General features: G+C 68.4%; 32 protein-coding genes and 1 tRNA gene (1 of these 33 running past the window's edge). 19 read left to right on the top strand and 14 right to left on the bottom strand.

The window, feature by feature from the left end; genetic code table 11:
* From pknB to CYJ26_RS08945, 7 genes are all read right to left on the bottom strand, one after another.
* Positions 1-497, bottom strand: partial view of a Stk1 family PASTA domain-containing Ser/Thr kinase gene (gene pknB, locus CYJ26_RS08915; protein ID WP_101638295.1) — the start only. The gene continues 1,465 nt to the left of window position 1, outside the view; the window shows 497 of its 1,962 coding nt (coding positions 1-497); the start codon lies at positions 495-497; its stop codon lies off the left edge, out of view.
* Positions 494-1,732 carry a serine/threonine-protein kinase gene (locus tag CYJ26_RS08920; protein ID WP_034234872.1) on the bottom strand — a complete coding sequence of 413 codons (1,239 nt, stop codon included), beginning with the start codon at positions 1,730-1,732 and terminating at the stop codon, positions 494-496. The genes pknB and CYJ26_RS08920 overlap by 4 nt, the downstream gene beginning before the upstream one ends.
* A complete protein-coding gene (locus CYJ26_RS08925; RefSeq protein WP_006547823.1) occupies positions 1,729-3,222 on the bottom strand; it encodes a peptidoglycan D,D-transpeptidase FtsI family protein in 1,494 nt (497 codons plus the stop codon). The genes CYJ26_RS08920 and CYJ26_RS08925 overlap by 4 nt, the downstream gene beginning before the upstream one ends.
* Positions 3,219-4,745, bottom strand: coding sequence for an FtsW/RodA/SpoVE family cell cycle protein (locus CYJ26_RS08930; RefSeq protein WP_048684943.1), 1,527 nt, complete (start codon positions 4,743-4,745; stop codon positions 3,219-3,221). The genes CYJ26_RS08925 and CYJ26_RS08930 overlap by 4 nt, the downstream gene beginning before the upstream one ends.
* A gap of 72 nt (positions 4,746-4,817) precedes the next feature.
* Positions 4,818-6,185: a PP2C family protein-serine/threonine phosphatase gene (locus CYJ26_RS08935; protein WP_101638296.1), complete on the bottom strand. Its 1,368-nt coding sequence runs from the start codon at positions 6,183-6,185 to the stop codon at positions 4,818-4,820.
* Positions 6,182-6,652 (bottom strand): FHA domain-containing protein FhaB/FipA, encoded by a 471-nt coding sequence (locus tag CYJ26_RS08940; RefSeq protein ID WP_006547820.1) that lies wholly within the window; start codon positions 6,650-6,652, stop codon positions 6,182-6,184. Before CYJ26_RS08940 ends, CYJ26_RS08935 begins: the two co-directional genes overlap by 4 nt.
* Positions 6,649-7,356, bottom strand: a complete 708-nt coding sequence (locus CYJ26_RS08945) for an FhaA domain-containing protein (RefSeq protein ID WP_024036719.1) — start codon at positions 7,354-7,356, stop codon at positions 6,649-6,651. Before CYJ26_RS08945 ends, CYJ26_RS08940 begins: the two co-directional genes overlap by 4 nt.
* A gap of 210 nt (positions 7,357-7,566) precedes the next feature.
* On the opposite strand from CYJ26_RS08945, the gene CYJ26_RS08950 reads away from it, so the two are divergent.
* The 3 genes from CYJ26_RS08950 to CYJ26_RS08960 all read left to right on the top strand — a co-directional run bounded on the left by CYJ26_RS08950 (position 7,567) and on the right by CYJ26_RS08960 (position 16,011).
* Positions 7,567-7,650 (top strand) — tRNA-Leu (locus CYJ26_RS08950).
* A gap of 569 nt (positions 7,651-8,219) precedes the next feature.
* On the top strand, positions 8,220-14,333 hold the full coding sequence (locus CYJ26_RS08955; RefSeq protein ID WP_101638297.1) for a Cna B-type domain-containing protein: 6,114 nt from the start codon (positions 8,220-8,222) through the stop codon (positions 14,331-14,333).
* 337 nt (positions 14,334-14,670) lie between these two features.
* Positions 14,671-16,011: a TIGR04053 family radical SAM/SPASM domain-containing protein gene (locus tag CYJ26_RS08960; RefSeq protein WP_101638298.1), complete on the top strand. Its 1,341-nt coding sequence runs from the start codon at positions 14,671-14,673 to the stop codon at positions 16,009-16,011.
* A 180-nt stretch (positions 16,012-16,191) separates the two neighbouring features.
* On the opposite strand, the gene CYJ26_RS08965 is transcribed toward CYJ26_RS08960, so the two are convergent.
* Entirely contained in the window at positions 16,192-16,767 is a 576-nt protein-coding gene (locus tag CYJ26_RS08965; RefSeq protein WP_024035152.1) for a phosphoribosyltransferase, read from the bottom strand.
* A gap of 119 nt (positions 16,768-16,886) precedes the next feature.
* Between CYJ26_RS08965 and CYJ26_RS08970 the strand changes: the two genes are divergently transcribed.
* From CYJ26_RS08970 to ahpD, 4 genes are all read left to right on the top strand, one after another.
* Entirely contained in the window at positions 16,887-18,473 is a 1,587-nt protein-coding gene (locus CYJ26_RS08970; RefSeq protein ID WP_101638299.1) for an aspartate:alanine exchanger family transporter, read from the top strand.
* A gap of 165 nt (positions 18,474-18,638) precedes the next feature.
* Positions 18,639-19,802 carry a YeiH family protein gene (locus tag CYJ26_RS08975; RefSeq protein WP_101638300.1) on the top strand — a complete coding sequence of 388 codons (1,164 nt, stop codon included), beginning with the start codon at positions 18,639-18,641 and terminating at the stop codon, positions 19,800-19,802.
* 147 nt (positions 19,803-19,949) lie between these two features.
* Positions 19,950-20,531: a peroxiredoxin gene (locus tag CYJ26_RS08980; protein WP_034236163.1), complete on the top strand. Its 582-nt coding sequence runs from the start codon at positions 19,950-19,952 to the stop codon at positions 20,529-20,531.
* A 2-nt stretch (positions 20,532-20,533) separates the two neighbouring features.
* Positions 20,534-21,064: an alkylhydroperoxidase, AhpD family gene (gene ahpD, locus CYJ26_RS08985; RefSeq protein ID WP_101638301.1), complete on the top strand. Its 531-nt coding sequence runs from the start codon at positions 20,534-20,536 to the stop codon at positions 21,062-21,064.
* Between the two features lie 454 nt (positions 21,065-21,518).
* On the opposite strand, the gene CYJ26_RS08990 is transcribed toward ahpD, so the two are convergent.
* On the bottom strand, positions 21,519-23,159 hold the full coding sequence (locus tag CYJ26_RS08990; RefSeq protein ID WP_101638302.1) for an MDR family MFS transporter: 1,641 nt from the start codon (positions 23,157-23,159) through the stop codon (positions 21,519-21,521).
* Positions 23,152-23,874, bottom strand: a complete 723-nt coding sequence (locus CYJ26_RS08995; protein ID WP_024034761.1) for a TetR/AcrR family transcriptional regulator — start codon at positions 23,872-23,874, stop codon at positions 23,152-23,154. The genes CYJ26_RS08990 and CYJ26_RS08995 overlap by 8 nt, the downstream gene beginning before the upstream one ends.
* Before the next feature lie 114 nt (positions 23,875-23,988).
* Between CYJ26_RS08995 and CYJ26_RS09000 the strand changes: the two genes are divergently transcribed.
* Positions 23,989-24,297, top strand: a complete 309-nt coding sequence (locus CYJ26_RS09000; protein WP_006547808.1) for a thiamine-binding protein — start codon at positions 23,989-23,991, stop codon at positions 24,295-24,297.
* 22 nt (positions 24,298-24,319) lie between these two features.
* On the opposite strand, the gene mtnN is transcribed toward CYJ26_RS09000, so the two are convergent.
* Complete coding sequence (mtnN, locus tag CYJ26_RS09005) at positions 24,320-25,075, bottom strand: 5'-methylthioadenosine/S-adenosylhomocysteine nucleosidase (protein WP_006547807.1); 756 nt, start codon at positions 25,073-25,075, stop codon at positions 24,320-24,322.
* Between the two features lie 29 nt (positions 25,076-25,104).
* Entirely contained in the window at positions 25,105-25,803 is a 699-nt protein-coding gene (locus CYJ26_RS09010) for a TetR/AcrR family transcriptional regulator (protein ID WP_006547806.1), read from the bottom strand.
* A gap of 168 nt (positions 25,804-25,971) precedes the next feature.
* On the opposite strand from CYJ26_RS09010, the gene CYJ26_RS09015 reads away from it, so the two are divergent.
* Together CYJ26_RS09015 and CYJ26_RS09020 are read left to right on the top strand one after the other, a co-directional pair.
* Complete coding sequence (locus CYJ26_RS09015) at positions 25,972-28,845, top strand: MMPL family transporter (RefSeq protein ID WP_244902058.1); 2,874 nt, start codon at positions 25,972-25,974, stop codon at positions 28,843-28,845.
* Complete coding sequence (locus CYJ26_RS09020; RefSeq protein ID WP_101638304.1) at positions 28,842-31,364, top strand: ABC transporter permease; 2,523 nt, start codon at positions 28,842-28,844, stop codon at positions 31,362-31,364. Before CYJ26_RS09015 ends, CYJ26_RS09020 begins: the two co-directional genes overlap by 4 nt.
* 17 nt (positions 31,365-31,381) lie before the next feature.
* On the opposite strand, the gene CYJ26_RS11065 is transcribed toward CYJ26_RS09020, so the two are convergent.
* On the bottom strand, positions 31,382-31,594 hold the full coding sequence (locus tag CYJ26_RS11065) for a hypothetical protein (RefSeq protein ID WP_081449127.1): 213 nt from the start codon (positions 31,592-31,594) through the stop codon (positions 31,382-31,384).
* A gap of 113 nt (positions 31,595-31,707) precedes the next feature.
* On the opposite strand from CYJ26_RS11065, the gene CYJ26_RS09030 reads away from it, so the two are divergent.
* From CYJ26_RS09030 to CYJ26_RS09040, 3 genes are read left to right on the top strand one after another with little or no spacing between them, the layout of a single operon-like run.
* On the top strand, positions 31,708-32,874 hold the full coding sequence (locus tag CYJ26_RS09030; RefSeq protein WP_034236169.1) for a serine hydrolase domain-containing protein: 1,167 nt from the start codon (positions 31,708-31,710) through the stop codon (positions 32,872-32,874).
* Positions 32,875-32,903: 29 nt separating this feature from the next.
* On the top strand, positions 32,904-34,427 hold the full coding sequence (locus CYJ26_RS09035) for a UbiD family decarboxylase (protein WP_101638305.1): 1,524 nt from the start codon (positions 32,904-32,906) through the stop codon (positions 34,425-34,427).
* Positions 34,428-34,433: 6 nt separating this feature from the next.
* Complete coding sequence (locus CYJ26_RS09040) at positions 34,434-35,048, top strand: UbiX family flavin prenyltransferase (protein WP_034236158.1); 615 nt, start codon at positions 34,434-34,436, stop codon at positions 35,046-35,048.
* 90 nt (positions 35,049-35,138) lie between these two features.
* On the opposite strand, the gene CYJ26_RS09045 is transcribed toward CYJ26_RS09040, so the two are convergent.
* A complete protein-coding gene (locus tag CYJ26_RS09045; protein WP_006547799.1) occupies positions 35,139-35,654 on the bottom strand; it encodes an S-ribosylhomocysteine lyase in 516 nt (171 codons plus the stop codon).
* 120 nt (positions 35,655-35,774) lie between these two features.
* Between CYJ26_RS09045 and CYJ26_RS09050 the strand changes: the two genes are divergently transcribed.
* From CYJ26_RS09050 to CYJ26_RS09075, 6 genes are all read left to right on the top strand, one after another.
* Positions 35,775-36,620 carry an alpha/beta fold hydrolase gene (locus tag CYJ26_RS09050; RefSeq protein WP_006547798.1) on the top strand — a complete coding sequence of 282 codons (846 nt, stop codon included), beginning with the start codon at positions 35,775-35,777 and terminating at the stop codon, positions 36,618-36,620.
* Between the two features lie 286 nt (positions 36,621-36,906).
* Positions 36,907-38,367 carry an SLC13 family permease gene (locus tag CYJ26_RS09055; RefSeq protein ID WP_101638306.1) on the top strand — a complete coding sequence of 487 codons (1,461 nt, stop codon included), beginning with the start codon at positions 36,907-36,909 and terminating at the stop codon, positions 38,365-38,367.
* A gap of 7 nt (positions 38,368-38,374) precedes the next feature.
* Positions 38,375-40,405, top strand: coding sequence for an ATP-binding protein (locus tag CYJ26_RS09060; RefSeq protein WP_006547795.1), 2,031 nt, complete (start codon positions 38,375-38,377; stop codon positions 40,403-40,405).
* Positions 40,402-40,893 (top strand): response regulator, encoded by a 492-nt coding sequence (locus CYJ26_RS09065; protein ID WP_006547794.1) that lies wholly within the window; start codon positions 40,402-40,404, stop codon positions 40,891-40,893. The genes CYJ26_RS09060 and CYJ26_RS09065 overlap by 4 nt, the downstream gene beginning before the upstream one ends.
* A 61-nt stretch (positions 40,894-40,954) precedes the next feature.
* Positions 40,955-41,740, top strand: coding sequence for an ABC transporter permease (locus tag CYJ26_RS09070; protein WP_006547793.1), 786 nt, complete (start codon positions 40,955-40,957; stop codon positions 41,738-41,740).
* An 87-nt stretch (positions 41,741-41,827) separates the two neighbouring features.
* A complete protein-coding gene (locus CYJ26_RS09075) occupies positions 41,828-43,012 on the top strand; it encodes an AI-2E family transporter (protein WP_101638307.1) in 1,185 nt (394 codons plus the stop codon).
* Positions 43,013-43,165 lie beyond the last annotated feature (153 nt).

The raw sequence follows: 43,165 nt of genomic DNA on the forward strand, positions 1-43,165 counted from the left end.
ATGCCGAAGTCCATCACCTTCACCGCGCCGGTGGAGGTGAGCATGATGTTGCCGGGCTTGATGTCACGGTGGACGATTCCGGCGCGGTGGGAGTACTCCAGGGCGTCGAGCACGCCCGTGACGATCTCCACCGCCTCGGAGATCGGCACGGCCTCACCCTCGCCGAGCAGCTCGCGCACGGTGTGCCCCTCGACGTACTCCATGACGATGTAGGGCACGGAGTGGACCGAGCCGTCCGGCGCGGTCAGCTCCTCCTCACCCGAGTCATAGACCGCCACGATCGCCGGGTGGTTGAGGGCGGCAGCCGACTGCGCCTCACGGCGGAAGCGGGCCTGGAAGGTGGAGTCGCCGGCGATGTCAGAACGCAGCAGCTTGATCGCGATGATGCGGGACAGGCGCTTGTCGTACCCGAGGTGGACCTCGGCCATGCCGCCGCGGCCGATCAGCTCACGGATCTCGTAACGGCCCGCGAGGACCTGAGGAAATTGGCCGGTCACAGTGCCTCCTTCGGTGACGTGACAGATGAGGTAGCGCCGGACCCTGGAGCGCTGTGTGCTGTGGCCAGGGTACCGATCGTGATGATGAGGACAAGGGCGGCGACGAGACCGAGGACGATGAGCGCCGAGATCCGGGTGGGCAGGCCGAGCAGCCCGTTGCCGCTGGAATGGCGCGGAGCCGGCTCATCGAGGGCCGCCTCGGTGCGCGTGCGTGCGGCGACGGCGCTGCGGGTGCGCCAGGCCGCGGGGATCTGCCGGGTGGGCACGCGGGTGCCGGCGGTGGCCTCCCGACGTCGGCGCGCGCCGGGGCGCGAGGGCGGGGCGGTGGTGGCGGCGCCGTCGTTCCTGGGCGGGGAGGAAGGGCGGCCGGTGGCCACCCACGACAGCTGCCCACGCGGGTCCCAGGACTCCTTGGGCAGGTGGATGACGATGCGGTCCAGGCGGCGGGCGACCTCGCGCGCCGAGCGAGGACGGGCGCCGGGGTCCTTGGCCAGCAGCTCCATGACGATCTCGCGGACCTCAGGGTTGGTGGCGTCGGGCAGCGGCGGGACCGGCTGGTTGACGTGGGCGAAGGCGATATCCACCTGCGTGGCGCCGGTGAAGGGCCGGTGGCCCACCAGGGCCTCGTAGGCGATGACCCCCAGGGCGTACAGGTCACCGGCGGGGGTGGCCATATGGCCCATGGCCTGCTCGGGGGACAGGTACTGGGCGGTGCCCATGACCATGCCGGTGGCGGTGAGCGGACGCTGGTGGACGCCGGTGGAGATGCCGAAGTCGGTCAGCTTGGCCAGGCCCTCGCGGTTGATGAGGATGTTGGAGGGCTTGACGTCGCGGTGGACGACGCCGGCGTCGTGGACCACCTGGAGCGCGCGAGCCACCTGGGCCAGGATCGGCAGGATCTCGGCGGCCTGCATGGTGCCCTGCTCGGACAGGATGTCAGACAGCGCGCGGCCCTGGACCAGCTCCATGATGATCCAGCCCGAGCCGTCGCGCTCACCGGAGTCCAGGACGACGGCGAGGTTGGGGTGGCGCAGGCCGCGGGAGTTGGCGGCCTCCGCGCGCAGGCGGGACAGGAAGATCTCGTCACCGGTCAGCTCAGGGCGCAGGATCTTGGCGGCCACGGCGCGCCCCGAGCGCAGGTCGGTGGCGCGCCAGACCTCACCCATGCCACCCAGGGCGATGCGTTCGACGAGCTCGTAGCGCCCCTGGAGCTCCATCCCGACGTGTGGTCTCACTGGTCCACCGCCGCGTCGATGACTGAGGCCGCGATCGGGCCGGCCACGGAGCCGCCGGTACCCGAGCTCGCGGTCTGCTCCCCGCCGTCGAGCACGACGGCCAGGGCGATGGAGGGCTTGGTGATGTCCGTGCCCGCGAAGCCGATGAACCAGGTCACCGGGCCGCCGGTCTCGGAGCCGGTCTCCGCGGTGCCGGTCTTTCCGGCCACGCTCACCCCGGCCACCTGGGCCGAGGTCCCGGTGCCCTCGGAGACCACCTGCTGCATGAGAGCGGAGAGCTGGGAGGCGGTGTCCTGGCTGATAGGGGTGCGCAGGGAGGTCGGGGTGGTGGTGGACACGACGTTGAGGTCGGAGTCCAGGGTCTGGGAGACGAGGTACGGCTTCATCTGCACCCCGTTGTTGGCGATCGTGGAGGCGACCATCGCCATCATGAGCGGGGTTGCGCGCACCGAGGCCTGGCCGATTCCCGCCATGGCCGTCTGCGCGGCCGAGGAGTTGGCCGGGTAGGTCGAGGGCGTGACGGAAAGCGGGATGGACAGGGAGGAGTCGAAGCCCCAGGCGCGGGCCTCCTGGCCCAGGGCGTCGTCGCCCACGTCCATCGCCAGCTGGGCGAAGGGCGTGTTGCACGAGTGGGCGAAGGCGTAGGCCAGCGTCACCGTGCCGTTGCCGCAGGACTCCCCTGCGTAGTTGGACAGGGCGTGGTTGGTCTGGGGCAGGGTGAGAGTGTCCGGGGCGGCGACCTCGGTGTCCGCAGTCGCCTTGCCGGCGCGCAGTGCCGCGGCGACGGTGAGCACCTTGAAGGTTGATCCCGGCGCGTACAGGTCCCCGGCGATGGCCCGGTTGGTCAGCGGCTTGGACTTGTCCGCGGTCAGGGCGTCCCAGGCCTCCTGGGCGGTGGCGCCGTCATGGGAGGCCAGCAGGTTGGGGTCGTAGGAGGGGGAGGAGACCAGGGCCTTGATCGCGCCGGTGGCGGGGTCCAGGGCGACGACGGCGCCGCGCCGGCCGCCCAGGGCGTCCCAGGCCGCCTGCTGGACCTGGGGGTCGATGGTCAGCTCCAAGGCGCCGCCCTGCTGGGTGCCGCCGGTGATGAGGGACTTGATACGCGAGGACAGCAGCGAGGGGTCCTGCCCGTTGAGCACGGAGTTCTCAGCCCGTTCCAGCCCGGTCATCGAGGCGAAGTAGGTGGAGAAGTAGCCGGTCAGGGGGGCGTAGAGAGGGCCGTTGGCGTAGGTGCGCTGGTAGGCGTAGGCGTCATCAGAGGGCTCGGAGTCAGCGATCGTCTCCTCGCCGACGATGATCGGCCCGCGGTCGGTGCCGAACTCGGCGTAGACGGTGCGTGAATTGCGCGAGTCCGTGGTCAGTGTGCCCTGCGAGGAGGAGGACTCCCACAGGGCCGGGCGGGCCAGGCCCTGGACCGAGGTCAGCGAGGCAGACAGCGCCAGGAACATGATGAGGACCAGGACGGTGACTTGGTGGATCTGACGGTTCACGGCCTGGCTCCCTTCACGATGGTGGTGGGCTGGTCATCCTGCGAGGCCTGCGGGCCGCTGGCCGAGGAGGTACCGGTAGCCGGCTCGGCCTTAGTCTCCTTGGCTGACGCGGTCTCCTTGGCTGACGTGGCGGTCTCGGCGGTCTCAGCGTCCAGGACGGCCCGGCGGATGGAGCTGGGCAGCTCGGCGGTGTCGATGATGCGCGGGGCGGAGGTCACCGGGCGCCGCGCGGCGTCAGACAGGCGCACCAGCAGGGCCAGGATGATCCAGTTGGCGATGAGGGAGGAGCCGCCGTAGGCCAGGAAGGGCGTAGTCAGGCCGGTCAGCGGGATGAGGCGCGTGACGCCGCCGACCACCACGAAGACCTGCAGGGCAATGGTGAAGGACAGTCCCACCGCCAGCAGCTTGCCGAAGCCGTCACGCAGGTGCATCGCGGTACGCAGGCCGCGCTGGACCAGGATGAGGTAGAGCATGAGCAGGGCGAGCGTGCCCGTCAGCCCCAGCTCCTCGCCCAGTGAGGCCACGATGAAGTCCGAGTTGGCGAAGGTGACGAGGTTGGGGTAGCCCTGGCCCCAGCCGGTGCCCAGCAGACCCCCCGAGGCCATGCCGAACAGGCCCGTGACCAGCTGCCAGGAGCCGCCGGGAGCGTTGTAGACCTCCGGGTCCATGGCGTCCAGCCACGCGGAGAAGCGCTGCTGGACGTGGGTGAGGTGCGTGGCGGCGAACCAGGCGGCGGGGGCGAACAGCGCGGCGCCAATAATCAGCCAGCTGGGGCGGTCCGTGGCCACGAAGAGGGTGACCACGAACAACCCGAACAGCAGCAGCGAGGAGCCGAGGTCGCGCTGGAGGACGAGCACGGCGATGGAGACGCCCCACACGACGAGCAGGGGAACCAGGTGACGCGCTCGCGGGAGGTTGAGGCCCAGGATCCGGCGCCCAGCCAGCGCCAGGTTGTCCCGGTTGGCCACCAGGAAGGAGGCGAAGAAGATCGCCAGCAGCACCTTGGTCAGCTCAGCGGGCTGGAAGGACATGGGGCCCACGTGGATCCAGATGCGGGCGCCGTAGATCTCCGTGCCCAGGCCCGGCACGAAGGGCAGCACGAGGAAGACCAGTCCGCCGGCCATGGCCCACCTGTCCCAGCGGCGCAGGAGCCGGTAGTCACGCATGAGCAGCACCAGGCAGAACAGGAGGACTCCTAGCCCGGTCCACATGGCTTGCCTGACGGAAAAGCCGTGGGCCTCGCCCAGGCGCTCGTAGGACAGGTCCAGGCGCTGGATCATGGCCAGGCCGATGCCGTTGAGGGCCACCGCGATGGGCAGCAGGGTCGGGTCGGCCCAGGGGGCGGTGCGGCGTACCCACAGGTGCACCAGGGCAGTGATGACCACAACCACGCCAGCGATCGGCAGCAGCTGGGCGGGGGAGGAGCCGGAACGGTTGAGCGCCGTCAGGGCGTAGCCGCCCAGGCCCAGGGCCAGGGACAGCACCAGCAGGCCAGCCTCGGCCCAGCGGCCGGAGCGGGTCATGGGTGAGAAGGAGGCCGCGGGGGTCGTTGCAGGGGAGCCGGCAGCGAGCTCAGAGGAGGACATTGCTGCGCCCTACTGTCCTGTGGCGGCGTCAGTGGGAGGCGGAGTGACCTCAACGGGGTCTGAGGTGGCCATCTGGTCCGCAGGGCTGGGGGTGGCGGTGGCTTCCTCGGTCACGCGCGCCGAGACAGTCTCGCGGACGTACTTGCGGGCCTCGACCAGCGAGGGCTGGGCGACGGTCTCCTCCAGGCGCTCTAGCATGCGCTCATCGAGATCGGCCAGGGCCGGCTCGTTGTAGGTCTGCACGAGGTGGCTGAGGGAGAAGGGCCCCAGGGTCTGGGGAATGCCCTGGAAGATGGCAACCTTCCCGTCGGCCGTCGTGACGTAATACTGCGTCTGGGTCCACATGTAACCGCTGACTCCGGCCACGACCAGCGCGACCAGGACGGCCAGTGAGGCCAGGGCGGTGCGTAGGCGGTGACGACGCCGGGCGCTGCGGTGGCGCTCGGCCTCGGCGGCCAGAGCCTCCTCCTGGGCAGAGTCAGGGGAAGTGGCTGAGGCCTCGCTGTCCGCCTCCAAGCCGGCTACCAGTGCGGCAGCCTTGGCTGCGGGGGTGGCAGGGGCCGGGGCTGCGCTGACGCCGTCGGCGGCCAGGCGCTCGCGGTGGACGGAGGCGGAGCCCACCACCTGCGGCTCCATCTGCGGGGTGGGATCGTCCTCGACGACGTCGAAGACGACGGCGGTGATGTTGTCCGGCCCGCCGGCTCGCTCAGCGAGGTCGATGAGCTGGTCCGCGGCCAGGGCCGGGTCCTCCACGCCGGCGAGGACCTCGCCGATCGTGGCGGCGGTGACGGGGCCGGACAGGCCGTCCGAGCACAGCAGCCAGCGGTCACCGGGCACGGCCTCGCGGATGGACTCGTCGAGCTGGACCTCGCCGTCGGCGTCGCCCAGGACGCGCAGGAGGACGGAGCGCTGGGGGTGCTGGCGCGCCTGCTCGCGGGTCAGGCGCCCGGTCTCCACCAGGTACTCCACGAAGGTGTGGTCCGTGGTGACCTGGGTGAGCTCGCCCTCGCGCAGGAGGTAGGCGCGCGAGTCCCCCACGTGGACCATGGCCAGCTTGTTGCCGCTACGCATGACGGCTACGCACGTGGTGCCCAGGCCGGCCAGGTCCGGCTCGGCGGTGGAGCGGGCCACGAGGTCCGCGTGGGCCTCCTGGATGGCACCGCGCAGCAGGCCGAGCAGCTCGCCGGCCTGGTGGGAATCGGCGTCTAAGGGGATGAGGTGGCTGATGGCCACGGCTGAGGCGATGTCCCCGCCGGCAGGGCCTCCCATGCCGTCGCACATGGCCATCAGGTGCGGCCCGGCGTAGGCGGAGTCCTGGTTGGAGGCACGCACGAGCCCGACTGAGCTGCGTGCGGCGTAGCGCAGGGAGATGGTCATGGACGCAGCTCCAGGGTTGTCTGGCCGATCCTGACGGGCACACCCACTGAGAGCTCAGCGGTTCCGGTCACGCTCTGGCCGGCCAGGGTGGTGCCGTTGGTGGAGCCGAGGTCCTCCAGCCACCACGTGCCGTCCTTGGGGAAGATGCGCGCGTGGCGGGAGGAGGCGTAGGAGTCCTCCAGCACCAGGGTGCAGGAGGGGGAGCGTCCGATGGTGATGGAGGTGGGGGACAGGGGCACGGTCGAGCCAGCCAGTGGGCCCTCGGTGATGACCAGGCGCGAGGCCTGGCGACGTCGTGAGCGCGCGGCGGGCTTCGACGTCGTCTTCTCGCCGGAGCGGCGCAGGCTGAGCGAGCGTGGGGAGCCTGGTGCGACGTCACGGCGCAGGGTGCGCAGGACGAGGAGCACAAGGACCCACAGCAGCGCCAGGAAGCCGAACCTGGCGAGGGTGAAGGCGAGCTCGCTCACCGGTTGACCCCGGAGGAGTGTGTGCCGTCCCAGAACATGATGCGGGTGCGGCCGACGGTGAGCGTGTTGCCGTCCAGCAGGGTGGCGGCGTCGATCCGGTGACCCTCGACGTAGGTGCCGTTGGTCGAGCCCAGGTCCGTGGCGATGGCGTGGCCCTGGGTGAGACGGATCTCCAGGTGGCGGCGCGAGACGCCGGAGTCGTCGACGACGATATCCGCCTCTGAGCCGCGGCCGATGACGGTGACGGGGCCGGTGAGCAGGTAGCGCTGGCCGTCGATGTCCAGGATCGGGTTGGTTGGCGAGGCGGTGGCGGCTGCGGCCGGAGCGGCAGCCCCGCGGCGGGTCGAGGACTCGACCTCGATGGCCGGGGAGGACAGGGCGTCGTCAGCCACGAAGGTGACCTGGACGGGGCCGACGAAGGAGTAACCCTGCTCGCTGGCGTGGGAGGTGGCGACCTCCTCCATCTGGCGGACCATCTCGTCACGGCCCCAGGCGTCGACTCGGTCGACGTCCGAGGGGGAGAGGCGGATGCGGAAGACGTTGGGGACCACGGAGCGGTCGCGCGCGAAGGAGGCGGCGCGCTTGTCCATGGTCTCGCGCAGCTTCGAGGCGATCTCGATGGGCTCGACGTCGCCCGAGAAGCGGGACATGGCACGCTCAGCGACGTTCTCCACGCCTTTCTCGAACCTGTCTAGGAACCCCACGTTCCTCACCTCCTGTCAGTGACCGGATGACGGCGACCGATCTGCGCCAATGTCTGGTCACAGTAATACCGTGGCTATCGTAACCGGTGTATCTACGAGCCGGCGGGAGGGTGGCCTGCACGGCAGGCAGGTGACGGGTCTCACCGAGCCAAGGGGGTCGCTGGATTGGACTCGGGGGCCTTGGGGCCGCTATCGTCATCCTCGCTCCAAGCGCGAGTGGCGGAATTGGTAGACGCGCACGGTTCAGGTCCGTGTGAACTTACGTTCATGGGGGTTCGAGTCCCCCCCCGCGCACGATACGGACGAAGGCCCGGATCCTACGAGGATCCGGGCCTTCGTCGTACCTGGGCGAGGTGGGCGAGGGCCTCTGTGGTGGGTTTCGGGGTGGCGTCGGTTAAGGCCCTCAACAGTCGGTTCGGGTGTGGCGGGGATGGGGATCGACTGTCCAGGGCCTGAAGCGACGAAGATGCGGCGGCGTGCGGGGGCTTTGGTGCGTGGGTTGGGTGATTGGTGCGTGCTTTGGCGAATACGACGGCCTCTAGGGGTGGCGGAAGGGCACGTACTCATGGCGTGGGCACGCACCCATCGGGGAAGGCGCGTTCGAACCGGGCATCTGGAAGCGGTGGTGCTGCGCTGGCCTGCCTGCTGCGACCGACACCCTCGTCCGCGACCTGTACCGGGCTGCCAACCAGCGGGCGGCCGAGCCGAAGCAGACCGCCGTGTCCGCGGGCGAGGAGAGAGTGTGTGGGACCGCGCTGGCCAGAGGTTGTGGCCATCCGTAGGATGCTGTGTGTCTCCCTTGTCTGCGCCCTGAGTCTCCCCGGTTCGGTGTGGGCAGTCGTGATCGATGAGGATGGTTCCCCATGAGGCTTCCCAAGTCTGTTCTTGGTGTCCTTGCTGCGGGTGCGTTGCTGCTTGGTGGCGCGGTGCCTGCTGTGGCTGAGGACGCGGTTCCTGGTGACGGGCCGACGACGTCGGTGTCCGCCCCTGCTGATGAAGCGGGGGGTGCTGAGTCTGGCGCTGTAGGCGCTGACCGCAGCGGGTCAGGGGAAGGAGGCGAGGCAGCCTCCACCGACTCGGCTGCCAGCGATACGGCCCAGGCCCCGGCGCTGCGGCGTGCTGCGCGGGCGGCCAGCCTGGATGGGGACTACAAGTTCGGGGCACGGTGGGCTAACCCGGTCAACGCGTCGACCACCGGGTACTCGTACGAGGACGAGGCTCACACGATCCTGAGCTTCGACAAGATGTTTAACAAGCTCCACACCGCGATGGTGGATGTGGATTTCAACCTCACTGACACGGGCAATATCAAGTCTTTGCCGGTTGGCGCGGTGAAGGTGACTCTGCCGTCCGCGCTCTTCAAGACCTGGGCGGGAGACGCAAGCACGCACTGGGCAGGGCCTGACACGAATTTTGTTGAGCAGGACCAGATGGTCACCCAAGTGCCCAAGGCTCCAAATACCGCGGACTCCACCTCTTTCAACTGGTCTGGTGACACGAAGGATGTCAACGGTACGGTCACAGTGACCAATGCCAAGCCCATCAATGGCTCGAAGTCGAACTCGATGGGTTTCAGCTACAGCTTCATCCCCACTCTCCTGGGTGTTGACGGTCAGGGCAACTATGCCAAGACCTTTAATATCACCATGGAGGTCGACTCCAATGGCGACGGTGTGGCTGATTTCTCTAAGACACAGAATCTGACGGTCAAGGCTCATACCAGCACCAAGGCGTCGACTGTTGTCATGAATAAGCTCGGTGGTGAGAATAAGCCCGAAGAAGGTATCTATTTCAGTTGGCAGGACGCCTGGGGTGCTAAGCCGGCCGACGCCAACGAGTATTTCTACGTCATCTATGTCTCTGAGATTACGCGTTTTGGCACACGTTCTGAATCCAGCACCATGCCATTTACCTACACCTTTGAGGACAAGGGCTCGCGCCTGGAGGAGAAGGGTGAGCTGATCGGTGCCTGGGAGGATCGAGGGTGCACCCGTGATAAGAAGCCGTTCACTGCACAGCAGTTCGGATACTTCAGATCCCCGTACGCCGGCTTTACCAAAGATGGATGGGAGAATGTCTTCTGGAGCGATGGAGCCGATAAAACTACTTTGCGCACCTGGCAGGGCATTGATGAAAACTTTGCTGATGGTCTAGAAGAGGTGTATTTAGACTTTGGTGGTCATTATCGCAATCAGATTTCTGATCGTGATACCACAGGTATGAAGCGCAACTACATGCTGATGCGCTATCCCGTAAGCCTGATTGATGAAGCCAAGGCTCGCGGAGTGGATATGTCCAACGAGGGCATCACGGTGCACAACTCGGTGCGGCTGGTGCAGACGCCGTGGAACAAGAACGAGGCAGAGCGTTACGTCGTCGACGTCGAGGCTGCCGCGAACATTGTGACGACCGAGGCCGGAAAGTACGACTACGACAAGGACTACCGCGCTGATCACTGGGAGCGTAAGCCGGACCGGGGCGGTAACGCCTACGGTGCACAGACAGCAATCCTTGCGGGCAAAGAGGCTCCCATGCAGTCCGGTGGCAACTCTTGGGGATGGGAGGGGAGTCCATCCTTCGATCACTGGGCCACGTCCCGTGCATCCAACCCCGTGTGGAACAAGGAAACGGGTACTTACAGCGCTGGCATACGTACGATGATTATTGACGAGGACGGGGCGTATCTCTCCACACCCAACGGAGTGAATAATATTCCAGATGCCGTTCCAAGTAGCAAGGATGTGCTCAACAACCCTCTGGAGCTGAGTGTGGATGATGTTCATATCCCTCGAATCTCGGTTGCTATCGAGGAATACGATGCTACGTACTCAAGTGCTGGTGTCTGGGAGAAGAACGGCTCATACTCACAGGACTTTGAAAGATACAAGCCCGTGCACATCTATGCCAAGATGAAGGGCGAGCCGGGGTACAAGCTTATTCTTTCTGCAACACGAGTGCGCAGTAACGTGTACCGTTACGAATATGCCGACGGAACTCAGGTCACTAAGGATGCCAATCTGACGAGCAAGGTTGACTTGCCGGAAGGTATTGAGAGCCTGCGCTACACTCACGAAAGTGACTTCTTTGCCTCCTCAATCCGCATTCAGCCGCAGGAGATTCTGCAGCCTACTGACGCGGTCAAGGCTTATGTGCAAAAGAATGTGGATGACAAGCAGAAGACGCTCTACAGTCACCCGGCGACCTATTACCTGCAGCCTGAGGGTGGCACCAAGATTGATGTAACACGGGATCGGATTTCTGCTGACCCGAAGGATGGCACGTCAGAGAAGGCCATGAGCTTTGTGACGCAGAGTCTATCGCAGATTAATCGCGTCTCAGGTGCCGAGGTTTGGACTAGCAAGGCAACAGACGACCCGGTGAAGACTGAGCAAAAGGCAACCATTACCTTGATGGCTGTTAACCGCGTGGGTGCAGTCGGTGATGGCATGGATCTTCATGCTAAATATGCAAGCGACCCTGACATTATGGGGAAGTATGCGTTCCAAAGCGGTGAGTTCTACACCTTAATTCCGGCAGGCGTGAAAGTTGACCTTGATTCGCTTCACGCGGGACGCTTGTACTTCTCGAGCTCCAAAGAATCCAACATGAGCCCGGGCGCGGGTCTGCAGAACCGATATCAGGCCATTGACAAGAAGTTCTATGACGTCGAGACGACGCCGAACTATGAAGGCAGTGGCATGACCCTGCTCAAGATCAGCATTAAGGGTCTGCCTGAGGAAGATCAACCGTATCCCAATAAAGCATACGGCGCTTATGACAGGCCCATGTATAGGCTGTACGCCCAGTTTGATGTCATCAACAGCTACGGCAACATCCGTGACCGTGGGGCAGACCTTGTGCAGACGGCTGCGTTTGTGGATACGGATGCCGATAGTGAGTGGAATCCGGGGACACCGAATTTCGATGCCGCCAACAATCCGGTGGCGTATCAGTATTACAAGCCGCTTGCAGATGACCTGCGCGACAGCTCTGGGGAAACCGACCACTTTGGTATGGCGCAGCGCAAGCTCACCTTCAAGTCGATCTCTATTGCTGAGGCAGGTACTGAGGAGCAGGTGCGCAATGTTGACAGTGGCGAGGACTGGGGTGCTTCTGCTGAGGGTCTCGTGAACCATCTCTACACGAGCACGAACTACCAGTACCGCCTGGCGTATTACCAGGAGAAGGCTGCAAAGGGTACGGGTGTCGTCTTCTATGACGTCCTGGACCAGGCTATGAAGCCGGATACTTCTGCGTCTGAGTGGCAGGGTACTTTCCAGGGCGTGGACCTGTCGGCGATCGCGGGCAGGGTGTCTGCGGGTAAGACGGCGGCAAAGGACTACGCCAACCCGGTCCTGTACTACGCGACGAAGGCTCCGACTGAGTTTAATGTGGACGACGCGTCGGTATGGACTGCGTACCCTGAGGATGATTCCACGCTCGATAAGTCCACTATTAAGGCAATCGCTATTGATGTGCGCAAGACCAAGGGTGGCGACAGCTTTGTGGTGCCGGAGGCATCCTCACTGGTCGCGTATGTGAATATGAAGACCCCGTCGGATGACACGTTGGATGGCAAGACCGCTACCAACGAGCATCTCGTGAAGGTCGTGAATTTCACGGGCAATGCTCCGCAGTCGGATGCGATGGTGAGTGATCTGTATGCGGCGGCTCATATTGAGTTGCATAAGGTTGATGTGGGGCTGACGAAGAGCTCGAACCCGGCCACGGGGACGAAGGCCGCTCCAAAGGAGGTCGAGAACGCCAAGGACACCCCCATCACCTACACCCTCAAGGTTGAGAACAAGGACGACAAGCTCGCACTGACGGATCTGGTTCTTCAAGACTCCATTCCGGCTGGTTTGACCATTGACACGGAGAAGATCACTGTCAGTAGCTCGTTGGGGGAGGCTGCCCCGGTTGATGGACGTGTCGAGTTCAAGGCTGAGGGGCAGAAGCTGTCGTGGTCGATCAGCGAACTGCCTGTGGGTGAGGTGCTGACGTTCACGATCCCGACGACGCTGAGTCAGGCGTTCGATAAGCTGCAGCGTTTTGAGAACACTGCTTACCTGAAGCAGGTCAACGGGATCGGTGCGGACATTGCGTCGGAGACGATGTACCACCAGGCCCAGCCGCTCACCGAGGTGTCTGGTACCAAGACCTGGGACGACAACGAGGACCAGGACGGTAAGCGGCCGGAGTCGATCACGGTGACGCTCCTTGCGGACGGCAAGGTGACGGGCAAGACCGCGACCGTCACGGCTGGTGCGAAGGGTGAGTGGAAGTACTCCTTCACCGACGTCAAGACGTATAGGAATGACGGCACGAAGATCGTGTACTCGGTGTCTGAGAAGCCGGTCGACGGTTACACGACGACCTACAACGGTATGGACGTGACCAACACGCACACGCCGGAGTTGATCAACATCCCGGTGACCAAGGTGTGGGTTGACGACTCCGACGCGGCTGGCAAGCGTCCGGACTCTGTGACGGTCAGGCTCCTCGCCGACGGTGAGGTCGTGGACAATCAGACGTTGACGCTGAATGCCGAGAGCGAATGGAAGGGCTCCTTCTCTGGCCTGCCCAAGTTCAAGGCCGGCAAGGAGATCGCCTACACGGTCTCTGAGGACGAGGTGTCTGGCTACTCCACGGCCTACTCGGGTACTGCTGCTGGTGGTTTCACGGTGACGAACACGATCACTGGGAAGGTGTCTGTCGCGGTGACGAAGGCCTGGGCCGGTATTGACGCTGACGCGGCTCCGGCCGTGTTGGTGCAGTTGTACGCCGACGGTGTGGCCTCTGGTGACCCGGTCACCTTGGACGGTAACGCTGAGGATGGCTCCTGGAGCCACATCTTTGAGGGCCTGGACCAGTACACGGCTGAGGGTAAGGCGATCGCCTACACGGTGGCCGAGCAGGGCGTCGAGAACGGCAAGTTGTCGGCTGGTGGCCACGACTACACGGTCAAGGTCGCGCAGGACGGTGACTCGTGGACGGTCACGAACACTATGGAGAACCCGAAGACCTCTGTCTCCGGAAAGAAGGTGTGGGACGACGCCGATAACCAGGACGGGATCCGGCCCGACTCCGTGACGGTCGAGCTCCTCGCAAACGGTGCCGCCACGGGTAAGACGGTGGAGGTGCCCGCAGATGGTGACGGGTCCTTCACCTTCACCGGCCTGCCGACCTTCGACGCCAAGGGCATCGAGATCGCCTACAGCGTGGACGAGGTGGGTGTGCCTGAGGGGTATGAGAAGAGCATCGAGGGCACCACGATCACCAACATCCACACCCCGGCGGTGCGCACGGTGAGCGTGACCAAGGCGTGGGACGACCTGGATGATGCTCATGGCCTGCGCCCCGAGAGTGTGAGGGTGCGTCTGCTGGCTGACGGTGAGGACACTGGTAAGAGTGTCGAGCTGTCTGCCGCCAATGAGTGGGCGGGCGTGTTCGATGGCCTGCCGGTGAACAAGGCTGGTAAGGAGGTCGTGTACTCGGTGGTTGAGGATGCGGTTGCTGGTTACGAGGCCGCTATCACCGGTAGCGCGGATGAGGGGCTGACGGTGACGAACGCGCTGGTGCGTGGTGTGGTGTCGTTGGTGAAGACCGACGCTGCTGGTGCGCCTCTGGTGGGTGCGGTCTTTGAGCTGCGCACCACTACCGGGCAGGTGTTGGACACCGTGACCAGTGGCGCGGACGGCCGGGTGGTGTTCGAGGGTGTTCCTGCTGGTTCCTACCGTGTGGTGGAGACCCAGGCGCCGGCGGGCTACGTCCTGTCTGGTTGGGCCAAGGCTGCTGTGATCGACCGGATGGGCGTGAGTGTGGATCTGGGTCGTGTGGTCAACACACCCGTCCCAGCCAAGCCTGTGGGGTTGGGCAAGCGTCTGCCGGTCACGGGTGTGGACGTGGCGGTCGGGGTGGTTGCTGTGGGCCTGGTGGGCCTGGGTGGCCTGCTGATCCGTCGCCGCCGCGCCTGAACCAACCAGCCCCGGGGGTCGGGCCGGTCAGAAACGGTCTGACCGGCCCGACCCAGACCGGGCCTGGTCTGGTTGTTGAGTCTGGTGGGTGTGCTGGCGCTGGTGAGCGTGCCAGCACGCCTGCTGGCCGGGTAGACGGTCCTTGTGACGGGGTTGGTGATGTGCCGCGCCCCTGACAAACCGCCTACCTGTGCTGGGGAGGGGGTTGCTCCTGGGAGAGGGACAACCCCCTCCCCTTTTTCTGCATGCCTCATCAGGTACCCGCTGAACCTGCGTCAAAGGAACAGTGGTATCGCCAATGACGCCACTCAAACGAGGAGTTTCCTAGGCTGGGCCCATGACCGAGGCCCCACTCGCCCCCGCACACGGTGTCACCAACCTGGATGCACGCACGCCCGGCTCTCCGGACGCCACCCCTTCCCACGGGTCCCAGGCGGCTAACCCGTCTGCCACGCGCCCGCAGCGCAGCGCCCGACCCGTGCGCGTCCAGCGTCACGACCCCACGATGCGCCCCATGCTCGTGACCTGGGAGGCCACCCGCGCCTGCCAGCTCGCCTGCCGTCACTGCCGCGCCGAGTCCCGCCCACTGCGTGACCCCCGTGAGCTCACCACCGACGAGGCCAAGGCCCTCATGGACGAGGCAGCCTCCTTCGGCCAGCCAGCCGTTATCTTCATCATCACCGGCGGCGACTGCTTCGAGCGCCCCGACCTCGCCGAGCTCGCCGCCTACGGCACGGCCGCCGGGCTGCACGTGGCCGTGGCCCCCTCGGGCACGGACAAGCTCAACAAGGACTCCCTGGCGCGCCTGCAGGACAACGGCGTCAACGTCATCTCCCTCTCGCTCGACGGCGCCACCGCCGCCACCCACGACGCCTTCCGCGGCGTCGAGCGCACCTTCGACCGCACCATCGCAGGCTGGGAGGCTGCCCGCGAGCTGGGGATGAAGGTCCAGATCAACTCCGTCGTCGCCCGTCACAACGTCCACGAGCTGCCGGACCTGGCGGCGCTCGTGCGTGAGCACGGTGCCATGACCTGGTCAGGCTTCCTCCTGGTGCCCACCGGCCGCGGCGTGGACCTGGGCTCCCTGAACGCGCAGGAGATCGAGGACGTCCTCAACTGCTTCTACGACATGGGCGAGGCCGTGCCCGCCAAGACCACGGAGGGACACCACTTCCGCCGCGTCTCCCTCCAGCGCTACGTCCTGGCCCAGCGAGGACTCAGCCACGACGAGGTCGTCGAGCCCATGCACCTCGGCCCCCTGTACCACCAGCTGCGTGAGCGGATCGTCGAGCTCGGCCTGGACCACGGTGAGCGACGTCGTCGCCCCCCGATCACCGTCTCCAGCGGCAACGGGTTCATGTTCGTCTCCCACGTCGGGGAGGTGACGCCGTCGGGCTTCCTGGAGAAGAGCGCCGGCAACGTGCGCGAGTCTTCGCTCACCGAGATCTACCGCAGCTCGGAGGTCTTCACCGGTGTGCGGGACACGAGCCTGCTGGAGGGCAAGTGCGGGCGATGCGAGTACAACCGCGTGTGCGGAGGCTCGCGGGCCAGGGCCTACAACACCACTGGCAACCTCCACGCCGAGGAACCACTGTGCGCCTACCAGCCCGGCACCTTCCCCTACGCCGAGGACGTCACGGCGCTTATGCGGTCCATGGCGGGGCGCACCGGACGCTGAGGGCGCTTCCCGGCGGGCGTTCGCCGTCCCCTGGGGCGTGCTGACTTCGCGCCGTCGGGATGTAATAACGAGCCGGCGACGTGATTTCGCGCCCCGGAAGCCCGATATCACGCGGATGGCGCGAAGCCGGGACCAGGGGCACGAAGTCAGGACTGGGAGACGCTGGCAGCCTCTTGGACCTCAGCCCTGGAGGGACTGCGGGGTGATGACCGGCAGGACGGACCAGGGGAAGTTGATCCACTTGTCAGTCTCGCGCCAGCAGTAGTCCGGCTCGAAGACCGAACGAGGCTTGCGGTAGATCACGGCCGAGCGCGCGTCGACCTGGACGTTCTCCCCGCCCAGGTCCAGGCCCTGGTGGCGCAGCAGCTCCATGACCATCTTGAGGGTCTTGCCGGAGTCCGCGACGTCGTCGACCACGAGCACCCGCTTGCCGGGCAGCTCAGAGGCGTCCATGAGCGGAGGCAGAATGACCGGCTCCTCCAGGGTCTCGCCGATGCCCGTGTAGAACTCCACGTTCATCGACCCCATGGCCTTGACGCCGATCGCGTAGCCGATGGCGCCTGCCGGGATGAGGCCGCCGCGGGCGATGGCGATGATGAGGTCCGGCATCCATCCGGAGGCCACGATCTGAGCGGACAGCTCGCGCTCGGCCTGACCGAACAGCTCCCAGGTGAGCTCCTCGCGGTCGGGGGCAGCCTCGGAGGTGGCGCCGTCGTCAAAAGGGGTACGGGAGGCAGTGGCGTTCGCATCGGTCACCCGGCCAAGCCTACCTGCGTCGAAGGTGTGCGGCTGCGACCGAGTGAGGGGGGCGGAGCTCTCCACTCGGTCGCAACCGCTCACGCTCGACCGGTGCAGGAGCCGATACCCTGGGGGGCGTGCCCGACTTCCTGCTCCCCGTGGTCGACGTCCTGGCTGCCGCTCCCGTCCTGACCGTCTTCCTCGTCATCGGACTGGGAACGGCTGTGGGCCAGATCCCCTTTGGCCCCATCCGCTTCGGCGCGGCCGGTGCGCTCTTCGTGGGCCTTGCAATCGGTGCGCTCGACCCCCGGCTCGGCGCGGACCTGAGCTTCCTGCGCAGCCTGGGCCTGGGCCTGTTCTGCTACACCGTGGGCATCGGGGCGGGCAACACCTTCTTCCGCGACCTGCGCCGCCAGCTGCCGCTCATGGCTCTGTGCGTGCTCGCCCTGGTCACCGCGGGCGTGGCTGGTGCCGGCTACTCGCACCTGACCGGCATCACACCAGCCATGGATTCTGGCGCCTACGCCGGGGCGCTGACCTCTCCGGTGCTCGACGCGGCGATCGAGGCCGCCGGCAACCAGGAGCCCGCCGTCGGATACGCCCTGGCCTACCCGGTGGGTGTGGCGGTGGCGATCATCGTCGTCGCCCTCGTCGTCGGGCGGCAGTGGCCCGGCCAGCGCGACCCGCGACCCGCCTCAGCCGACGGGCTCAAGGCCACCAGCGTTGAGCTGCTGAGGCCGGTCAGGCTGACCGAGATGGAGGCCTTCCGCTCCGGACGCATCCGCATCTCCTACCTGGAGCGCGAGGGGGCGACCCGCGTGGTCACCCCGGGTGAGGAGCTGCTGGCTGGCGACCGCGTGGTCGTCGTCGGCTCTCCGGCGGCGCTCGCGGAGGCGGTGGACGAGCTGGGCTCGGGCATGGACCGCTGCCTGGCCAAGGACCGCACCGCCGTCGACTACCGCCGCCTGACTGTCTCCTCCACCCGCGTGGCCGGGCGCACCATCGCCGAGCTCGACCTGCCCGGACGCTTCCAGGGCGTCATCACGCGCGTGCGCCGCGGCGACCTGGACCTGCTGGCCCGCGAGGACCTGGTCCTGGCGCTGGGTGACCGCGTGCTCGCCGTGGTCCCCTCCGAGCAGCTGGAGGCCGCCGCCGACTACTTCGGCGACTCCGAGCGCTCGATCTCCCAGATCGACGCCTTCAGCGTGGGGATCGGCATGGCGCTGGGCGTCCTGCTGGGCCTGGTTGCCATCCCGCTGCCCGGCGGCATCACCCTGCGGCTCGGCGTGGCCGCGGGGCCGCTCGTGGTGGGCATGGTGCTCGGGCGGGTCGGCCGCACTGGCCCCTTCGTGTGGGGGCTGCCTCACGCTGCTAACGCCACCATTCGCCAGCTCGGCCTGCTCTTCTTCCTGGCCGCGATCGGGCTCGCCTCCGGGCCCGACTTTGCCGCTTCTGCCTTCTCGTTGACGGGCCTGGCGGTTGGGGGTCTGGCGGCGCTCATCATCCTGGTCAACGCGGCGATCCTGCTGGGCGGGGCCCGCTGGGTGGGGGTCAGCGCCCCGCGTGCGGCCGGTGGGCTCGCCGGGCTTGTGGGGCAGCCGGCGATTCTGGCCTTCGCCCTGTCTCGGCGCGACGATGAGCGCATCGAGGCCGGTTACGCCACGCTTTTCGCGCTGGCGATCGTGGTCAAGATCGTCATGGTACAGGTGCTCGTGGCGCTGTAGCGAGGTGCGTGTCACAATCCCGGGCGATTCTTACGCGCTGGTCTCGGGAAGGGAGAGATGTCCGCGGTATTCCAGCGTTTGCGGCGGGTGAGGATCGGCCGCTGCGTGGTGCCGGGGGTAGATCGCCCGGGATCGTGACAGCGTCTAGTTCTCGCAACTGGCAAGATGATCGCCGTGACTTCTTCCTCCAATGTTCCCCAGTGGCGTTCGTGGCTGTGGCGGGTGTGGCCCGGCGTGGTCCTGTGTGGCCTGGTTGCGCTTACGGCCACCACGATCAACGACCACGTCCCCCTGGTCTCAGCCATGCTCGTGGCGATCGTCGCGGGCGTGGCGGCACGCAACTTTCGCGTGGTACCGGCTGCTGCCGAGCCGGGGCTCGCTCTGACCGGCAAGACCTTGCTGCGCCTGGGTGTGGTCCTGCTGGGGCTGCGCCTGTCGCTGCGAGCGGTGGCGGCACTGGGCTGGGGCGCGCTTGGCGTCATTGCGCTGACGGTCGTGGCGGTCTTCGCGGTGACCGTGTGGGTCGGTCCCCGACTCGGCGTCCCGCACGCCACGACTGTCCTGACTGCAACCGGCACCGCGATCTGTGGCGCCGCGGCGGTGGCTGGCATGAGCGCCGTGGTGCGGGCTGACGGCCCGGCCGGACCGGGTGGTGCTGGCCAGCCAGGTGCGCGCTCTGCCGGCGAGGCAGGTGACGCGGCAGGCGGTGAGAGCGTGGACGAGGCGGCCACGACTGCGATCGCCTCGGTGACGCTCTTTGGCACCGCGGCGCTGCTGGTGCTGCCGCTGCTCGTGCGCTGGCTCGGCCTGGAGGCCACGCCCGCCGGGGTGTGGGTGGGAGCCAGTGTGCACGAGGTTGGTCAGGTCGTGGCGGCCGGCGGCCTCATCTCGCCCGAGGCCCTGGACGTGGCCGTGGTGGCCAAGCTTGGGCGCGTGGTTCTGCTGGCCCCGCTCATCGCGGTTGTCGGTGCGCTGGAGGCGCGCCGCGCCGCCCGCCTGAGCGGGCAGGCGGGGGACGGCGGTACGTCCAGGCGGTCCGGATTTGCCCGCAATCGCGGCAGCGCGCCGCTCGTGCCCTGGTTCGTCATTGGCTTTGTGGTCAGCGTGCTCCTGCGGACCCTCGGCGAGGGGAGCGTGCCGGTGGCCTGGTTTGAGTGGGGAAGCGCAGTGGCCTCCTTCCTGCTCACCATGGCGATGTTCGCCATGGGGGCGGCGGTGGACCTGCGCCGGCTCGCGCGAGGCGGCGGCCGGGCGCTCGGGCTTGGGGCGGTGGCTGGCGTGGTCTCCGCCCTGGTCTCGTTGCTGGGGGTGTTGGTGCTCGTCCGTTAGGGAATGGTGGCCGGTGAGATAACCAAAGTTCATTGAAAATTAGGAACTACTCACTTGAACTTATCGAAGAAGGCTTCTACCGTGGTGCAGGACACGGGTGTGGGGCCTGCCGGCCCGCACTCCACAACGCACTACAGGAGGCGCACCATGGCCGTTCTCACTATCGGCGACCAGTTCCCCAGCTACGAGCTCACCGCCGTGATCCCCGGCAACCTCAAGGACGTGGACGCCCACCAGCCTGAGGACTACTTCACCACCGTCTCCAGCAACGTCCCCGAGGGCACCTGGCGCGTGGTCTTCTTCTGGCCCAAGGACTTCACCTTCGTGTGCCCCACCGAGATCGCCGCCTTCGGTGACCTCTACGAGGAGTTCAAGGACCGCGACTGCGAGGTCGTGGGCGTGTCCGTGGACAACGAGTACACCCACTACGCCTGGCGTCGCAGCCACGACAAGCTCCAGAACCTGCCTTTCCCCATGGCCAGCGACCTCAACCGCGAGCTGGTTGAGGCCCTGGGCATCAAGCGCGCCACCGGTGAGGCTGACCGCGCCACCTTCATCGTCGACCCGCACAACGTCATCCAGTCCGTCTCCGTGACGGCTGACTCCGTGGGCCGTAACACCGAGGAGATCCTGCGTCAGCTCGACGCCCTCCAGTCCGACGAGCTGTGTGCCTGCAACTGGAAGGCCGGCGCTGCCACCATCGACGCCCTGCACGAGATGGAGGCCTGAGGATGACGATCGCGAACCTGCGCTCGGCCCTGCCCGAGTGGGCCAAGGACCTGTCCCTCAACCTCTCCAGCCTTGTGCGCTCCACGACGCTGACCGAGCAGCAGCAGTGGGGGACCTTCCTCGCTGCTGCAGCCGCCACCCGCAACGAGTCCGTGCTCGTCCAGGTGGCTGAGGAGGCCAAGGAGCACCTGAGTGAGGAGGCTGTGTCCGCTGCGCTCGGTGCCGTCTCGATCATGGCGATGAACAACGTGGCCTACCGTGCTCGCCACTTCCTGGGCGGCGACTACGCCAACGAGCGCATGGGCCTGCGCATGAACATCATCGGGTCCTCCGGCGGGGTCGACAAGGTCGACTTCGAGCTGTGGAGCCTGGCGGTGTCCACGATCAACGGCTGCGAGAAGTGCGTGACCGCGCACGACGCCACCGTGCGTGGTGAGGGCCTGAGCACCGAGCAGGTCTGGGAGGCCGTGCGTATCGCGGCGACCGTCCAGGGTGCTGCTCAGGCGATCGAGGTCGTCGAGACTCTCGGCTGAACCTGGCCGGTGCGCGCCGCGCACGAGCATGACGACGGCGGCCGGTGATCTTCTGTGTGAAGGTCATCGGCCGCCGTCGTGCGTTTGCTGCTGCCCCTGGGAGTCTGCCGCTACCCCTCGCCGTCTGCCGCTACCCCTCGCCGTCTGCCGCTACCCCTCGCCGTCTGCCGCTACCCCTCGCCGTCCGCCGCTACCCCAGGGGGTCCCTCGCTACCCTTTGCCGTTCTTCGCTACCCCCTACTGTTCGTCGCTACCCCGTGGCGCGCGCTACGGGGTAGCGGAGGAGGTGAAGGGGTGGCGACGAACGTGGAGGGGTAGCGGTGGGCGCGGTGAGGTGGTGGGGTTGTGTGCCGTGGCGCGCGCTACGGGGTAGCGGAGGAGGTGAAGGGGTAGCGACGGAAGCGGTGGGGTAGCGGAGGTGGCGGTGGGGTGGCGGAGCCGGGAGCCCACGAGCTCAGGCCTGCTGAAGCTCCCGCTCGGCCTCCTGGCGCTCCTGCTCCTCGACCTGCTCCAGGGCGCTCTTCTGGGACAGCGGCACCTCCTTGTAGAACAGGCCGATGACAGCAGTGACGAGGAAGATCGGCACCATCATGAGGAAGATGGGGCTCAGCGCGTCCGCGTAGGCGGTGGTGACCGCCGTGTGGAGAGCGTCAGGCAGCTGGTTGACCAGTGCGGGCGTCAGGGAGGAGGCCGTGTTGGTCCCCTCGAACTGAGCCAGGGCCTGGAGGACCTGCGGGTCCTTGCTTGAGGCCAGCGCGGTCATGTTGGTGGTCAGCTGGCCCGTGAGGTTGTCCGCGAAGGCCACGCCGATCAGTGACGCGCCCAGGGAGACCGCCACCTCGCGGAAGAAGTTGTTCCCGCTGGTGGCCGTGCCAAGGTTGCGCGGCTCGACGTCGTTTTGCACCAGGGTCACCAGGAGCTGGAAGAACAGGCCGATGCCGGCGCCCATGACGAACACGGCCGTCGAGATGTGCCACACCGGGGTGGTGGCGGTGAAGATGCTCATCCACCACAGGGCGCCCGCGGCGATGAGCGGGCCCACCACCGGGTAGAGGCGGTAACGGCCGGTGCGGGTGACCAGGATCCCAGAGCCGATACCTGCCACGAGCATGCCTACGGTCATGGGGACCAGGAGGAGTCCGGACACGGTCGCGGAGTAGCCGTAGCTCATCTGGAGGTAGGTCGGCAGGTAGAGGTTGGCGCCGATCATCCCGCCCATGGCCAGCATTCCCTGGACAGTGGTGAGGATGAAGGTGCGGTTCATGAGCACGCTCATCGGCAGGATCGGCTCCGCAGCGCGCTTCTCAACCAGCGGCAGGCTGAGCCAGGCGAGCGCGGCCACCACGACCATGGCGATGAGGGCGGGGCTGGTCCACTCCAGCTCGTTGCCGCCGAAGGTGGCCACGAGGACGATGAGGACGGCGCCGAGGTTCATCAGCACCAGGCCCAGCCAGTCGATCTTGGCAGTGAGCTTGTGGGCGGGCAGCTTGAGGACCGCCCACACGGCGATCCAGGCGACGACGCCCAGCGGGAGGTTGACCCAGAAGACCCAGTGCCAGGAGACGGAGTCGGTCAGCCATCCGCCCACGATCGGGCCGAGGATCGAGGCGATGCCGAACATGGCGCCCATGGGGGCCATGTAGGTGCCGCGCACGCGGGGCGGAATGAGGTCACCGGTGATGGCCTGGGAGGAGATCATGAGGCCGCCGCCGCCCAGGCCCTGCAGGGCGCGCCAGGCGATGAGCTGGCCCATGCTGGACGCCGTTCCGCACAGCGCGGAGCCGATGAGGAACAGGGCGATGGCGATGAGGAAGAGGTTCTTGCGCCCCACGAGGTCGCCGAGCTTGCCGTAGACCGGCATGGCGACGGTGACGGCCAGGGTGTAGGCGGTGATGATCCAGGCCATGTGGCTGGCCCCGCCCAGGTCTCCGACGATGGTGGGCAGCGCGGTACCCACGATCGTCTGGTCCAGGGCGGACAGGAACATGACGACGAGCAGCGAGGCGTAGACCGCCCAGAACCGCCGGTCGGGGTGGAAGTCCGGTTCAGCGGCAGGCGTGGCGGCCGCGCTCGCGGAGGTGGCGGTGTCAGTCACGCGAGGTCCTTTCTGTCTGTGAGGTCGAGGTAGCAGCCTGCTGATGGGGAGCCAGGAGCTCCTTGAGGCTGGTGGTGATGAGGGCGACGGCGTCGCTGACCGACTCCAGGTGCCTTGCTGTGTGGCGACGCCGCCCGGAGGCTGGTGCGTCCTCGCCGGCGGGGCAGTCGCTACCCGCCTGGTCCGCCCACAGGTTGATCGCACTCTTGTGCAGGGCCGAGGACAGGGCGGAGGCGGCCAGGACGCGCGGATCGGACAGGTCGGCGTCCAGGCGCCGCGCGATGGCGGCACGGATGACCGAGCTGTACAGGCGCACGTGCTTCTGGAGCTCCAGGGTGAGCTCGGGGTTGTCGCGCAGGACGAGCCGCAGGTTGCGGAAGTCCTCGGGGTCCACGAGCTCGCTGGGGTCGGTGTTGGCGGTCAGCGCCGCCAGGTCGTCCAGCAGGTCTCCGTCCGAGGCGACAAAGCGCTCGATGTCCTCGTGCTCGGGGGAGCTGGGCATGCGGATGAAGAGGTCGGCCTTGGTGGGGAAGTAGTTGAACACGGTGCGCCGTGAGACTCCCGCCGCGGTGGCGACGTCCTCCATTGTGGTGGCCTCGTATCCGCGCTCGGCGGCCAGGCGCAGGGCCGCGGCCTGCAGTGCCTGGCGTGTGCGCCGCGCGCGCTTGGCCCGCAGGCTCGGCTCGCGGGAGGCGGTATCTGATGTCGGAGGCATATGAAGATTCTGCACCCGGTGCAGACTTTGCACCAAGTGCAACAATGTGTGCCGATCGGCACAGGAACCGTGGGAATACCCGGTCGGGTGGGCTGTGGGGGTGAGGATGGAGGCATGCTTGTTGCCTTCTCTGTCTCCCCGTCCACCTCCAGCGCCCCGGACGGCTCTGTGTCCGAGGCGGTGGCCGCCGCTGTGCGCGTGGTGCGCGAGTCCGGCCTGCCCAATGAGACGACGTCGATGTTCACCACGATCGAGGGCGAGTGGGATGAGTGCATGGACGTGGTCAAGCGTGCCTGCCAGGCGGTTGCGGCGGTGAGCCCACGAGTCTCCCTGGTCCTCAAGGCAGACATCCGCCCCGGCTGGGACGGTCAGCTCACGGCCAAGGTTGAGCGGGTCGAGGCTCACCTGCGCGAGCAGGCCTGAGGGCCGAGCCCTCGGGGGTTCCTTAGGCGTTCAGTGCGGCCAGGACGACGGCGGCCGAGCGGGTTGCGGCCTCGTCGGCACCGATGTGGAAGTCCTGCCCGGCCTCGGGCCCGCACAGGTCCGAGACCCCACGCACTGAGGCGAAGGGGATGGAGGCAGCGTGGCACACCTGTGCCAGCGCCGTGGACTCCATATCCGTGCTCACGGCCTGCGGGAAGCGCTCACGCATGTCCTTGACGTTGGCGGCGGTGACGAAGGAGCCGCCGGCCAGCATCTGCGCCACGTGGATCCTGGCCTCAGCAGAGGTGGGCGTGGCCTGGTGCAGGGCCTCCAGGGCGGCACCGGCACGTGCCACGAGCTCGGCGTCCGCGGTAAAGGTTGCGGGCTGGCCGGGAGTCTGGCCGACGGCGTAGCCGAAGGCGGTGGCATCCACGTCCCCGTAGGCCAGCGTCTGGGAGACGCACACGTCCCCGACCTCGATCTCGCGCCCGAGGCCTCCGGTGGTGCCGGCGGAGATGACGAGGTCAGGGGTGACCTGGCTCAGGGTGGTGGACAGTGCGCTCGCGGCCGCGACCAGGCCGATGCCGCTGTGCACCAGGACGAGCTCGCGCGGCTCGGCGCCGTCCTCACGGGCGGGAAGCTCAAGGGACCAGGCCTGGGCGGCGCCCAGGAGGCTGACTGGCTCAGCCTTGTCCACCAGGGGTAGCGCCTCCAGGAAGGGCTGGGCCTCCTCAGGCATGGCGGTGACGACGAGGGCGGCGACGCGGCGGGTGCTCATGGGGCGACCCTACTGGAGGGGTGTGACACTTACTCTTCGCCCTGCGGGCAGGTGGGTCCGAGCTGGCTGACCACCTGGGTGAGGGAGTGGACCGGGCTCGCTTCGCCGTCGTCGACCGGGTGGGACAGAGCTGTGATGACGGCCTCGATGACGTAACGCAGGTACTGGCGCGGGTTGTGGGGCGAGGTGGGTGAGCTGCCGGCCTGAGCCTCCTTGGCGATGGAGTCGAGGAAGAACAGGGCGATGACGTCGGCGATGTTGTGGGCGGGCAGGGAGGGGGTACGTCCCATGCGGGCCAGGACGTCGACGACGACCCCGGACAGCAGGCCGGTGAATTCCTCGCGGGTGGCCAGCGGGATCTCGGGGGAGTCGGGGTGGCGCATGCGGCGCAGGGTGTACTCGGTGGAGATGAGGTAGATCGTGCGCGCCTCGGGGCGGATGAGCTCCAGGACCTCCATGAGGGTCTCGATCGTCATCTCGCCCTCAATCTCCTCCACGGCCTGGGTCACGCGTGTGAGCAGGCGGCGGCCGCGGGCGATCAGGGCCTCGGTGAGAACCTCGTCGAGCGAGGAGTAGTTGGAGTAGAAGGCGCCGCGGGTGAATCCGGCCTGGCTGACGACGTCGTCGATCCGCGCGCCCTCGAAGCCCTTGGCGGCGATGACGGTGGCGGCGGCGTCCACGAGTCGGGCGCGGGTGTTCTCGCGCTTACGAAGCTGAGGCGAGGCCATGGTCCTCCAGGTGCTGGGTGGCTGGTGCCGGAATTGATGTCGGTGGGTAGGGGCAGGGTAGGTCGTGGCACTCATCCGGTGCTCGATGTTTCCGTACGATCATATATCGAGTACAGTTTTGTACGGAAACTTCGTCTGCCCGCTCCTGGGCCTGTCGAGAGGACGCACGTGTCCGCACTGCTGCACAAGGTGGGACGTTGGTGTGCTGAGCACGCCGCGCGAGTGGTTGCTGCCTGGCTCGTCCTGATCGCGGCCCTGGCCGGGGTGGTGGCCCTGACCGGGGCCAACCTCTCCTCCACCTTCACCATTAACAACGCCGAGTCGATGAAGGGCTTGGAGGTCCTGGAGAACCGGTTGCCGCAGGCCGCCGGGACCTCCGAGCAGGTGCTGTTCACCGCCAAGGACGGTGATATCGAGGCACACCGGCAGGCCATCGAGGGCTTTGTCAGTGCCGTGTCCGCCATGGACGGCGTGGCCATGGTCTCCCAGCCCTTCGGCTCTGCGGCGGACGCCGCTAGCGGGACCCCGGCCAGCCCGTCCACGGTCTCCCAGGACGGCGCGCACGCCCTGGCCCAGATCCAGGCGGACACCTCCCTGGGCTCGATCACCTCCGGTACCACCTCCGCGGCCCAGCGCCTCGACGCCCAGATCGAGGAGGCCAAGGCTGCCGCCCAGAAGGCGGACCCGCAGTTGAGGATCCAGGACTCTGGCTCGATCGGGGCCTCGGTGAGCCTGGGGCTGAGCGTGGTCGAGCTCATCGGCGTGGTCATCGCCGCGATCGTCCTGTTCATCACCTTCGGCTCGGTCCTGGCTGCCGGCGCGCCGCTGATCGCTGCCTTCATCGGTGTGGCGGCGGGAATGCTCGGCATCTTCGTGGTGGCCAACGTTGTTGACGTCAACTCCACCACGCCCGTGCTCGCCGTCATGATCGGCCTGGCGGTCGGCATCGACTACGCCCTGTTCATCATCTCCCGGGCCCGTGAGTACCTGGCCCAGGGACTCAGCCCGGCCGAGGCAGCCGGGTGCGCCACGGCGACGGCGGGCAGCGCCGTCGTCTTTGCCGGGACCACCGTGGTCATCGCCCTGTGCGGCCTGGCCGTGGCCCGCATCCCCTTCCTCACGGTCATGGGTGTGGCCTCGGCCTTCGTGGTGGCCTGCGCGGTGCTCGTCGCGCTGACGGTTGTCCCGGCCCTCATCGGGGCACTGGGGAGGAGGCTCCAGCCTGACGCGCGGCGCGCCCGGTGCCAGCGGGAGCGTCAGGCCTCGGGCAGGCCCACCTTTGCCCAGCGGTGGGTGCGTGGGGTCACCCGACACCCGTGGCTGACGGTCAGCGCCGTCCTCGCGGTCCTGGCCGTGGCGGCAGTGCCGATCACCGGTCTCAAGCTCGCCCTGACGGACAACGGCTTCCAGCCTGAGGGCACCGAGCAGCGCGAGACCTATGACGCGATCGCCGCCGCCTACGGGGACGGCTATAACTCCCCCATCGTCGTCATCGCAGACATCACCAACACCACTGACCCGCTGGGCGTCGTGGACACGCTGGCCAAGGACATCTCCCAGATCGACGGCGTGGCAGACATCGCCATGGCCACGCCCAACGAGGACGCCACGCTCGCCCTGGTCCAGATCCGCCCCACCTACGCCCAGACCGACTCGCGCACCGAGGCCGTGGTCCACACGATCCGGGACAACGCCTCCACCTATGAGAAAGACCTGGGGATCACCGAGGTCATGGTCACGGGTCAGACGGCCGTTGCCATTGACGTCTCGCAGTCCCTCAACTCCGCGCTGCTGCCCTTCGGCATCGTGGTGGTGGGCCTGTCCCTGGTCCTGCTCATGCTCGTCTTCCGCTCGATCGCGGTACCGCTGACCGCCACCCTGGGGTACCTGCTGTCCCTGGCGGCGGGAATGGGCGTGGCTGGCGCCGTCTTCGGCTGGGGCTGGCTGGCGGGCCTGCTGGACGTGTCCAAGGTTGGCGCCGTCATCTCCTTCATGCCCGTCATCGTCATGGGCGTCCTGTTCGGCCTGGCGATGGACTACGAGGTCTTCCTCGTCTCGCGGATGCGCGAGGAGTGGATCCACCGCGGTGGACCAGTGGCCCGCGGTGAGCGTGCACGCCAGATCGCTTGCGAGTGCGTGGAGAAGGGCTTCGTCGGCTCAGCCACGGTGGTCACCGCAGCGGCCGTCATCATGACCGCGGTCTTCGCCGGTTTCATCCCGGCTGAGCTTGTTGAGATCAAGCCGATCGCGGTGGCGCTGACCGTCGGCATCGCCGTGGACGCCTTTATCGTGCGCATGACCCTCATCCCGGCGATCATGAGCGCGCTCGGGCCCGCCGCCTGGAGGCTGCCGCGTTGGCTGGAGCGTCAGCTGCCCGTCATCGACGTCGAGGGCGAGGGCCTGGAACGCACCCTGGAGCACGAGGCCTGGGTCGCCGAGCACGGCGAGGTGGTGCTGCGGGCGCAAGGGGTCACCGTCTCTGACAGCGAGGGCGCCGCCCTGTCCGGCCTGGACCTGACGGTGGCCGCTGGGGAGGTCGCGCTGGTGCGTACCGAGCACTCGGTGGCACGGCGCGCGCTGGCGGCGCTCGTGGGAGGACGCCTGCGGCCCAGCGAGGGCCTGCTCGTGGTCGATGACCACGTCCTGCCTGACGGTGCCGCCGCCATCCAGACCGTCACCACCTCGATCCACGCCTATGACGATCCGGTTGCTGAGCACGTCAAGATCGTCGTCGTCGATGACCCGGGTGACCGGCGGTGGAAGCGGGTCGGCGAGCTCGCCGGGCGTGGGGTCGCGGTCATCGTCACCGCCGGCCCGGGCGCACCGCAGGAGGTTCCAGCCGCCAGCGGGGTCACGCTGGCCAGCGTGGTGGAGGTCGACGGCGACGGCGTGGCACGCCTGCGCCGTGCGCCGCAGCGGGTGGCAGCCCCACCACGCACCGCTTCCCCGCAGGCCGGGCGGTCAGCGACCCCGCCGCCCACCCGGCCTGCCTCTGACACCGACCATTCTGACCACACCGCAGGAAACGAGGCTCACGCATGAAGCGCCGCTCGATCATCCTCGCCGTTCTCGTCGTCCTGGTGCCCGCGCTCGCGGGCCTCATGGTGCTGTCTGCGGCCACCACCCCGGCCTCGCAGGCTGCGGCGATCCCGGCCGCCATCGTCAACCTTGACGGTGCCGGAGCCTCGACGGCCGACGGTCAGGCGCTGCCGGCCGGGCGCATGCTCGTGGGCCGGCTGACCGGCCCTGAGGACTCCATGACGGCACGCTCAAGCACCGGCGCCACCACGCAGCGCCTGGACTACTCCGTGGTCAGCCAGGACACGGCGGAGCAGGGCCTGAAGGACGGCACCTACGACGTCGTCATCACGATCCCGCAGGGCTTCAGCCAGTCGATCGTGGACACGTTGGCGGGCCAGGCCACGCCGGCCACCGTCACGGTGAGCACCGCGGGCTCGGTCTCGCAGGCCGTGGGGGCAGCCAGCCAGGAGATCGTCTCGGCGGCCGCCGATTCGCTGGGCACCACCGTGACCCTGGCCTACCTCAACGGTTCCCTGACCCAGATCGGCGGGATGAAGGACCAGCTGGGCACGGCTGCGGACGGTGCCAAGGATCTGGCGGACGGCGTCGGCCAGGTCGGTGACGGCGTCACACAGGTGGATGAGGGAGCCGAGCAGCTGGCGAGCGGAGCCGGGTCCCTGACCCAGGGACTGGAACAGCTCAGCTCAGGGGCGGCGACCCTCTCCTCCGGCACCTCCAGTGCCGCCGCGGGCGCGGCCCAGCTTGACTCGGGCGCCGCCAGCCTCGCCTCAGGGGCCGGTGAGCTGTCCGCCGGTGCCAGCAGCCTGAGCGCAGGGGTGTCCAGCTACACCGCCGGCGTGGGGCAGGCCTACTCCACCCTCACCACCCAGATCCTGCCCGGCGCCTGGCAGCTGGCCGACGGCGTCGCGCGACTGGCGGCGGGCGTAGGAGCGGCGTCGGACACGCAGGAGAGCGGAACGCTCTACGGCGGCGTCAACGCGCTGGCTGACGGGGCAGCGCAGTCTGCCGCAGGCATCGGCACCTCGGATGACTCGGCTTCGGCGGGCTCCCAGAGCCTGTACGGAGCCGTCAACGACTACACCGCAGGCGTGGCCCAGTCCCAGGCCGGGGCAGCCCAGGTCTCTCAGGCTCTGGCTGGTGCCTACCAGCAGTGCCTGGCCGACCACGGGCAGGCTGACGCCACGTGCCAGTACCTGGCCGGTGCGGTGGCCGGAATGGGAGGGGAGTCTGACACCCAGGCCTCGGGCACGGTCATGGGCGGGCTGAACTCCCTGGCGGCCTCCTCTGCGCAGATGACGGGAGCCGTCAGCCAGGTCGCTACCGGTGCTCAGCAGCTGAATGCGGGCGCGGCCGAGCTGCGTTCGAGCGTGGCTGAGCTGGCCTCGGGATCCCAGCAGTCCGCGTCCGGGGCCTCCGCCCTGGCTGCCGGTCTGGGCTCGGCCTCCGATGTCTACAACCCGGCTACCGGTCAGGGCGCCACCCTGGCCGGGGCTCTCGCGACCTTGTCCGGGCAGGGCTCGCAGCTGGTGGACGGCGCCGCTGGCGTGAGCGACGGTGCCGCGGCGCTGACGCAGGGCGCCGGGCAGGTATCGGCTGGGTCCACCTCCTTGGCGCAGGGCCTGGCCCAGCTGACTGCCGGCACCGACTCCCTGGCCACCGGTGCGGGCTCGGCCCGTGACGGTGCGGTGCAGCTCGCCCAGGGATCTAGCTCTCTGGCCGAGGGCACGGGCTCCCTCAAGGATGGGGTGGACCAGCTCGGCTCTGGTTCCTCCAGCCTGGCGGACGGCCTGCGCACGGCCGTGGACGCCGTCCCCTCCTACAGCGAGGAGGAGGCCAGTGCGCTGGCCAGCTCCCTGGCGCAGCCGGTGAGTGTGGACGAGACACAGGTGGGTCGCACGAGCCCGAAGAGCTCGAGCATGCCGGCCGCTATGTCCCTGGCCCTGTGGGTCGGTGCGCTGGTGATCGTCTCGGGTCTGGGCCTGCTCAGCCGTCGGCGGGTGGAAGCCTCCATGAGCCCGGCACGCCTGGCGATCGCCTCGCTCCGCCCGGCGCTGGGCCTTGCAGTTGCTCAGGCCCTGCTGCTAGTGGCCGTGGTGGCGCTGGCTGGTGCGGACCTCGGCGGCGGGGCCGATGAGCTGGCCCAGGTTGTGGGTCTCGTAGTCGTCGGCGCTGTCTCGATGACGGTGCTGCATGCTGCACTGGTTGCCGCCCTGGGTACCCGTGGTGGCACAGGCGCCTCGGTCCTGCTTCTGGTGGCGCAGGCGGTGTGCGTGGTCGGGGCCTCGGTACCGCAGGCCTTGACGGGTGTCTTCGCCGGGGCTGCAGGCTTCCTGCCGGTTCCGGTGCTGGCCTCCGCGCTGCGCTCGGTGGTCTTGGGGGCGGCGGGAGTCAGCCTCGGCAGCGGGATCGTCATCCTCCTGGTGTGGGGCTGCGCCAGCGCACTCGTCATGACGCTGGCAGTGCGCCGCCGTCGGGCTACGAGCTTGGAGGCGCTGCGTCGCGAGGCCCTCGTGGTCTGAGCCTGGGCGCCGCGATCTCAGGGACGGCCAAGCGGCTCATGAGATCGCGCGCTGAGGGTGGGGGCGGGCGGTGCTCCGGCGTCGCCTGGAGCCGCCTTGCGGTGGTAGAGCAGGTAGGTGCCGATGCGTGAACGCAGGGTCGGGCGTACCTCGCGCGGCCAGCGCTGGGCCACATAGGTCACGGCGTCGTCGACTCCTTCCTTAAGGAGCACCTGGCATGAGCGGGGCACTACAGGACAGCATGACGCCGAGCGGCCTCGGCCCCGGTTCCAGCTTGGGCTCCGGCTCCAGTTCCGGCTCCGGCGGTTGCGGTCCCTGGGCCGGGCCGGCCGGGCCGGGCCAAGTGGCTGGCACGGTCGCCCCGGGCCTTGAGCCCGTACGCGAGCTCATGGCTGAGATGGCGGCGCAGGACCCGGACTACTCCGCTCAGCTGAGTGCCTACGTGGGCGGCCAGCAGGTCGTCGACCTGTGGGCCGGACCCCACCAGGGGGCGGACACCCTCACCGGAGTCTTTTCCTGCACCAAGGGAGTCTCCGCCCTGACCCTGGCCCGGCTGGTTGAGGCCGGTGAGCTGGACCTGGAGGCTCCGGTAGCCCGCTACTGGCCCGAGTTCGCCGCCGCCGGCAAGGAGTCGGTGACCGTCACCCAGCTACTCAGCCACCAGGCCGGCGTCGTCGGCGTTCCCGGCGCGCGGATCTCCACACGCTATGACTCGCGTGAGATCGCGGCCGGCCTGGCGGCCATGCGGCCGCTGTGGCGCCCCGGCCGGGCCTTCGGCTACCACGGCACCGCGATCGGCCCGCTCATGGAGGAGCTCTATCGCCGCGTGGGCGGCGAGGAGCTTCAGGAGGCCTACGCTCGCGAGGTCCGCCAGCGCTACGGCATCGACTTCTACGTCGGGCTGCCTGAGGACCTTGAGCCGCGCTACGCCCCTGTCCTGCCTCCCCTGGAGGAGGGGCCGGTCACCAGCCAGGACGTGGGAGAACCCCACGGCTCGCTCGCGCCGGCCGAGCGGGTGGCGGACGACCTAGGCTCGGTTGTCTTCTTCGGAGCCGGGCCCATGGATCCCGACGGCGTCATCGAGCCCAACCTGCGACACCTGCGCGCCGCCGGCATTGCCTCGATCGGCGGAGTCGGCTCCGCCCGCGGCCTGGCCCGGGTCTACGCCGCCGCCGTTACCGGCGTGGACGGCCAGGCCCCCTTCCTGGGGGAGGAGACTGTGGCGATCATGGGCACCGAGCAGTGCTTCGGGCCGGACCGGGTGCTTGGCGGGATCGAGGCGAGCTACGGCGTCGTCATGCAGAAACCGCACCACACCGCGCCCTTCGCCTCCTGGCGAGCCATCGGGCACGACGGCGCCGCCGGGTCCCTCGGCTACGCCGACCCCACGTACGGCCTGGCCTTCGGTTACGTGCGCCGGCGCATGGCCGTGCCCGGCGGGCTCGACCCACGCGCTGTCCGGCTCTCGGCCCGCCTGCGCTCGCTGCTCGACCCCGTCCTTCCCTTGTGACCCAGACCACCTCAGACACGGAGAGGCACATGACCCACGCACCACTGATCCGCGACCTGCGCGACGCCCTGGACCTGCTCGCCGGCGATGCCGAGCAGCTGGTCGTCACGGACTATCCGGTCGACCCCGAGGCCGAGCTGGCTGGCGTCTACAAGCGTGTGGGTGCTGGGGACACGGTGGCCCGGCCGACCAAGCGCGGCCCGGCCATGCTCTTCAGCTCGGTCAAGGGCTATCCGCGCTCGCGGGTGCTGGTGGGTCTCATGGCAGACCGTGCCCGAGTGGCCCGGCTGCTGGGCTGCGCCCCCGACGCGCTGGGGCAGCGCATGTCCCAGGCGCTGGACGACGCCGTCGTCCCCGTGGTCCTCGACGCCGCGGCGGTGGCGGCCGACCCCTCACTCGCCCCGGCCCAGGAGGAGGTCTACCTGGCCAGCGACCCGGACTTCGACATCCGCCGGCTCCTGCCGGCTCCCACCAACACCCCGGTGGACGCCGGCCCCTACTTCTGTCTGGGACTGCTGCACGGCAGCGATCCGGACACCGGCCACAGCGACGTCACGATCCACCGCATCTGCGTCCAGGGACGCGACGAGCTGTCCATCTTCTTCGCTCCCGGCCGTCATATTGACGCCTTCCGCGCCAAGGCAGAGGCAGCGGGGCAGCCGCTGCCGGTGACCATCAACATGGGGCTCGATCCTGCGATCACCATCGGGGCCTGCTTCGAGGCGCCCACCACCCCCTTCGGCTACGACGAGCTCCAGATCGCCGGAGGGCTGCGGGGCCACGCCGTCGAGCTCGTCCCGGCGCGGACCGTGGACCAGCTGGCCATCGCCCGCGCGGAGATCGTTATCGAGGGCGAGATCCTGCCCGGTACGCGAGTGGTGGAGGACCGCAACACCGGCACCGGTCACGCCATGCCGGAGTTCCCCGGCTACGACGGGCCGGCCAACCCCTCCCTGCCGCTCATGCGCGTCACCGCGGTGACCACGCGTCACCACCCCGTCCTCCACACTCTCGTGGGGCCGGGGGAGGAGCACACGAGCCTGGCCGGGATCCCCACCGAGGCCTCGATCCTCCACGCCCTGGACGCGGCGCTGCCGGGGCTGGTCACCCAGGTCTACGCCCACACCGCCGGCGGCGGGAAGCTCATCGCCGTCCTCCAGGTGGCCAAGCGCTCGGCGCTGGACGACGGCCGCGCCCGCCAGGCGGCGCTCGTGGCGCTGGCGACCTACCACGAGCTCAAGAACGTCATCCTGGTCAGCCAGGACGTGGACGTCTTCGACACCGACGACGTCCTGTGGGCGATGACCACACGCATGGTCGGCGACCTCGACATCATCACGATCCCCGGGGTGTGCGGCCACGTCCTGGACCCGAGCCAGCAGCCGGCCTACGACCCGCGCCTGAGCGCCAAGGGCATGACCACCAAGACCATCTACGACGCCACCTACCCCTGGGCGATGCGTGAGACCTTCGAGCGCGCCCAGTTCCTCGACGTCGACCCGGCGCCGTGGCTGGCGGCCGGCGCTCCCTACGAGCCGGACGGACAGGAGTGAGCGGGCATGAGTGAGACGGTGCTGCGCGGTGCACGGCGGCGCGAGCGCGTCGTCGTCGCCATCACCGGGGCCTCGGGCACGGTCTACGGGGTGCGGCTGCTGCAGGCACTGGCGGCGACGACGGTGGAGACGCACCTGGTCATCTCGCCCTCCGGCCAGCTGACGCGGTCCCTGGAGACGGACTGGTCGAAGGAGGAGGTTGAGTCCCTGGCTGACGTCGTATGGAAGCCGAGTGACATGGCGGCCGCCATCTCCTCAGGCTCCTTCCGCACTCGCGGGATGGTGGTGGCGCCCTGCTCCATGCGCACCCTGGGGGAGATCGCCTCAGGCGTGACGAGCTCGCTCGTCTCGCGCGCGGCAGACGTGACGCTCAAGGAACGACGGCGGCTCGTGCTCGTGGCCCGGGAGTCGCCCCTCAGCCTCATCCACCTGCGCAACATGACGGCCGTGACCGAGGCGGGCGCCGTCGTCGTCCCGCCGGTTCCCGGCTTCTACACCCGTCCGGCTACGGTCGAGCAGATCGTGGACCAGACGGTGGGGCGGTGCCTGGACCTGCTGGATATCGAGCCGGCCGAGGGCTGGCAGCGGCGCCGCTGGGGCGAGGGCGAGCTGGCGCGCTGAGCGGCGCCTCAGGCGCCGAGGGCGGCCGCCATGGCCCGCGGCCCCCGCGTGCTTCCGTGCCTTCTTGACGGTAGGCCGTGCTCTGCAGAGTCAGGCCAGGACCTGGTCCCACTCCTCACGGGCGTCCAGGAAGGCGCGGACGGCGTCCTGGGCGGCGGTCAGGCAGTGGTTGGCGCCCCAGCCACACTGCACCTTGTTGGCCGCCGGGACCTCGGTGGCCTCAAGGATGTCCCGGAAGGTGGCCTCCAGCAGGGGGACGAACTCCTCGGGCTCGATGCCCAGCGTCAGGGCGTAGAAGCCGGTCTGGCAGCCCATGGGGCCCCAGTCGATGAGGCGGTCGGTGTGGTTGCGCATGAGCTCGGCCGTCAGGTGCTCGATGGAGTGGACGGCCTTCATGTCCAGGTGGTCGACGTTGGGCTGGGTGAAGCGCACGTCGTACTTGACCAGCTCGTCCCCACCCGGCAGGTGCTTGCGGTCGGCCACGCGGATGAAGGGGGCGGCGACCTTGGTGTGGTCCAGGTTGAAGGACTCCACGTTCATGCGCGGGCCGTCGGTATCCGTGTAGGACTCGTTGTGCGGGGTGGGAACAGGGCTCTGCTGCGTCATGGCGTCAGCCTAGGGTCCGTCCCTTCCGCCTCGCGAGTGTGCACCTATGCTGCCGTGTGTGCACCTGGGGACTACTCATTGGGGTGCACAGGTGCACACTCGCGGACTGGAGGAGAGCACATGGAGACGCAACAGCCTGTGGCGAGGATCGTCGTCGGCCCAGCCTCGGCCCCTGCCCTCGTCCTCCTGCACGGCATCACTGGCTCGGCCGTCTCCCAGAGCGAGGCGATCAGCCACTGGGCGCGCGCCGGCTACCGCGTCATCGCGCTGGATGCCCGCGGGCACGGGCTGTCCCCGCGCTGGAGCCCGGAGCAGCTGGCGCGCGCGGGCGAGGTCCTGGTTGACGACGTCGTTGCCGCCCTGTCTGAGATCGAGGCTGAGCGCTCGGCCCGGCTAGCAGCAGCCCTGCCGGCGCCGGCTGTCCCGCCCGTCCTCATCGGGCACTCGATGGGAGGGGCGACGGCGATGGTCGTGGCCGCCCGTCACCCCGAGCTGGTCGCGGGTGCGGTGCTGTGCGACCCTGCCCGCTATGGCCAGCGCAGTCCAGCCGAGCTGCTGGCACGAGGGGCGGCGCGGCGTCGTGCGCTGGAGAGCGAGCTGGCCGACCTGCCGGCGGCCCTGAGCCGGTCCCTCGCCTCGGACTCGGTGCCGCACGCCGAGGCCGCGGCGGGAGTGTGGGCCAGCCAGCATATGGACCCCGCGCTGCTGGGTACCGGGGTCGTGGCTCCCGAGGTGCCCTGGCTGGAGGCCATGGCGGAGCTGAGGGTGCCCACCCTCCTCGTCACCGGGGACCGCCCTGGAGCAGCACGCGTGGGCGCGCAGGGCCTGGCGGCGGTGGAGGCGCTCGGGCATGCCAACGTGACGACGGCGCTCGTGCCGGGCGCCGGGCATGACGTGCGCCGGAGCCGGCCGGAGGGCTTCTATGCCGCCGTCGACCCCTGGCTCGCCCAGGTCCTGCCCGCCTGAGGCCCGCCCGTCTGGGGCCTGCCCGTCTGAACCGTGGTTTCACATACGGAACCGGGGGCTACCCCGGCCCTAGACCACGGTCCAGCACAGAAAACCCCGGTCTTGAGGGAGGGGGCGAGGGGCTGGAGAGGGCGAGGGAGTGGACAAGGCCGTGCCGGGGGGTCGGAGCGAGCCGCAAGTCCCAGGCGAGAACGTGACCTACTGCATACAATCGCGGCGGTTCCGGCAAGGAAGCTGGAACGTCCCCGTTCCCGCGCCCCCTGAGCGGCGCCCCCCAGGAGGAGCTATGCCGAGGTCTTCCGCTCGCTCGACCCGTACCAGTCCCACACGCTCTCTGGCTCCTGCACGGGCGGTCAAGGGCAAGGGAGCGGGGCTGTCCACCAAGCAGCTCATCGGCCTCGTCCTGGGTGCGATCGTCTTCATCGCCCCCTTCCTCATCGACGTGCCCGACCTGGACCCGCTGGGCGAGCGGATGCTCTCCATCTTCCTGCTGGCGATCGTCCTGTGGGTCACCGAGGCGATCCCGCTGGTGGCCACGGCCGTCCTGGTCATCGCCCTGGAGGTGCTCCTCGTCTCGGACCAGGCCCTCCTGGCGGTGCCTGAGGACGCAGCGAAGTACTCCTCCTTCCTTGGGGCGCTGGCCAACCCCGTCATCATCCTGTTTCTGGGCGGTTTCCTCATTGCCGACGGCGCAGAGAAGTACCACCTGGACAAGAACCTCGCCGCCGTCCTCATCCGGCCCTTCACCGGCTCGGCCCGCAGGACGGTCCTGGGCCTGATGATCATCACGGCCTTGCTGAGCATATTCATGTCCAACACGGCCACCACGGCGACCATGTTCGCCGTCGTCATCCCCGTGCTCGGCGCGCTGCCCGCCGGCAGGCCACGCGCCGGCCTGGCCCTGTCCATCCCGGTGGCCGCCAACGTAGGAGGCATCGGCACGCCGGTGGGCACCCCGCCCAACGCCATCGCGCTGGGGGCGCTGGCTGAGCAGGGCTACCACATCTCCTTCGGCTCCTGGATGGTCATGGCGATCCCGCTCATGCTCGTCATCCTCTTCGGGGCCTGGCTCCTCATCGCCGTCATGTTCATCCCTGCCGGGCTCGGCATTGAGCTGGAGATGAAGGCCAACTGGCACACCGACCGCAAGGCCGTGACCTTCTACGTCATCGCCGCCTGCACGATCCTGCTGTGGATGACCGAGGCCCTGCACGGCATGAGCGCCAACGTGGTGGGATTCCTGGCCGTGGTGGCCCTGTTGGTGACCAAGGTGATGGGCGGGGAGGACCTGGGCAAGCTGTCCTGGCCGGTGCTGTGGCTGGTGGCCGGCGGTATCGCGCTGGGCGACGGCGTGGGCAAGACCGGTCTGGACGCCTGGATCCTGGGACTGTTCGACTGGAACTCCATGCCGGCGGTGGTCGTCATCATCGTCATGGGCGTGCTCGGGCTGGCGATGTCCAACGTCATCAGCCACTCGGCTGCCTCCAACCTCCTCATCCCCCTGGCCATGGGGCTGGCCACCGGCATTGACGGGCTGGACCCGGTCACGATCGCCGTCATCCTGGCGCTGGCCTGCTCGCTGGGCATGAGCCTGCCGATCTCCACCCCGCCCAACGCCATCGCCTACGCCACCGGAGAGGTGATGACGGCGGATATGGCCAAGGTGGGCATCATCGTCGGCGTCGTGGGAACGGCCCTGCTCGTCCTGGTCATGCCGACCGTCTGGTCCGCCCTGGGGCTGCTGTGAGGCCCGCATGACCCTTCAGCCACCTGAGGTGCCCACGGCGCAGCCCGACGGCGTCAGCGAGGACGAGCAGCTCGTCGTCGCCGTCGTCTCCCCTGCCTCGCTGGGAAGCCAGGCCGCCCACGAGGTCGAGGCGGCCGTGCGCGGGGTGGCGCAGGTGGTGCGCGTGCGCTCGCTGGCTGAGCTCTTCGCGCGTGCCAACCCGCAGCACGCCGAGCCCCTGGACACGGTGGCCCTCATCATCGCCACGGACGAGGTGGGCAGCCTGGACGACGTCGCGGCCGCCGTCGACCACTACCCAGCCGTGGCCTCGGCCAGGCTCGTCCTGCTGACAGAACGCCTGGAGCTGACGGACGTGGGGCGCGCGATTGACGAGGACCTTGTCCAAGAGGTCGTCGCCGTGCCGTGGACGCCAGGGGCGATCGGCGGGCGCGCTGCCGCCCAGATCCGCCGTTGGATGCGTGACCACCGCCCGGATGACCCGCGCCGGGCTCAGCTGGGCCCGGATGATGATGAACCGGCCTCATTACGCTCGCCCATGCTGGAGGCGCTGGGGCAGTCCACTGACCGTCTCACCATGGCCTTTATCGCGGCCTGCGAGAAGGTGCTCGGGCCGCGCCCGCGCCTCCACCTCGAACCAGGCGTGCGCCTGACGCACCAGGGCCAGCCGGTCGACGGCGTCTACATCGTCGTCTCCGGGGCGGTGGCCCTGACCCGGCACACCCGGGTTGGTGAGGTGACGCTGCACCACGCCACGACCGGCCGCATCGTCGGCCTGGTCTCGCTGGCCTCCCACGGGCGCGCCTTTGTCACGGCGACGACGACCACCGACGTCGAGCTCATCTTGCTGTCCATCGAGCAGCTGGACCGGGCGCTGCGTGAGAACCCTGCCACCGAGCAGAACCTGGCCGCTCTCATCATCTCCTCCCTGACCAAGCGCCTGTCACGCTCGGAAATCCTGCAGGTGGAGAAGATCGAGCTGGCCGCGGCTGTTGAGGCCGAGCGTGCGCAGACCGCGCAGGCGCTGGCTGCTCTGGAGCAGGCGCGCCTGGAGCTGCTGGCACAGGAACGCTTTGCCACCCTGGGAGAGCTGGCGGCAGGCGTGGCCCACGAGCTCAACAACCCGGTGGCGGCGCTGGAGCGCGCCAGTGACCACCTGCAGGAGGACCTGGCGGCGCTCATGTCCACCCATCCGGACGGGAAGTTCGTCGCCGAGACCGTCCAGGCCGCGCGCACGCGGCCGGCGTCCTCCACCCGGGCCGAGCGTGCTGCTCGCAGGAGCCTGGAGGCCGTGGTCGGTGACCATGACCTGGCCCGTCAGCTGGTGGTGCTGGGCATGGATGCGGACACGGACCCCGAGCAGGTCCGTGCGCTGGCCGCGCAGCCGGAGCGGCTGGAGGCGGCGTTGACCGCGGCCTCGATCGGCCGGCAGGGGCGCAACATGGCCCTGGCCACGGACCGGATCCGCGGTCTGGTCTCCTCGTTGTCGACCTATATGCGTCCCGAGGGGGAGATGGACCAGGACGTCGACGTGTGCGAGGTCCTGGAGGACTCCCTGCGGCTGACCGCCCACCGCCTGGGAGGGGTGGCTATCGAGCGGGACTACGAGAACGTGCCTGCCGTGGTCGGTCGGGCCGGTGAGCTGGCCCAGGTGTGGACGAATATCCTGTCCAATGCCGCCGACGCCCTGGCCAGCGCCGGCCTGCAGGCACGTGAGAGCGGGCAGCGCTTTGATCCCCACCTCCTCATCCGCGTGGAGGACGCCGGTAGCGGGCAGGTGCGAGTGGATGTGGAGGACAACGGCCCCGGCATCGCCCCCGACGTCCTGCCCCGGATCTTTGAGCCCCGGTTCACCACCCGCCACGGCCAGGTCCGCTTCGGGATGGGGCTGGGGATGGGGTTGGCCAAGAGCGTGGTCGACGCCCACGGCGGCACCATCACGGTGCGCTCGCAACCAGGCTCCACCTGCGTCAGCGTCGTCCTGCCCGCGGCGGCGAGCCCGTCAGGTCCTCACTCATCACACAGTCAGGAGATGTCATGAAGCTGGTCATCCTCGTCGTTGAGGACGAGCCCGAGGTTCGCGACGCCGTCGTTGGCGACCTCGCCCCCTTCGCCCAGGTTGCCCGGATCGAGCCTGCCGAGGACGTGGAGGACGCCTGGGAGGTGGTGGCTGAGGCCGAGGCCGACGGCGATGCCCTCGCCCTGGTCCTGGCCGACCACCGTCTGCCGGGCCGCTCGGGCGTGGACATGCTGGTAGAGATGAGCTCGGACGAGCGCACCGCGGCGGCTCGTAAGGTCCTGGTTACCGGTCAGGCGGACCAGGCGGACACGATCCGTGCGGTCAACGAGGCCGGCCTCGACCACTACGTCGCCAAGCCCTGGCAGGCCGAGGACCTGCAGGCGGTGGTACGTGAGCAGCTGACGGACTTCGTGCTGGAGGAGGGGCTCGATCCCCTGCCACACCTGCCGGCCCTGGACGGTGCGCGGGCGATGGGCGCGCTGCGCTGGGAGGGCGGCGCGCCGGTGTGAGGCCCGTGACCTGGGCTGGCCGCTGCGTCTAGCCGGCCCAGGGAGTGGGACGATAAGCGCCGTGGAGCTGGTGTGGTTTGGCGCAGGTCTCGCAGTCCTGACGGCGTTGACGATGGTGATCCACCGCTGGGCGGGCCTGGCCACGGGGTGGGCCCCGGCCGTGGCGGCCTTACGGGCGGTCGTCCAGCTCGCCGTCGTCGCCACTGTGCTGCACGGGGTGCTCACTGTGCCCTGGACCGTTCTGGCCTTCATCGCACTCATGCTGACGACGGCGTCGCTGACCTCCGGGCGACGGCTGCGGGAGCTGCCTGGTGGTCGCAGGGCGGCGGTCGTGGGGATCGCTGCTGGGGCGAGCGTGACCGTGCTGCTCGTGCTGGGACTGCATCTGGTGGCGTGGGAGACGCGCTACCTCGTCAGTGTGGCGGGCGTCATCATCGGCAACTCGATGAGCGCGGCCATCTTGGCTGGGCGGATGTTCCTGCGGTCAGTGCGTGAGCGGGCGGATGAGATCCAGGGGTGGATGGCGCTGGGAGCCCGTCCCTCGCAGGCCTATGCCGAGGTGGCGCGGACGGCGGTGCGCGAGACGTTGGTGCCGACGATCGACCAGACGGCCTCGACGGGGATGGTGACCTTGCCCGGTGCCTTCGTCGGGGCGCTGTTCGGGGGAGCCAGTCCCGTCCAGGCGGCGCAGTTCCAGCTGGTGGTGCTGATCGGCATCATGCTGACCCAGTCCATCACGGCGCTGACCGTGGCGCGCGCTGCCTCAGCCAGCCCGGTCATCCCGCTGGAGCCGTGGACGCAGACGCGAGCGACGGCGTCGGCAGGCGCCTCGACGACGCCGCGGTGACGGGAACGCGGCGTGGGGAGGGCGGCGCGCCGGTGTGACGGTGGTTCCTGCCGGTCACCGCGGGCGCGGCATGGGAGGATCGGGTACATGAGCGCTTCCCCTGCCGTTCCTCCACGTACCAGCCGCACCCAGGGCGAGACGATCGCGCTGACGGTCGCCCTCCTGGTGATCGGCGGAGCCGGCGTCTACTTCCTTCAAGACCTGCTGGGCCCCGCCTTCTTCGCTCTCACGCTCGTCATCACGGTCAGGCCGCTGGTGGCCTGGGCCTCGCGTCACCACGTGCCGCGTCCGGTATCAGCGGTGGCTGCGATTGTGATCGTCTACACCTTCGTCCTGGCGCTGTTCGCAGCCCTGGGCGTGGCAGTGGCCCAGCTGGTCGAGACTCTGCCCGGCTACTCCTCGAAGTTCGAGGCGATCTGGGAGGACGCAGAGGGCCTGCTCACCAAGCTCGGCGTGGACCAGACCACGTTGTTTGACCAGGTCTCTTCCATGATCGATACCTCCCGGGTGGTCTCGCTGGCTCAGGGGCTGCTGGGACAGGTGACCTCCTTCGGCAGCCTGCTCATGATCATGGCGCTGACCATCGTCTTCCTCATGTTTGACATGTCCCGGGTGGAGGTGCGTGCCGAGGCTCTGCTGCGGCTCAAGCCCGAGATCTCGACGGCGCTGGCGGGCTTCGCCAGCTCGGTGCGCTCCTACTGGCTGGTCTCCACGGTCTTTGGTCTCATCGTGGCGGTGCTCGACGTCGTCGCCCTGGGCGTGCTGGGCGTGCCGATGGCGGTGACCTGGGGCCTGCTGTCCTTCATTACGAACTACATCCCCAACATCGGTTTCTTCGTGGGCCTCATCCCGCCGGCGCTGCTGGCTCTGGTGGACTCTGGGCCCTGGACGGCGCTGTGGGTGATCGTGGCCTACGTGGTGCTGAACTTCGTGATCCAGACCCTCATCCAGCCTAAGTTCACCGGGGACGCGGTGGGGCTGAACACCACGACCACCTTCCTGTCCCTGATGTTCTGGTCCCAGGTCATTGGCGCACTGGGCACGATCCTGGCGGTGCCGCTGACGCTCTTCGTCAAGGCGATGCTCATTGACTCTGATCCGCGGGCGCGCTGGGTGAGCATCTTCTTGTCTGCGGGGGACAACCCAGTACCGGCGCCGGAGACCATGGACGTCCAGACCCTGGACAAGCTGGACCTGGACGGCGACGGCGTGGGCGAGGAAGACCCGAAGCACGGCCTCGAGGTTGTTGAGCAGGCGGAGGGTGAGCGGTAGCGCGTGGCCACGCTTGGCGCTCAGGGGGAAGTCGGCTATAACGTGCCCCTATGTGGTGTGTCAAGCGGCGGCGGGGAGTTGGTGGGTGGGTTGGGGGTCGTAGAGGGTGCCGTTTCGGATCATGGCGTGCAGGGTGAGGATGCGGCGGTGGGC

This window comes from Actinomyces urogenitalis, from assembly GCF_002861525.1.
GTDB lineage: Bacteria > Actinomycetota > Actinomycetes > Actinomycetales > Actinomycetaceae > Actinomyces > Actinomyces urogenitalis.

Bases quoted from the DNA above. Each gene is read 5' to 3' on its own strand.
- CYJ26_RS08960 (WP_101638298.1), top strand. From the start codon at position 14,671: ATGACCGAGGCCCCACTCGCCCCCGCACACGGTGTCACCAACCTGGAT.
- CYJ26_RS08975 (WP_101638300.1), top strand. From the start codon at position 18,639: ATGATCGCCGTGACTTCTTCCTCCAATGTTCCCCAGTGGCGTTCGTGG.
- CYJ26_RS09020 (WP_101638304.1), top strand. From the start codon at position 28,842: ATGAAGCGCCGCTCGATCATCCTCGCCGTTCTCGTCGTCCTGGTGCCC.
- CYJ26_RS09060 (WP_006547795.1), top strand. From the start codon at position 38,375: ATGACCCTTCAGCCACCTGAGGTGCCCACGGCGCAGCCCGACGGCGTC.
- CYJ26_RS09010 (WP_006547806.1), bottom strand. From the start codon at position 25,803: ATGGCCTCGCCTCAGCTTCGTAAGCGCGAGAACACCCGCGCCCGACTC.
- CYJ26_RS08930 (WP_048684943.1), bottom strand. From the start codon at position 4,745: ATGACCCGCTCCGGCCGCTGGGCCGAGGCTGGCCTGCTGGTGCTGTCC.
- CYJ26_RS09000 (WP_006547808.1), top strand. From the start codon at position 23,989: ATGCTTGTTGCCTTCTCTGTCTCCCCGTCCACCTCCAGCGCCCCGGAC.
- ahpD (WP_101638301.1), top strand. From the start codon at position 20,534: ATGACGATCGCGAACCTGCGCTCGGCCCTGCCCGAGTGGGCCAAGGAC.
- CYJ26_RS09065 (WP_006547794.1), top strand. From the start codon at position 40,402: ATGAAGCTGGTCATCCTCGTCGTTGAGGACGAGCCCGAGGTTCGCGAC.
- CYJ26_RS08995 (WP_024034761.1), bottom strand. From the start codon at position 23,874: ATGCCTCCGACATCAGATACCGCCTCCCGCGAGCCGAGCCTGCGGGCC.
- CYJ26_RS09055 (WP_101638306.1), top strand. From the start codon at position 36,907: ATGCCGAGGTCTTCCGCTCGCTCGACCCGTACCAGTCCCACACGCTCT.
- CYJ26_RS09035 (WP_101638305.1), top strand. From the start codon at position 32,904: ATGACCCACGCACCACTGATCCGCGACCTGCGCGACGCCCTGGACCTG.
- mtnN (WP_006547807.1), bottom strand. From the start codon at position 25,075: ATGAGCACCCGCCGCGTCGCCGCCCTCGTCGTCACCGCCATGCCTGAG.
- CYJ26_RS09050 (WP_006547798.1), top strand. From the start codon at position 35,775: ATGGAGACGCAACAGCCTGTGGCGAGGATCGTCGTCGGCCCAGCCTCG.
- CYJ26_RS08935 (WP_101638296.1), bottom strand. From the start codon at position 6,185: ATGACCATCTCCCTGCGCTACGCCGCACGCAGCTCAGTCGGGCTCGTG.
- CYJ26_RS09045 (WP_006547799.1), bottom strand. From the start codon at position 35,654: ATGACGCAGCAGAGCCCTGTTCCCACCCCGCACAACGAGTCCTACACG.
- CYJ26_RS08955 (WP_101638297.1), top strand. From the start codon at position 8,220: ATGAGGCTTCCCAAGTCTGTTCTTGGTGTCCTTGCTGCGGGTGCGTTG.
- CYJ26_RS09040 (WP_034236158.1), top strand. From the start codon at position 34,434: ATGAGTGAGACGGTGCTGCGCGGTGCACGGCGGCGCGAGCGCGTCGTC.
- CYJ26_RS08980 (WP_034236163.1), top strand. From the start codon at position 19,950: ATGGCCGTTCTCACTATCGGCGACCAGTTCCCCAGCTACGAGCTCACC.
- CYJ26_RS09075 (WP_101638307.1), top strand. From the start codon at position 41,828: ATGAGCGCTTCCCCTGCCGTTCCTCCACGTACCAGCCGCACCCAGGGC.